General features: G+C 73.6%; 53 protein-coding genes, 1 tRNA gene and 1 riboswitch (1 of these 55 only partly in view). Of the genes, 25 read left to right on the top strand and 29 right to left on the bottom strand.

All coding sequences use genetic code 11. The features are described from left to right. The 3 genes in view from ACFVNO_RS16665 to ACFVNO_RS16655 are tightly spaced (at most 23 nt apart) and all read left to right on the top strand, a layout consistent with a single transcriptional unit that may run on beyond the window. Positions 1-1,463, top strand: partial view of an NAD(P)/FAD-dependent oxidoreductase gene (locus tag ACFVNO_RS16665; protein WP_355268986.1) — the 3' portion only. 49 nt of this gene lie to the left of the window's left edge; only the last 1,463 of its 1,512 coding nucleotides appear in the window; its start codon lies beyond the left edge, outside the window; the stop codon is at positions 1,461-1,463. A gap of 15 nt (positions 1,464-1,478) precedes the next feature. Further along, complete coding sequence (locus ACFVNO_RS16660) at positions 1,479-1,829, top strand: DUF4873 domain-containing protein (protein WP_378893477.1); 351 nt, start codon at positions 1,479-1,481, stop codon at positions 1,827-1,829. A 23-nt stretch (positions 1,830-1,852) separates the two neighbouring features. Continuing rightward, positions 1,853-2,752: an alpha/beta hydrolase gene (locus ACFVNO_RS16655; protein WP_355268990.1), complete on the top strand. Its 900-nt coding sequence runs from the start codon at positions 1,853-1,855 to the stop codon at positions 2,750-2,752. A gap of 76 nt (positions 2,753-2,828) precedes the next feature. Here ACFVNO_RS16655 and ACFVNO_RS16650 read toward each other — a convergent pair whose 3' ends face one another. After that, positions 2,829-4,190 carry a four-carbon acid sugar kinase family protein gene (locus ACFVNO_RS16650; protein ID WP_378893474.1) on the bottom strand — a complete coding sequence of 454 codons (1,362 nt, stop codon included), beginning with the start codon at positions 4,188-4,190 and terminating at the stop codon, positions 2,829-2,831. Positions 4,191-4,282: 92 nt separating this feature from the next. After that, entirely contained in the window at positions 4,283-5,491 is a 1,209-nt protein-coding gene (locus ACFVNO_RS16645; protein ID WP_355268994.1) for an MFS transporter, read from the bottom strand. A gap of 79 nt (positions 5,492-5,570) precedes the next feature. On the opposite strand from ACFVNO_RS16645, the gene ACFVNO_RS16640 reads away from it, so the two are divergent. Then, on the top strand, positions 5,571-6,182 hold the full coding sequence (locus ACFVNO_RS16640) for a TetR/AcrR family transcriptional regulator (RefSeq protein WP_378893471.1): 612 nt from the start codon (positions 5,571-5,573) through the stop codon (positions 6,180-6,182). Here the strand turns inward: ACFVNO_RS16640 and ACFVNO_RS16635 are convergent. Beyond that, positions 6,179-7,270: a Gfo/Idh/MocA family oxidoreductase gene (locus ACFVNO_RS16635; RefSeq protein WP_378893467.1), complete on the bottom strand. Its 1,092-nt coding sequence runs from the start codon at positions 7,268-7,270 to the stop codon at positions 6,179-6,181. The genes ACFVNO_RS16640 and ACFVNO_RS16635 overlap by 4 nt on opposite strands. A 213-nt stretch (positions 7,271-7,483) precedes the next feature. Here ACFVNO_RS16635 and ACFVNO_RS16630 point away from each other — a divergent pair, with 213 nt between their 5' ends. From ACFVNO_RS16630 to ACFVNO_RS16620, 3 genes are all read left to right on the top strand, one after another. Next, the gene (locus tag ACFVNO_RS16630) at positions 7,484-8,839 is read left to right on the top strand and encodes an ABC transporter substrate-binding protein (RefSeq protein ID WP_355268999.1); all 1,356 of its coding nucleotides are present in this window, start codon (positions 7,484-7,486) and stop codon (positions 8,837-8,839) included. Positions 8,840-8,941: 102 nt separating this feature from the next. After that, complete coding sequence (locus ACFVNO_RS16625) at positions 8,942-9,919, top strand: carbohydrate ABC transporter permease (RefSeq protein WP_220562884.1); 978 nt, start codon at positions 8,942-8,944, stop codon at positions 9,917-9,919. Beyond that, entirely contained in the window at positions 9,916-10,860 is a 945-nt protein-coding gene (locus ACFVNO_RS16620) for a carbohydrate ABC transporter permease (protein ID WP_355269001.1), read from the top strand. Before ACFVNO_RS16625 ends, ACFVNO_RS16620 begins: the two co-directional genes overlap by 4 nt. 32 nt (positions 10,861-10,892) lie before the next feature. Here the strand turns inward: ACFVNO_RS16620 and ACFVNO_RS16615 are convergent, their stop codons facing one another. From ACFVNO_RS16615 to ACFVNO_RS16595, 5 genes are all read right to left on the bottom strand, one after another. After that, a complete protein-coding gene (locus ACFVNO_RS16615) occupies positions 10,893-11,744 on the bottom strand; it encodes a fructosamine kinase family protein (protein ID WP_378893462.1) in 852 nt (283 codons plus the stop codon). A gap of 79 nt (positions 11,745-11,823) precedes the next feature. Further along, the gene (locus ACFVNO_RS16610; RefSeq protein ID WP_378893459.1) at positions 11,824-12,354 is read right to left on the bottom strand and encodes a low molecular weight protein-tyrosine-phosphatase; all 531 of its coding nucleotides are present in this window, start codon (positions 12,352-12,354) and stop codon (positions 11,824-11,826) included. 77 nt (positions 12,355-12,431) lie between these two features. Further along, complete coding sequence (locus tag ACFVNO_RS16605; RefSeq protein ID WP_220565310.1) at positions 12,432-12,866, bottom strand: response regulator; 435 nt, start codon at positions 12,864-12,866, stop codon at positions 12,432-12,434. 8 nt (positions 12,867-12,874) lie between these two features. After that, positions 12,875-14,809, bottom strand: a complete 1,935-nt coding sequence (locus ACFVNO_RS16600; RefSeq protein WP_355269007.1) for an ATP-binding protein — start codon at positions 14,807-14,809, stop codon at positions 12,875-12,877. Between the two features lie 23 nt (positions 14,810-14,832). Next, entirely contained in the window at positions 14,833-16,110 is a 1,278-nt protein-coding gene (locus tag ACFVNO_RS16595; protein WP_220562889.1) for a PP2C family protein-serine/threonine phosphatase, read from the bottom strand. A gap of 453 nt (positions 16,111-16,563) precedes the next feature. Here ACFVNO_RS16595 and ACFVNO_RS16590 point away from each other — a divergent pair, with 453 nt between their 5' ends. From ACFVNO_RS16590 to ACFVNO_RS16580, 3 genes are all read left to right on the top strand, one after another. Then, positions 16,564-17,241, top strand: a complete 678-nt coding sequence (locus ACFVNO_RS16590; RefSeq protein WP_355269009.1) for a biliverdin-producing heme oxygenase — start codon at positions 16,564-16,566, stop codon at positions 17,239-17,241. Positions 17,242-17,335: 94 nt separating this feature from the next. Further along, positions 17,336-17,995 (top strand): TetR/AcrR family transcriptional regulator, encoded by a 660-nt coding sequence (locus tag ACFVNO_RS16585; protein ID WP_355269010.1) that lies wholly within the window; start codon positions 17,336-17,338, stop codon positions 17,993-17,995. Between the two features lie 131 nt (positions 17,996-18,126). Further along, entirely contained in the window at positions 18,127-18,396 is a 270-nt protein-coding gene (locus tag ACFVNO_RS16580) for a hypothetical protein (RefSeq protein ID WP_378893453.1), read from the top strand. 326 nt (positions 18,397-18,722) lie between these two features. On the opposite strand, the gene ACFVNO_RS16575 is transcribed toward ACFVNO_RS16580, so the two are convergent. Next, positions 18,723-19,634 carry a 3'-5' exonuclease gene (locus ACFVNO_RS16575; RefSeq protein ID WP_355269014.1) on the bottom strand — a complete coding sequence of 304 codons (912 nt, stop codon included), beginning with the start codon at positions 19,632-19,634 and terminating at the stop codon, positions 18,723-18,725. A gap of 186 nt (positions 19,635-19,820) precedes the next feature. Between ACFVNO_RS16575 and ACFVNO_RS16570 the strand changes: the two genes are divergently transcribed. Both ACFVNO_RS16570 and ACFVNO_RS16565 read left to right on the top strand, forming a co-directional pair. Next, entirely contained in the window at positions 19,821-20,783 is a 963-nt protein-coding gene (locus tag ACFVNO_RS16570) for an asparaginase (protein ID WP_378893450.1), read from the top strand. Positions 20,784-20,794: 11 nt separating this feature from the next. Further along, positions 20,795-22,015 carry an NAD(P)/FAD-dependent oxidoreductase gene (locus ACFVNO_RS16565; protein ID WP_378893447.1) on the top strand — a complete coding sequence of 407 codons (1,221 nt, stop codon included), beginning with the start codon at positions 20,795-20,797 and terminating at the stop codon, positions 22,013-22,015. Here the strand turns inward: ACFVNO_RS16565 and ACFVNO_RS16560 are convergent. Continuing rightward, positions 21,999-22,190, bottom strand: a complete 192-nt coding sequence (locus ACFVNO_RS16560; protein WP_378893444.1) for a ferredoxin — start codon at positions 22,188-22,190, stop codon at positions 21,999-22,001. The two genes, ACFVNO_RS16565 and ACFVNO_RS16560, sit on opposite strands and share 17 nt — an antisense overlap. A gap of 132 nt (positions 22,191-22,322) precedes the next feature. Between ACFVNO_RS16560 and ACFVNO_RS16555 the strand changes: the two genes are divergently transcribed. Beyond that, complete coding sequence (locus ACFVNO_RS16555; protein WP_378893441.1) at positions 22,323-24,266, top strand: DUF4153 domain-containing protein; 1,944 nt, start codon at positions 22,323-22,325, stop codon at positions 24,264-24,266. A gap of 36 nt (positions 24,267-24,302) precedes the next feature. Here the strand turns inward: ACFVNO_RS16555 and pip are convergent, their stop codons facing one another. Together pip and ACFVNO_RS16545 are read right to left on the bottom strand one after the other, a co-directional pair. Further along, the gene (gene pip / locus ACFVNO_RS16550; RefSeq protein WP_355269020.1) at positions 24,303-25,259 is read right to left on the bottom strand and encodes a prolyl aminopeptidase; all 957 of its coding nucleotides are present in this window, start codon (positions 25,257-25,259) and stop codon (positions 24,303-24,305) included. A 104-nt stretch (positions 25,260-25,363) separates the two neighbouring features. Continuing rightward, positions 25,364-26,233, bottom strand: coding sequence for a DUF4429 domain-containing protein (locus tag ACFVNO_RS16545; protein ID WP_355269022.1), 870 nt, complete (start codon positions 26,231-26,233; stop codon positions 25,364-25,366). Positions 26,234-26,423: 190 nt separating this feature from the next. On the opposite strand from ACFVNO_RS16545, the gene ACFVNO_RS16540 reads away from it, so the two are divergent. Beyond that, positions 26,424-28,142, top strand: a complete 1,719-nt coding sequence (locus ACFVNO_RS16540; protein ID WP_355269024.1) for an AMP-binding protein — start codon at positions 26,424-26,426, stop codon at positions 28,140-28,142. A gap of 189 nt (positions 28,143-28,331) precedes the next feature. After that, the gene (locus ACFVNO_RS16535) at positions 28,332-29,390 is read left to right on the top strand and encodes a 3-deoxy-7-phosphoheptulonate synthase (RefSeq protein WP_355269026.1); all 1,059 of its coding nucleotides are present in this window, start codon (positions 28,332-28,334) and stop codon (positions 29,388-29,390) included. Between the two features lie 80 nt (positions 29,391-29,470). On the opposite strand, the gene ACFVNO_RS16530 is transcribed toward ACFVNO_RS16535, so the two are convergent. Beyond that, entirely contained in the window at positions 29,471-30,286 is an 816-nt protein-coding gene (locus tag ACFVNO_RS16530; RefSeq protein WP_378893436.1) for a penicillin binding protein transpeptidase domain-containing protein, read from the bottom strand. Positions 30,287-30,459: 173 nt separating this feature from the next. Continuing rightward, a riboswitch (glycine riboswitch) is annotated at positions 30,460-30,560 on the top strand. 146 nt (positions 30,561-30,706) lie between these two features. Between ACFVNO_RS16530 and gcvT the strand changes: the two genes are divergently transcribed. The 4 genes from gcvT to ACFVNO_RS16510 all read left to right on the top strand — a co-directional run bounded on the left by gcvT (position 30,707) and on the right by ACFVNO_RS16510 (position 35,128). After that, positions 30,707-31,822 (top strand): glycine cleavage system aminomethyltransferase GcvT, encoded by a 1,116-nt coding sequence (gene gcvT, locus ACFVNO_RS16525; protein WP_220562901.1) that lies wholly within the window; start codon positions 30,707-30,709, stop codon positions 31,820-31,822. Between the two features lie 157 nt (positions 31,823-31,979). Next, positions 31,980-32,357, top strand: coding sequence for a glycine cleavage system protein GcvH (gene gcvH / locus ACFVNO_RS16520; RefSeq protein ID WP_355269030.1), 378 nt, complete (start codon positions 31,980-31,982; stop codon positions 32,355-32,357). Between the two features lie 6 nt (positions 32,358-32,363). After that, complete coding sequence (gene glyA / locus ACFVNO_RS16515) at positions 32,364-33,632, top strand: serine hydroxymethyltransferase (RefSeq protein ID WP_355269032.1); 1,269 nt, start codon at positions 32,364-32,366, stop codon at positions 33,630-33,632. A gap of 83 nt (positions 33,633-33,715) precedes the next feature. Beyond that, positions 33,716-35,128 carry an L-serine ammonia-lyase gene (locus ACFVNO_RS16510; RefSeq protein WP_355269034.1) on the top strand — a complete coding sequence of 471 codons (1,413 nt, stop codon included), beginning with the start codon at positions 33,716-33,718 and terminating at the stop codon, positions 35,126-35,128. A gap of 24 nt (positions 35,129-35,152) precedes the next feature. On the opposite strand, the gene ACFVNO_RS16505 is transcribed toward ACFVNO_RS16510, so the two are convergent. Together ACFVNO_RS16505 and ACFVNO_RS16500 are read right to left on the bottom strand one after the other, a co-directional pair. Further along, positions 35,153-36,565, bottom strand: coding sequence for a sodium:solute symporter family protein (locus ACFVNO_RS16505; RefSeq protein ID WP_355269036.1), 1,413 nt, complete (start codon positions 36,563-36,565; stop codon positions 35,153-35,155). A gap of 170 nt (positions 36,566-36,735) precedes the next feature. Continuing rightward, entirely contained in the window at positions 36,736-37,569 is an 834-nt protein-coding gene (locus ACFVNO_RS16500) for a MurR/RpiR family transcriptional regulator (RefSeq protein ID WP_355269038.1), read from the bottom strand. A gap of 152 nt (positions 37,570-37,721) precedes the next feature. Between ACFVNO_RS16500 and ACFVNO_RS16495 the strand changes: the two genes are divergently transcribed. After that, positions 37,722-38,975, top strand: coding sequence for an amidohydrolase family protein (locus ACFVNO_RS16495; RefSeq protein WP_378893429.1), 1,254 nt, complete (start codon positions 37,722-37,724; stop codon positions 38,973-38,975). A gap of 51 nt (positions 38,976-39,026) precedes the next feature. Here the strand turns inward: ACFVNO_RS16495 and amaP are convergent, their stop codons facing one another. From amaP to purU, 8 genes are all read right to left on the bottom strand, one after another. Beyond that, a complete protein-coding gene (gene amaP, locus ACFVNO_RS16490; protein WP_355269042.1) occupies positions 39,027-39,617 on the bottom strand; it encodes an alkaline shock response membrane anchor protein AmaP in 591 nt (196 codons plus the stop codon). Between the two features lie 2 nt (positions 39,618-39,619). Then, on the bottom strand, positions 39,620-40,225 hold the full coding sequence (locus ACFVNO_RS16485) for a DUF6286 domain-containing protein (protein WP_220562909.1): 606 nt from the start codon (positions 40,223-40,225) through the stop codon (positions 39,620-39,622). An 86-nt stretch (positions 40,226-40,311) separates the two neighbouring features. Then, the gene (locus ACFVNO_RS16480; RefSeq protein ID WP_355269044.1) at positions 40,312-40,683 is read right to left on the bottom strand and encodes an Asp23/Gls24 family envelope stress response protein; all 372 of its coding nucleotides are present in this window, start codon (positions 40,681-40,683) and stop codon (positions 40,312-40,314) included. Positions 40,684-40,694: 11 nt separating this feature from the next. Beyond that, positions 40,695-40,868, bottom strand: a complete 174-nt coding sequence (locus ACFVNO_RS16475) for a hypothetical protein (protein ID WP_220562911.1) — start codon at positions 40,866-40,868, stop codon at positions 40,695-40,697. Between the two features lie 24 nt (positions 40,869-40,892). After that, positions 40,893-41,216, bottom strand: coding sequence for a hypothetical protein (locus ACFVNO_RS16470; protein ID WP_220562912.1), 324 nt, complete (start codon positions 41,214-41,216; stop codon positions 40,893-40,895). Between the two features lie 2 nt (positions 41,217-41,218). Further along, positions 41,219-41,704: an Asp23/Gls24 family envelope stress response protein gene (locus tag ACFVNO_RS16465; protein WP_220562913.1), complete on the bottom strand. Its 486-nt coding sequence runs from the start codon at positions 41,702-41,704 to the stop codon at positions 41,219-41,221. A gap of 58 nt (positions 41,705-41,762) precedes the next feature. Further along, on the bottom strand, positions 41,763-41,963 hold the full coding sequence (locus ACFVNO_RS16460) for a CsbD family protein (RefSeq protein WP_220562914.1): 201 nt from the start codon (positions 41,961-41,963) through the stop codon (positions 41,763-41,765). A 279-nt stretch (positions 41,964-42,242) separates the two neighbouring features. Further along, the gene (gene purU / locus ACFVNO_RS16455) at positions 42,243-43,127 is read right to left on the bottom strand and encodes a formyltetrahydrofolate deformylase (RefSeq protein WP_355269047.1); all 885 of its coding nucleotides are present in this window, start codon (positions 43,125-43,127) and stop codon (positions 42,243-42,245) included. Positions 43,128-43,343: 216 nt separating this feature from the next. Between purU and ACFVNO_RS16450 the strand changes: the two genes are divergently transcribed. Beyond that, the gene (locus ACFVNO_RS16450; protein WP_355269049.1) at positions 43,344-44,582 is read left to right on the top strand and encodes an alanine racemase; all 1,239 of its coding nucleotides are present in this window, start codon (positions 43,344-43,346) and stop codon (positions 44,580-44,582) included. 79 nt (positions 44,583-44,661) lie between these two features. Here ACFVNO_RS16450 and ACFVNO_RS16445 read toward each other — a convergent pair whose 3' ends face one another. Beyond that, complete coding sequence (locus ACFVNO_RS16445) at positions 44,662-45,060, bottom strand: DUF3618 domain-containing protein (RefSeq protein WP_220562917.1); 399 nt, start codon at positions 45,058-45,060, stop codon at positions 44,662-44,664. A gap of 17 nt (positions 45,061-45,077) precedes the next feature. Further along, a complete protein-coding gene (locus ACFVNO_RS16440; RefSeq protein ID WP_355269052.1) occupies positions 45,078-46,199 on the bottom strand; it encodes a CDP-alcohol phosphatidyltransferase family protein in 1,122 nt (373 codons plus the stop codon). Between the two features lie 205 nt (positions 46,200-46,404). On the opposite strand from ACFVNO_RS16440, the gene bcp reads away from it, so the two are divergent. After that, a complete protein-coding gene (bcp, locus tag ACFVNO_RS16435) occupies positions 46,405-46,887 on the top strand; it encodes a thioredoxin-dependent thiol peroxidase (RefSeq protein ID WP_355269054.1) in 483 nt (160 codons plus the stop codon). Positions 46,888-46,989: 102 nt separating this feature from the next. After that, positions 46,990-47,064, top strand: a tRNA-Leu gene (locus ACFVNO_RS16430). A 40-nt stretch (positions 47,065-47,104) separates the two neighbouring features. Here the strand turns inward: ACFVNO_RS16430 and ACFVNO_RS16425 are convergent. From ACFVNO_RS16425 to ACFVNO_RS16410, 4 genes are all read right to left on the bottom strand, one after another. Next, positions 47,105-48,358 carry a serine/threonine-protein kinase gene (locus ACFVNO_RS16425; RefSeq protein ID WP_355269056.1) on the bottom strand — a complete coding sequence of 418 codons (1,254 nt, stop codon included), beginning with the start codon at positions 48,356-48,358 and terminating at the stop codon, positions 47,105-47,107. A gap of 361 nt (positions 48,359-48,719) precedes the next feature. Continuing rightward, the gene (locus ACFVNO_RS16420) at positions 48,720-50,066 is read right to left on the bottom strand and encodes a pitrilysin family protein (protein ID WP_355269058.1); all 1,347 of its coding nucleotides are present in this window, start codon (positions 50,064-50,066) and stop codon (positions 48,720-48,722) included. 35 nt (positions 50,067-50,101) lie between these two features. Continuing rightward, positions 50,102-51,457: a pitrilysin family protein gene (locus ACFVNO_RS16415; protein WP_355269060.1), complete on the bottom strand. Its 1,356-nt coding sequence runs from the start codon at positions 51,455-51,457 to the stop codon at positions 50,102-50,104. A gap of 123 nt (positions 51,458-51,580) precedes the next feature. Further along, positions 51,581-52,264 carry a hypothetical protein gene (locus ACFVNO_RS16410; RefSeq protein ID WP_220562923.1) on the bottom strand — a complete coding sequence of 228 codons (684 nt, stop codon included), beginning with the start codon at positions 52,262-52,264 and terminating at the stop codon, positions 51,581-51,583. Between the two features lie 194 nt (positions 52,265-52,458). Between ACFVNO_RS16410 and sppA the strand changes: the two genes are divergently transcribed. Next, entirely contained in the window at positions 52,459-54,180 is a 1,722-nt protein-coding gene (gene sppA / locus ACFVNO_RS16405; protein ID WP_355269062.1) for a signal peptide peptidase SppA, read from the top strand. A gap of 129 nt (positions 54,181-54,309) precedes the next feature. Then, on the top strand, positions 54,310-54,840 hold the full coding sequence (locus ACFVNO_RS16400) for a flavin reductase family protein (protein WP_378893416.1): 531 nt from the start codon (positions 54,310-54,312) through the stop codon (positions 54,838-54,840). Positions 54,841-54,891 lie beyond the last annotated feature (51 nt).

The raw sequence follows: 54,891 nt of genomic DNA, 5'->3' as shown, positions 1-54,891 counted from the left end.
TCGCCGGGCTCGGCATGGCCGTCCGGCTCAAGCAGGCAGGGCTGCGGGACCCGAGGGACTTCGTGGTCCTGGAGCGGGCCGACGACGTCGGCGGCACCTGGCGCGACAACTCCTACCCGGGTGCGGCCTGCGACGTCCCCTCGCACCTGTACTCCTTCTCCTTCGCGCCCAACCCCGCCTGGAGCCGGACCTTCTCCCCCCAGCCCGAGATCTTCGCCTACATCAAGCGGGTCGCCGGGGAGTACGGGATCCACAGGCACGTGCGCTACGGCCACGAGGTGCTCTCCGCCCACTGGGACCCCGCGGGCAACCGCTGGCGGATCGAGACCTCCCGGGGGCCGTTCACCGCCCAGTTCCTGGTCAGCGGCGCCGGCCCCCTCGCCGACCCGGCCCTGCCGGACATCAAGGGGATCGACACGTTCGAGGGCCGGATGTTCCACTCGGCCGACTGGGACCACGGCCACGACCTCACCGGCCGCAGGGTGGCCGTGATCGGCACCGGCGCCTCCGCCATCCAGTTCGTGCCGCGGATCCAGCCCGAGGTCGGGCGGCTGTCGCTGTTCCAGCGCACCGCGCCCTGGGTGATGTTCCGGCACGACCGCGACATCACCAGGGCCGAGAGCTGGCTGTACCGGAACCTGCCCCTCACCCAGCAGATCGCCCGCAAGAGCATCTACTGGGGGCGGGAGACCTACATCCTCGGCTTCGCCAAGAACCCCCGGCTGCTGTCGGTCGTGGAGCGGCTGGGCCGGGCCAACATCGCCCGCAGCATCAAGGACCCCGGGCTGCGCGCCAAGGTCACCCCGGACTTCCGCGCCGGGTGCAAGCGCATCCTGATGTCCAACGACTACTACCCCGCGCTGGCGCAGCCCAATGTGGACGTGGTCACCGACGGGATCGCGGAGATCCGCCCGGACTCGGTCGTCACCAGGGACGCCGCGGGGCGGGAGACCGAGCACAGGGTGGACACGATCATCCTGGGCACCGGCTTCCACGTGACCGACCCCCCGGTCGCCCACCGGATCTTCAACTCCGAGGGGCGGTCCCTGGCCGACCACTGGGGGAGCAACGTGCAGGCGTTCCGCGGCACCACGGTCGCGGGGTTCCCGAACGCGTTCATCCTGGCCGGCCCCAACACGGGGCTGGGCCACACCTCGCAGGTCTTCATGATCGAGGCCCAGATCCGGTACACCCTCCAGGCGCTCAAGTACCTGTGCCGCCAGGGGCTGGACCGGCTGGAGGTGCGCCCGGAGGCGCAGCGCTCCTACAACGAGATGGTCGCCAGGAGCATGGAGGGCACCGTCTGGGTGACCGGCGGCTGCGACAGCTGGTACCTCAACGAGGAGGGGCGCAACACCACCCTGTGGCCCACCTTCACCTGGGACTTCGCGCTGCGCACCCGCTGGTTCGACCCGCACAACTACGACCTGAGGGTCGACCGCGGCGCCCGCGCGGCCGCCTGAGCGAAGGAGGATGCGATGAGCGGTTTCGACGACGACGAAGAGGAGTACCAGGGCGAGGTGAGCCTCGTCCCCCTCGGCGGTGACGGCGCGCCCTCGGCCGAGCCGATCACCGCGCAGTGCCACGTGGCCGGGCACTTCTCCCCCCTCACCGGCGACTACCGGTGGTCGGGGCGGCTGTCGCCCTCCCCGGAGGTCACCGCGGCCTACGAGAGCGGGGTTCGCACCGTCCTGATCCGCACCCCGGACGGGCACGAGGGGGTGGCGGCCCTGGCCGAGCCCAACCTGTGGGGCGGGCACCCGGTGAGCGGCTCGGGCACCCCGCCCTACCCGGTCCCGCAGATCGACCTGAGCGACCTGCTCGACTGAACCCCCGAACGAGAGGTATCCCGATGGCGATCCGACACCTGGGCCCGGCCCGCGAGACGCGGGTGGTCTCCGACGACGGCACGGAACTGCACGTGGAGGTGCGCGGCCCGGCGAGCGGGCCGACCGTGGTGTTCTCCCACTGCTGGGCGACGTCGCTGGCCTCCTGGGGGCCCGTGGTCCGGCTGCTCGACGAGGACCTGCGGGTGGTGCTGTACGACCAGCGCGGGCACGGCCGCACCCCGGTGCCGCTGACCCCGGCCGGGTACGGGGAGGAGAAGCTGGCCGACGACCTGTGCGCGGTGCTGGCGGCGACCGTCCCGGACGGCGAGCGCGCCGTGGTGGCGGGGCACAGCATGGGCGGGATGACGGTCATGGCCGCGGGGGACCGCGAGGTCTTCCGGGAGAAGGCCGCGGCGGTGCTGCTCACCAACACCGGGTGCACGCAGCTGACCGGGAGGACCACCGCGATCCCGCTGCCCAGGGCCCTGGGGCGGTCGGCGGCGGCCGCGCTCACGCTGCGGGCCCCGTTGCCGCTGGGCCCGCGCAACCCGGCGACCACGGCCGCGCTGAAGTTCATCGCGATGAGCCCGGGGGCCGACCCGCGCATGGTGCGGCTGTGCGCGCGCATGGTGCACGCCTGCAACCCGGTCGCGCGCGGCCGCTGGGGCGACATGATGAACCGGCTGGACCTGGACGCGACGGTCCGCGCGATCTCCGCGCCGACCGTGGTCGTGGCGGGCGCCGAGGACCGAATGACCCCGCCCTGGCACGCGCACCACATCGCCTCCCTGGTGCAGGACTGCGCGGAGGTCGTGGAGGTGCCGGGCGCGGGGCACATGGGGCCGTTGGAGTTCCCGGACGTCCTGGCCGACCGCGTCGGGAAGCTGGCCGCGAACCACCTGGGCGCATCCCCGGCCCGCTGACCGCGTCGGCGGGCGGCGCTCCCGGGCCGCTCCGGGGCCGCCGCCCGCCGGAGGCCGCGGCCGCGCGGCCGGGCGGTCAGGCCGGGTCGTGGACGAGGGTGGGGACCACGTGCTCGGAGACCTCCGAGTGGACCTGGTGCAGCCGCGCCTGGACGGCGCGCCGCAGCTTGGCCAGGCACTCGACCAGGGTGATGTCGTCGCCCACCAGGCCGCCCTTGGCCACCACCGGCGTCCCGTCGAGCGGGCCGCCCGTGATGTGGCCGTGGACCGCCAGGGGGACCACCTCGCCGCCCACGTCGAAGGCGTGCACGCCCAGCTCGTCGAACAGCCCCGAGACCAGGTCCCCGCCCGTCAGGTACAGCCCGCTGGGCAGGGCGTGCGCGCCCGTGCTGTCGGCGATCTCCTGGACGGTGTCCGCGACCAGCCGGGCGATGCGGACCGGCAGCTCGGCCCTGACCCGCCCCGGCAGCGCGCGCACCCGCTCGGAGGTGGTGACCACCCGCAGCACGCACACGTCCGGGAAGCCCGACGCCAGCAGCTTCTCCGTCAGCTCCGTCGCGACCTCGTCGGCGTGGTCCCCGCCGGGATCGGCGAAGGCCACCGCGTCCAGGTCCACGAAGCGGACCGCGCCGGTGCGCGCCACCGTCGCCAGCTGCCGCCGGGTCAGGTCGGTGGTGCTGGCCACCACCCCCAGCAGGGGCCCGCGGGTGCCCGCCTGGCCGCGCAGCCGCAGGGCGTAGGCGAGCAGCGCCCCCGTGGGCCCCGGGTCGACCGAGACCCACACGGTGCCGTCGTCGTGGTGGGCGGCCGCGGCGGCCTCGGCGATGTCGGTGAGGTGCTGCTCGCTGGTGGCGTCGCACAGCACCACCGGCTCGTCCCCCGCCAGCAGTTCGGCGGTGAGCATGCTCTGGGTGACCTGGCGGACCGGGACGTGCCGGACGGCCAGGCCGGACTGGGCGGCCACGATGTCGGCGACCGCACCGGTGGTCATCGGGTGCAGCGGGTCGTGGGCGAGCTCGGTGTCCTGGAGGGGGACCCCGTTGAGGAGCTGGACGCCGTTCTCGGTGGTGCGCCCGCTCCCCGGGAAGGCCGGGGCGAGCAGCACCCGCACCCGGGTCCCCGCGGGCACCCGCTCGCGCACCTCCCGGTAGGCGGCCTCCAGCTCCGCGCCGACGTTGCCGCGCAGGGTCGAGTCGGTCCGCTTGACCACCAGGCCCACCGGCCAGACCGCCTCCACCACGTCGGCGATCAGGTCGACCGCCTGCTCGGCGGGGACGTGCCGGCTGTCGAGGTTGGCGACCACCACGTCGTAGTCCCCCGCGACCCGGCTGACGTGCTCGGGGGTCACGGTGGCCACCCGCATCCCGGTGCGCGCGAACCGGGCCCCGGTCGCATTGGCACCGGTGAGGTCGTCTGCGACCACGAGGACCTGGGCCACGGGAGTCTCCTTCGGCGAAACGCTCGGGTAACCTCCCTCCAACATAGGCCCGTACGGGCGTGCGCGGGGCCGAACGGCACCGGCGGAAGGGCTCACTCCCCCCGCCGCGGGCGGCGCAGGAGCACCAGGGAGAGGGCGCAGCCCAGGGCGAGGACCGCGGCCGCGCCCAGCGCGACGGCGGTGAAGCCCCGCCCGGACAGGGCCGCGGCGAGTTGCGGTCCCGCGCCCGCCCCGACGAACAGCGCGAAGGTGTACAGGGCGGTGGCGGTGGCCCGGGCCCGCCCGGCCCGCGCCCCGACGGCCTGGACCAGGGCGGGGGCCGCGACGGCGACGCACCCGGCGAGGAGCGCCAGGAGAACGCCCGCGGCGAGGGGGCCCGCGTCGGCGAACGGGGCGAGCAGGGCGGCGGTGAGCGCCGCCCCGGCCAGGGAGGCGCAGATCCTGGCCTCGGGGGCGGACCGGGCCAGGACGCCGGAGAGCAGGGGGACCGCGAACATGGCGGGCAGCGCGCCCGCGCGCAGGGCCAGGAGCGCGTCCGGGTCCGGGGCGGGGCCGTCCGGACCGGCGAGTTCCAGCCCGCCGTACACGGCGACGAGGCCGAGCAGCACCGTGGCGGTGGCGCCGTAGAGGACGGGCAGCCCCGGGGTGCGCAGCAGGGCGGGGATGCCGCCGGGGGCTCCGGCGGCGGTGTCGGCGGGCGCCTCGTCGGGGGCCAGCGCGAACCGCAGGAGCAGCGCCGCCGCGGCCAGGCAGAGCGCGCCGGCGAAGAACACCCAGCGCCAGCCCGCGGCCTGGCCGACCGCCTGGGCGGCGAGCTGTCCGATGACGGCGGAGGCGAGGAAGGAGCTGGTGAGCCAGGTGATGGCGGTGACCCGGCGGTGCGCCGGGACGCGGGCCGCGACGTACCCGAAGGCGGCGGGGGCGAAGGAGGCCGCCGCGAGCCCCTGGAGCGCCCGCAGGGCCAGGCCGGAGACGGCGTCGGGGGCCAGCGGGAGAGCGGCCGTCAGCAGGGCCGTGACAGGGGCTCCCAGGAGGATCACCCGGCGCGGTCCGTAGCGGTCGGCGGCCGGTCCCCAGGCGAGGAAGCCGGCGGCGTAGGCGACGGCGAACGCGGTCACCGCCCAGGCCGCGGTGGAGCGGTCCGTATCCCAGTCGGCGGCGACGGGTCCCAGGACGGGGAGGACCGCGTAGAGCTGGCCGACGACCAGGACGCCGGTGACGGCCAGGGCCGGGACGGCGAGCGGGTGCGCGGACGCTCCCGGGCCTCGGGCGGTCCTGTCGGTGGTCTGTGGTGAGGGCATGGCACCATCATCAAAAACCAACTGGTTGGTTGTCAACAGTCGAGAAACCAACCGGTTGGTGGTGTCCTACGATCGGGGGATGCGCAACGCCGACCGCACCGAGAACACCCGCGCCCTCCTCCTCCGGGCGGCGCGCGAGGAATTCGCCGCACACGGCATCGCCGGGGCCCGGGTGGACCGGATCGCCGAGCGCGCCGGGGTCAACAAGCAGCGCATCTACGCCCACTTCGGCGACAAGGAGCAGCTCTTCCGCCACGTGGTCGGGGACGCCCTGGACGAGCTCTCCCGCGCCGTGACCCTCACCGACGACGCCGACCCCGGCGAGTACGTCGCGCGCGTCTTCGACTACCACCGCGCCCGCCCCGAGCTGCTGCGCCTCTTCCTTTGGGAGGCCCTGCACTACGGGGACTCGCCCCTGCCCGGAGAGGAGGAGCGCGCCCGCCTCTACGAGGCCAAGACCGCCTCCCTCTCCGAGGCCCTGGGCGGCGGGGTGCCCGAGGCCGAGGTGCGGCTGATCCTGCTGACCCTCATCGGAATGGCCGCGTGGCCGCAGATCACCCCGCAGCTGGCCCGCCTGGTGCTCGGCGGGGGCGGTTCCGGGCCCGACCCGGAGCGGCTGCGGGACCACCTGGTGCGGTTCACCCGCGACGCGGTCTCCGCGACCCGGAACGATCCGCCGGGCGCCCCCTAGCGCCCCGGGAGCGCGGCGACCGTGCCCGTGCGGGCGCTGCGCCGGGCGGCCTCGATGACCTCCAGGCCGTGGATCACCTCGTGCGGGTCCACCGGCAGCGGCTCGCCCTCCCCCACCGCGTCGCGCACGCCCGCGTAGAACTCGGGGTAGGCGCCCCGGGCCGAGGGCACCCGCCGGGTGGACCCGTCCACGCCCAGCAGCCCCCAGGCCGACTCGGGCAGCACCCCCCAGTCCTCGGCGGTCGGGCTCTCCCCCGCGAGCAGGCGCGCCTCCTGCTCGTCCATGCCGTGGCTGGTGAACGCCCCCGCGTCGCCCAGCACCCGGAAGCGCGGGCCGGCCTGGGCGGTGAGCGCGCCCATCCACAGCTGGGAGCGGGTGCCCCGGGCGTGGTGCAGCGACAGGAAGACGTCGTCGTCGGCCTGCACGCCCTCGCGCAGGGTGTCCACTTCGGCGTAGACCGACGAGACCGGCCCGAACAGGTTCACCGCCTGGTCGATCAGGTGCGGGCCCAGGTCGTAGAGCAGCCCCGCGCCGTTCTCCACCGCGCCGCTCTCACGCCAGGTGCCCTTGGCCCGCGGCCGCCAGCGCTCGAACCGGGACTCGAACCGGTGCACCCGGCCCAGCACGCCCTCCTCCACCAGGTTCCACAGGGTCAGGAAGTCCGCGTCCCACCGGCGGTTCTGGTACACCGTGAGCACCCGTCCCAGCTTCTCGGCCAGGTCGGTGAGCTCGCGGGCCTGTCCCGCGGTGAGCGCGAACGGCTTGTCCACCACCACGGACATGCCCGCCTCCAGCGCCGCCCGGGCCAGCGGGGCGTGGGTGTCGTTGGGGGTGGTGACGACGGCGATCTCGTAGCGCCCGGCGTCGGCCCACAGGTCGGCGACGGTCGGGTACACGGTGGCGTCCGGGTGGCGCTCGCGGACCGTGCGGGCGCGCTCGGGGTTCCCGGTCACCACGGCGGACAGGCGCAGTCCGGGGACCGCCTCGATGACCGGGGCGTGGAAGACCTCACCCCCCTTGCCGTAGCCGATGAGGGCGACGTGCAGCTCGGGGCCGTCGTGCTCGGGGACCTGCGGTGCGTTGGACATGTCCCCAATTTACGGCGCGGGGGCCCGGACGCGGGAGCGCGCGGCCCCGGTGTGCCGCACCCCCGGGAGAACGTCGGGTCATGGGCGGTGACCAGGGCGTTTCGGCATCGTTACGAAAGTATTTGCGGATTTTGTAGACATTTTCATGCAATGCGGATTGCATCATGTTTCAACGTGCCCCGAGTCACATGTCCCCTCGCACAAGGGAGAACCATGCCGAGAACAGAATCCGGGAACCGCCGTCACCTGGCGCTGGTCGCCGCGGCGGGGAGCGCCGTCCTCCTCGCCACGGGCTGCTCCTACCTGAGCGGTGAAGGCGGCGGGGGCGGCACGGACGCCGCCGACGTCGACTGCGCCCCCTTCGAGGCGTGGTCGGACGTGGAGGGGACCGTCAGCATCTACTCCTCCATCCGCGACGAGGAGGCCGAGCGGATGGACCGCTCCTGGGCCGACTTCGAAGCGTGCACCGGCATCGACATCCAGCACGAGGGCAGCGGCGAGTTCGAGGCCCAGCTGCCCATCCGCCTGGAGGGCGGCAACGCCCCCGACCTCGCCCTCATCCCCCAGCCCGGCCTGCTCCAGCGGGTCGTCGACGACGGCTACGCGGTGCCCGTCGCCGACGGGGTCCGCGCCAACGCCGAGGAGGGCTGGGGCGAGGACTGGCTCGGCTACGCCACCTTCGACGGCGAGCTGTACGGCACCCCCTACGGCGCCAACATGAAGTCGATGGTCTGGTACTCGCCGACCTACTTCGCCGACAACGGCTACGAGGTCCCGCAGACCTGGGACGAGATGATCGAGCTCAGCGACACGATCGCCGAGTCCGGCACCAAGCCCTGGTGCGTGGGCTTCGAGTCCGGCGACGCCACCGGCTGGCCCGGCACCGACTGGATCGAGAACGCGCTGCTGCGCAGCGCCGGGACCGACGTCTACAACCAGTGGGTCTCCCACGAGATCCCCTTCGACGACCCGCAGGTCGCCGAGGCGTTCGAGCTGGCCGGCGACATCGTCCGCAACCCCGACTACGTCAACGGCACCTTCGGCGAGGTGGAGAGCATCGCCGTCACCTCCTTCCAGGAGGCCGGGCTGCCGCTGCTCGACGGCGGCTGCGCCATGTACCTGATGGGGTCGTTCTACTCCGCGCAGTTCGAGGAGGGCGTGACCGTCGCCGAGGACGGCGACGTGTACGGCTTCGTCATGCCGCCGATGGAGGCGGGCGCCGAGGTCCCGGTCATGGGCGGCGGCGAGTTCGCCGTGCCCTTCGCCGACCGCCCCGAGGTCGCCGCGGTCCACGAGTACCTGTCCACCCCCGAGTACGCCAACAGCCGCGCCTCCCAGGGCGCCTGGGTGTCGGCCAACCGGAACATGGACCCGTCCGTGATCGAGGACCCGGCCTCGCAGTTCGCCGCCGAGGTGCTGCTGTCCCCCGACACCGTCTTCCACTTCGACGGCAGTGACGCGATGCCCTCCTCCGTGGGCACCAACGTGTTCTGGAACGGCATGGTCGACTGGGTCACCGGCACCTCCACCGAGGACGTCCTGGAGACCATCGAGTCCGCCTGGCCGTAACGGACCCGGGGGACGGCGGCCCCGCCGCCGTCCCCTCCCCGTCCCCCTCCGGCCCTCCCCACCCCTCCGTCCCTCTCCCCGAGATCACAAGGGGCCCCACCCATGGAGTTCTCGTTCCTGGACGAGCTTCCCAAGATCGTGTGGATGCTCATCGGGATCGCCGCCTTCCTCGGCGTCATCGGCCTGCTGCTGCTCCTCGTCGACGTGCCCCGCACCCGGCGCGACCGGTGGCAGGCGGTCCTCTTCCTCTCCCCGGCACTGCTCCTGCTGGCGGGCGGGCTCGTCTACCCCGTCCTGCGCACGACCTACCTGTCCTTCCACGACCGCTCCGGCGACGAGTTCGTGGGGTTGGCCAACTACATCTGGATGTTCCAGCGCCCGGAGATCCTCCAGGTGCTGTGGAACACCCTGCTGTGGGTGGCGTTCGCACCCCTGCTCGCCACCGCGATCGGCCTGGTCTACGCGGTGCTGGTGGACCGGTCCCGGTTCGAGCCGGTCGCCAAGTCCCTGGTGTTCATGCCGATGGCGATCTCGTTCGTCGGCGCGAGCATCATCTGGCGGTTCGTGTACGCCTACCGGCCCGCCGACCAGGAGCAGTACGGCCTGTTCAACCAGATCGTCGTGTGGTTCGGCGGCGAGCCGCGGCTGTGGCTGCTGGAGCAGCCGCTGAACACGTTCCTGCTGATCCTGGTGCTCATCTGGGTGCAGGCCGGGTTCGCGATGGTCGTGCTGTCGGCGGCGATCAAGGCCATCCCCGCCGAGATCGTCGAGGCCGCGCGCATCGACGGCGCCGGCCCCTTCCAGCTGTTCCGGAGCATCACCCTGCCGTCGGTGTGGCCGACCCTCCTGGTCGTCCTCATCACCATCACCGTGCAGACCCTGAAGGTGTTCGACATCGTCCGCACCATGACCGGCGGCAACTACGGCACCAGCGTGATCGCCAACGAGATGTACAGCCAGGCGTTCTCCCAGGGCCAGACCGGCCAGGGGTCGGCCCTGGCGGTGTTCCTGTTCGTCCTGGTCATCCCGCTGGTGGCCCTGCAGATCCGGCGCACCCGCAAGGCGAGGGAGCTGTCATGACCTCCACCCCCACCATCACCGACGTCCGCGACGCGGGCCCGGCCGCCCGGGTGCGGCGCAGGCTCAGCGGGTCGGCGGCGAGCCTGGCGGCCCTGGTCATCGCCGTGCTGTGGACGGTGCCCACCGCGGGGCTGTTCATCTCCTCGTTCCGCCCCGCCGACCAGATCCGCACCACCGGCTGGTGGACGTTCTTCTCCTCGCCCCAGGTGACCCTGGACAACTACCGGGACGTGCTGTTCGGTTCCGCCAGCGACGGCCGGCTGGCCAGCCACTTCGTCAACTCGCTGGTGATCACGCTGCCCTCGACGGTGTTCGTGCTGGGCCTGGCGGCGCTGGCGGCGTACGCGCTGGCCTGGATCGACTTCCGCGGACGCGACTGGGTGTTCCTCGGGATCTTCGCGCTCCAGATCGTGCCCCTGCAGATGGCGCTGGTGCCGCTGCTGCGCTTCTTCTCGCAGGGCGTCACCGTCGGCGGCGTCCAGGTGCTGCCCGCCTGGGAGCTGACCGGGGCGATGGCGTTCACCAACGTGTGGGTGGCGCACACGGTCTTCGGACTGCCGCTGGGCGTGTTCCTGCTGCACAACTTCATCTCGCAGCTGCCCAGGACCCTGTTCGAGGCGGCCCGGGTGGACGGCGCCGGGCACGGCCGCATCTTCCTTCGGATCGTGCTGCCGCTCATCACCCCGGCCCTGGTGTCGCTGGGCATCTTCCAGTTCCTGTGGGTGTGGAACGACCTGCTGGTGGCGCTGATCTTCACCGGCGGCGACACCGCCACCGCCCCGCTCACCGTGCGCCTGGCCGAGCTGGCGGGCACCCGCGGCGAGGCCTGGCACCGGCTGACCGCGGGCGCGTTCGTGTCGATGGTCGTGCCGCTGCTGGTGTTCTTCCTCCTCCAGCGCCACTTCGTCCGCGGCCTCCTGGCGGGCAGCGTCAAGGGATAGCCGAACCCGCTCCGCGCCCCGCGCCGCCCTCGCTACCCCCGGAGGGCGGCGCGGGCCGCTTCCAGGGCGGTGGTGCGGTAGGCGGCGCCGAACAGGCACACGTGGACCAGCAGCGGGTACAGCTGGTGCAGGGCCACCCGGGAGCGCCAGCCCGCCGCCAGCGGCGCCACCTCGTTGTAGGCGTCGCGGACCCGCTCCAGGTGGGGCAGGCCGAACAGGGTGAGCATGGCCAGGTCCGCCTCCCGGTGCCCGCCGTGGGCGGCCGGGTCGATGAGCACGGCGTCCCGGGCGCGCCACAGCACGTTGCCGTTCCACAGGTCGCCGTGGATGCGTGCGGGCGGCTCGGGCTCCCCCGCCAGGTCGGCGACCCGGTCCACCACCTTCTCCACGGTGCGCCCGTCGGCCGGGGTGAGCCCGCCCTGGTCGACGGCCCGGCGCAGGCAGGGGCGCAGCCGCTGCTCGGCGTAGAAGGTCGGCCAGTGCCGGGCCGGCGTGTTGTCCGCCGGCAGCGGCCCGACGTAGCCGGGCCAGTCGGCGCCGAAGTGGTCCGCCCCGGTCAGGTGCAGCCCGGCCAGCCGGCGGCCCAGGCGCTCGGCGGCGGCCGGCGTGGGGTCGTCCTCCGCCACCCAGGGCAGGACCAGGATGCGCTCGTCCCAGGCGACCGGCTGCAGCACCGGCGACCCGAAGGCGCGGCCCAGCCACTCCAGGCCGCGGGCCTCGGAGGTGAGCACCGCGCTGGGCGCGGCGTTGCGCGGCAGCGACTTCACGAACAGGCGGGTGCCGTCCTCCAGCTCCGCGTAGGAGATGTCCCAGTCATGGCTGCGCTGGGCCCGCGCGGCCCGGCGCACCGGACGGCCCAGCAGGACGGTGAGCCGCTCCGCCATGGTCCCCTTGACCGGATCCCGGCGCCGGCCCCCACCGCCCCCCGCGGCGCACACCGGTCCCTCCTCCACCCGGCCTCCGCTACCGCTGCTTGAGCAGCGCGGTGAGTTCGCCGGTCAGGCCCTTGGCCGCGGCCTCCACCATGTTGAGGACGGCGGTGAACCCGTCGTCGCCGCCGTAGTAGGGGTCGGGCACCTCGGGGTTGGGGCCCGCGCCCGGGGCGAAGGAGCGGAACAGGCGCAGCCGGGACGGGTCGAAGCCGTACTCGGCCCCGTACCGGTCGACGATGCCGCGCAGGTCGCCGAGGTTGTCCAGGTCCATGGCCAGCAGCAGGTCGAGCCGGGCCAGGTCGGCCGGGTCGAACTGCCGGGCGGTGTGGTCGGTGAGGTACCCGTGCACGCGCAGGGTGGAGGCGGCCCGGGGGTCCATCGCCCCGCCCACGTGCCAGTCGCCGGTACCGGTGCTGTCCACCTCGACGAGGCCGCTCAGCCCGGCCCGTTCCAGGTCGGCGGCCAGCACCTTGGCGGCCATCGGTGAGCGGCAGATGTTGCCCAGGCAGACCACGCCGACACGGTAGGGACCGTCGGGGTGGCGGGGTTCCGGCAGGCTCATACCTCTTACCGTAACGAAAAACCGGCGCGGCCACCCGCTCTGCGGCGGGCGCGTTCGCCGCGGTCCGGTAACGCCGTCTACCCCTTGGGCAGGCGCACCACGGTGACGAAGAAGTCGTCGATCTGGCGCACGACCTTGATGAACTGGTCGAAGTCCACCGGCTTGGGCACGTAGGCGTTGGCGTGCAGGCGGTAGCTGCGCAGCACGTCCTCCTCCGCCTCGGAGGTGGTGAGCACGACGACGGGGATGTGCGCGAGCTCCTCGTCGTTCTTGACCTCCTGGAGGACCTCCCGCCCGTCCTTGCGGGGCAGGTTGAGGTCGAGCAGGATCAGGTGCGGCCGCGGGGCCTGGGCGTACTCGCCCTCCCGGCGCAGGAAGCGCAGGGCCTCGACGCCGTCGGAGACCACGTGCAGGCGGTTGCCCAGCTTGTGTTCCTCGAACGCCTCCTTGGTCATGAGGACGTCGCCCGGGTCGTCCTCGACCAGCAGCACCTCGATGGGATGCACCAACATGACCTCGCTCAAGCCTCAGAACCCCTGTCAGGGCCCGCCCCGTCGTCGGGGGGAACCGTACCGCCATCGGACACCGGCGCGGTGGAGGTCGCCCCGGGGGAATCACCCCCGGACGCGTCCGCCTCCGGTCCGCCCCGGCCCGTGGACCACCGTGCGGCCGTCGGTGCCGGGGCCGCCGGGGCGGTCTCGGCCTCCTGAACCCCGTCGTCGGCGAGCGCCTCCCGGGCGGCGGGTGCGCCGTCCGCTTCCGCGGTCTCCTCCTGCCCGGGGTCGACGGGCAGAGACCAGCATATGCGCGTTCCGGTACGGGGGGCCTCCCCCTCACCGGAGGTTTCCGATCCGTGCGAGGTGTCCAGCCAGATCCGGCCGCCGTGGAACTCGACGATCTTCTTGCACATCGCCAGGCCGATCCCGGTTCCCGTGTACTTCTCCCTGGTATGCAACCGCTGGAAGATCACGAAGATGCGCTCGGCGTACTGCGGTTCGATCCCGATTCCGTTGTCCTGGCAGCAGAAGATCCACTCGTCGCCCCGGCGCTCGACGCCGATGCGGACGCGCGGGTCCTCCTCGCCGCGGAACTTGACGGCGTTGCCCACCAGATTGAAGAACACCTGGGTGAGCAGGGTGCGGTCGCCCTGGACGGTGGGCAGGCCGTCCCAGACCACCTCGGCGCCGGTCTCCTCCAGGCGGGTGGACAGGCTGCTGAGGGCGTCGTCGAGGGCGTCGTCGAGGGCGACCGCGGCGAAGTTCTTGGTGCGGCCGACCCGGGAGAAGGCGAGCAGGTCGTTGATGAGGGTCTGCATGCGCTTGGCGCCCTCGACCGCGAAGTCGATGTAGGAGTCGGCACGTTCGTCGAGCTGCCCGTGGTAGCGGCGCTGGAGCAGCTGGCAGAAGCTGGCGACCTTGCGCAGGGGCTCCTGGAGGTCGTGCGAGGCGACGTAGGCGAACTGCTCCAGTTCGAGGTTGGAGCGGCGCAGCTCCTCGGCCTGGTGCTCCAGCAGGGCCGACTGCTCCTGGAGCTTGCGCCGGGCGGAGGCGACCTCGTCCAGGTCCTGGACGATGCGCTCGCGCATGGCGTCCACGTCCCGGCCCAGGCGGACGATCTCGGGTGGGCCGTGCAGGGAGATGCGGTGGGCGTAGTAGCCCTCCGACACCTGGCGCATGTGCCCGGCCAGCTCCTCCAGGGGTCGCAGCACCCACTGCTGGAGCATCACCCACAGGAACACCGACAGGAACACCACGACCAGGCCGACCAGCACCAGCAGGGCGACGACCTGCTGGGTGGCCAGGGTCAGGCCGCTGCGGGCCTCCTCGATCTCGTTCTGGAGGTTGCGCAGGGCGGCCTCGCTGGAGCGGGTGAGCTCCAGGTAGAGGACGCGGCCGCGACGCAGGTCGTCCGGGCTGGGCTCCTGCCCGTTGCCGACCTGCTCCAGGGTGGGCTCGGCGAACTCGTCGGTCCAGATCTCCCCGGCGCGCAGCAGGGCGTCGATGTTCGACGCCAGGACCGGGTCCTCCTCGCGGCGGCTGTCGGCCAGCTCGCGCAGCAGCGCCCGCTCCTCGGTGATCTTGAGGCGGGCGTCGATGTAGGGCTGGAGGAACTCGCGCTCCTCGGTGAGGATGTAGCCCCGCAGGGCGTGGTCCTGGGTCAGGTAGGCGGAGCGGAGCTGCTCGACCGAGCCGACGGCCGGGGTGAGCTCGTCGACCTGGAGGGCCAGGGAGTCGCGGGCGCTGAAGGCGGCCAGGGTGATGATCGAGACGGCGACCACCAGGACGACCGCCACCACGGTCAGCAGGCTGGTCACCCGGCGGCGCAGGCTCCACGACTCGTGGGGCACGGCCGGCCGGCCCCGGTCGCCGTTGACGAAGTGGACGCCGCCGACGGAGGGGGTCGGGGGCGCGCCGGTGTCCGGGCGGGCCTCGGCTCCGTCGGTGTCGGTCGCCATGGCCGTCCCCTCCCCGGGAGGTGTCACTCCCGGTCTCCGTTGTTCTCCCCGTGGTCGTCGTGGGTGATGAGGAGCATCGCCACGTCGTCCTGGAGCGGTCCCCCGTTGCTGCGTTCGGCCTCGTCCACCACGTGCTCGGGCAGGCGGGCCAGGGAGACGCCCTGTTCCAGGATGCCGGTGACCAGCCGGCGCAGGCCCGCGACCTCCAGGCGCGCGGGCGGTTCCCCGTCGTAGGCGTCGACCAGGCCGTCCGTGTACATCAGCAGGCTGGAGCCGCGCGGCAGGCGGACCTCGTCGACGTCGGCGTCCTCCACCGGGAAGACGCCGAGCGGGGGCTGGGGGGTGACCGGGGTCTCCGCCACGGAGGTGTCCCGGACGATCATGGGCGGCGGGTGGCCCAGCACGCGCAGCCGGACCCGGTCGTCGCCGGTGTCCATGCTGGCCATGCACAGGGTCGCGTACATCTCCTCCTGGGCCCGCTCGCTGACGAGGATGGCCTCCAGGTTGGGCAGCACCGTGGACTCGGCGACCCCGGCCATGATGAGCGTCCGCCAGGCGATGCGCAGGCTGACGCCCAGCGCGGCCTCGTCGGGGCCGTGGCCGCTGACGTCGCCGATGATGACGTGGGTGGTGCCGTCCTTCTCGACCGCGTCGTAGAAGTCGCCGCCGACGATGGCGCGCTTGCGGCCGGGCCGGTAGTAGGTGCGGTGGCTGAGCGGCGAGCGCTGGAGCAGCACCTGGGGCAGCAGGCCGCGTTCCAGGCGCATGTTCTCGCGGGCGCGCAGGCGTGCCTCGCGGAGCTGGTGGGCGTTCTCGTCGGCGCGGCGGCGCTCCAGGGAGTAGCGCAGGCTGCGGCCCAGCAGGGAGCCGTCGACCTGGCCCTTGACGAGGTAGTCCTGGGCTCCGGCGGAGACGGCGGCGACGCCCTCGTGCTCGTCGTCCAGGCCGGTGAGGACCACGACGGCCGCCGACGGCGCGCTCTGGAGGACCTCGCGGAGCAGGTCCAGGCCGTGCGCGTCGGGCAGGTTGAGGTCGAGCAGGACGCAGCCGCGGAAGCCCTTGAGGTGGTCCCGGGCCTCCTCGAGGGTGGCGACCCAGGTGATCCGGGTGGTGAGCGCTGTCTCGGCGAGCAGTTCCTCGGCCAGGAAGGCGTCGCCCGCATCGTCCTCGATCAGCAGGACGTCAACCGATTCGACGGCAGCCTCCACCCGTTCGTTCAGGACGGCGTCGCCCAGGGCGGCGCGGCCGTCGGCGGCCACGCCGTCAGCGGGGGCGGTGTGCGCCGTCCCCGTGCCGATCACCGTCGTGGGATCGTGCCCTGTTCTCCTGGTATCCACTCATCGCCTTCGGTCTGACGGTCCGCGGGCGCTCGCCGTCGCGCCGCGTGGGCCCGAGACGGACACCCCGGGGCGGTTCGGACCGCATGGCTCCCCAAAAGATAAACGCCCCGGGGACCTGTTGACCAGCAGGCGTGGGGGAGACACATCCGACGGATCCGCGGGGAACCCCGTCGTCGGAGGGGGTCGGCGGGCCGGAACCGGCTGGGGGCCGGGGTTTGCGCGGGGCCGCCGGGGGCGGTCCGCGGGCGCGTGCAGGGGCATGTGCACGAAGGCGGCGCCTGTGAGGCCGCACACAGGCTAAGCGACATCGCCCGGGTTTTTTATGACAGCCTGTCGTATCCTCCTTGAAGGAAGGCTCGCCTAAATGACATCATGTCATCAAAGGCACCGATCGAGGAAGTACGGAGAACGCGGATGAGCGTCACGGCCGAAGCCCCCTCCACGGCCCCCGACTCGGAGCTGTTCTCCGAGCGGCTCAAGGCGGCCACCTGGAGCGCCCACCAGGCCGCCGAGGACCACGGGTTCACCCGGGCCCTGATGTCCGGCACCCTCCCCGTGGCCGGGTACACCGCGATGGTCGCCCAGCACTACTTCGCCTACGTCGCGCTGGAGGAGGTCGGCCGCGCCCTGGCCGGCGACCCCCTGGCCGGCCGGTTCCACTACCCCGAACTGGAGCGCGTGCCCGCGCTCGTGACCGACCTGGAGCACCTGCTCGGCCCCGACTGGCGCGGGAGGATCGAGCCGACCCCCGCCACCCGCACCTACGTGGCGCGCATCGAGCAGATGGCCGACCGCCCCGAGGGCTTCATCGCCCACCACTACACCCGGTACATGGGCGACGTCTCCGGCGGCCAGTTCATCCGCCGCACCGCCGCGGAGGCCTACGGGCTCACGGACGGGGCCGGGGTCGCCTTCTACGTGTTCGACCGCCTGGGCAGCCTGCCCCGGTTCCGCGCGGGCTACCGCGAGCGGCTGGACTCCCTGGAGATGGACGCCGCCACCGCCGACCGGCTCATCGCCGAGACCCGCCTGGCCTACCAGCTCAACACGGAGGTGTTCGCCGACCTGGGCCGACTGCACACCGCCCGCTGACGACAACGGCGCCCCGGGCGCGCGCCCCCGGGAGGACACCGCGGAGGAGGCCGGACCGTGCGGTCCGGCCCCTTCGGCGTGCCACCATAGAGGAATGCCCAAGATCACGGCGCCCACCATCGCCGCCCACCGTGCCCGCACACGGGAGCGCATCATGGAGGCTGTCGACGAGCTCATCCGCTCGCAGGGGATCGACCGCGTCTCCATGACCGACGTCGCCAACGCCGCGGGCATCACCCGCACCGCGCTCTACAACTACTTCCCGGACAAGCCCACCCTGCTGCTGGCGTTCACCGAGGAGGTGAACAACCGCTTCGTGGAGGACTACCGGCGCGAGCTGCCCTCGGGGGTCTCCGCGGCCCGGCGGCTGTCGGCTTTCGTCCGCCTCCAGCTCCAGGGCATCATGGCGCACCCGCACCCGCCTGCGGCCGAGCTCGGCGCCAGCCTGGGCCCGCAGGCCTACCAGGCGCTGGCCGCCCACGTCGCCCCGATGCAGAGCCTGCTCACCGAGATCCTGGAGGAGGGGATCGCGGACGGCGAGTTCGACGCGATGCCCCCCGAGGCGGTCGCCCGGCTGACCCTGTCGATGGTCGGCTCCCAGCGGATCCCCCTGGTGAGCGGCGAGATCGACCCGGAGGAGACGCACGCCCTGGTCACCCGGTTCGTGCTGCGCGCCCTGGGTGTGGAGACCGAAACCGTGGACACCATCGTCCCCAACCGGACCACCACGGAGACCGTCGGCGACGACGCATGAGCGGCGGGTGATAACGGACCGCCCGTAACGGGCGCTTCGGTGGCGATCGGGTGATACCGAGTCGAGAATCGCGGCCCGGATCCGGTAGGAATCATGACCCCGGACCCGAGTCGTGAAGGTTCACCCCCGCCGTGTCTCTCGTGCTGCTGGCGATCGGCGCCGTGCTGGTGCTGGTCGCGATGTCCAACAGGCTGCCCCGCTACGTCCCGCCCCGCCCCGTGCGCGCCCCCGCCCGCGGCGGGTCCGCCACGCGCACCGCCACACGGGCCCCGGCGCGGTCCGCCGGCCCCCGGCTGCGGCTGGTCCCGGCCCGCCTCACCGAACAGGGCCGCGCCCTGCTCACCACCCTGGGCGGCAGCGCGATGATCGTCGCGTTCTTCCTCGCCCTCTCCGGCTACTAGGGGCCCCTCGGGCCGCCCCTCGCGACGCCGCCTGCGCTTGGACGGTCGGCCCCGGGGCCGACCCGCGCCGGTCGTCTCCCGAGAGATCGCCTCGCGGCCGCCCGCGCCCGTTCGACGCAGACATCGAACCGCACGAGAGCACCCACCGAACACACCCCGGGAGCACGGCACCGCAGGGGCGCTCGGCCGGGCCTCTCGCGGGGGTCGCCCGGCGGCCGCCCGTGCCCGTTCGGCGCGGGCGCCGAACCGCACGGGAGCACCCACCGGACACACCCCGGGAGCACGGCACCACAGGGGCGCTCGCGGGATCGCCCGGAGGTCGTCCCCTAGCGGCGGCGCAGGCGGCGGCCCAGGCCGGCCAGCAGTCCGCCGGCCGCCAGGCCGCCGGCCACCGCGGCGGCCGCCGCGAGGCGGCGGCGCGCCCGCGCGTCCCGGTGCGCCGCCATCTCCGCGATCGCCCGGTCCGAGGGGCCGAACGCCCCGCCGCACAGGAAGGGGTCCAGCTCCAGGGGGCGCCAGCGCGCGCCCGGCCACGGGCGCGGGACGAACAGGTCCGGCGGGGTGGAGGTGCGCGGCTTCCAGCGCACGGCCTCCGAGGGCGCGCCCGAGGGCACCGGGACCCTGCGGCGCAGCGGGACCGCGACCGGCTCGGGCTCGGCACCGTGGTAGCGCAGCTCACCCGGGGCGTTGGCGATCATCTCCACCAGCAGGCGGGCGCAGGCGCGGGCGTCGCCCAGGGCGGTGTGCTGCCCGGTCGGCCACACGCCGCTGAGCGCGTGCGAGGCCTTGGGCAGCGAGTAGCGCTCCAGCCTGACCTGCGCGCGCAGGGCCCGCAGCGTGCACAGCCCCGGCAGCCCCTCGGGCAGGCCGACGGGGACCAGCTCCGAGGCCAGGAAGCGCTGCTCGAAGTCGAGGTTGTGGCCCACCACCACCGCGCCCGAGAGCAGCCGGACCAGTTCCGGCACCACCTCGTCGACGGACGGGGCGCCGATGACGTCGCCGTCGCCGATGCCGTGGAACTCACGGCCGGCCACGTCCGCGCGCGGGTCCACCAGGGTGGTGAACTCCCGCAGCAGGGTGCCGTCGCCGCGCACCCGCACCACGGCGATCTCGACGATGCGGGCGCCCGTGCGCGGGTCCAGGCCGGTGGTCTCGGTGTCGAGCACCGCGTACTCCAGGTCCGCCGCCCGGATGCCGCCCCTGCGCCGGGTCAGCGTCCCCATCCGCAGCGTTCCCATGCCCGTCCCTTCGTTGAAAACCACCGGCTCCACGGCCATGACCCTACTCCCCGGCACCGACGGCCCGGCCCGCGGTGCTTCCGCGCTCCCGGTGGAAACGGAAGAAAGAGACCCGGGGTAACGTTCTGACGCATGTCCGTACACCCCCGGACACTCCACGCACCCCTCGACGATGAGGAGACCCGTATGACCAGAACCCCGCTGCCCGAGTACGTGCCCCTCGCCGAGGTGACCCGTTCCGGGATGCGCGAGAGCGTGCACTACGGGGCGGTCGTCGGTCTGTCCGCCGACGGGCGCATCGCCCACGCGCGCGGACCGGTGCACCAGCCGATGTTCCCCCGCTCCTCCGCCAAGCCGTTCCAGGCCGTGGCGATGCTGCGCGCCGGCGCCCCGCTGTCCGGGCCCTCCCTGGCGATCGCGGCGGGCAGCCACGGCGGCGAGCCCCTGCACGAGGAGCGCGCCCGGCTGATCCTCGCCGAGGCGGGGCTCACCCCCGACGCGCTGCGCTGTCCGCCCGAAATCCCCGGCGGCTCCGAGGCCCGCCGCGAGTTCGTCCGCTCCGGGCGCGAGCCCGAGCGCCTCCTGATGAACTGCTCGGGCAAGCACGCGGGCATGCTCGCCGCCTGCGTCGCGCGGGGGTGGACCACCGAGGACTACCTCGACCCGGGGCACCCCCTCCAGGTGCTCGTCCGCGAGACCACCGAGGACCTGTGCGGCGAGGAGGTCGCCCACACCGCCGTCGACGGCTGCGGGGCGCCCCAGCTGGCCGTCTCCCTGGCGGGGCTGGCCCGGGGGCTGTGGCGGATGCGCACCGCGCCCGAGGGCTCGCCCGAGCGCGCGGTCCTCGCGGCCATGAGCGCCCACCCCGAGTACGTGTCCGGCACCGGCCGGGTGGACACCGACCTGATGACCCGCATGCCCGGCCTGGTGTCCAAGATCGGCGCCGACGGGGTGCTGGTCCTGTCCGCGCCCTCCGGGGAGGCCGTCGCCGTCAAGATCAGCGACGGGGACGCCGCGGAGCGGGCGCGTACGCTGGTCGCACTCGACGCCCTGCGCTCCCTGGGCGTGGACGTCTCCCCCGTCCGGGACCGGCTTCGGGTGGACGTCTACGGCGGCGGCGCGCCCGTCGGCGAGGTCCGTCCGCTCTGATCGGAGGCACAGTGCGAAACATCGTCATCGTCGGCGCCGGGATGGCGGGGCTGCACACCGCGGCGGCCCTGCGCGAACGCGGTTTCGAGGGCCGTGTCACCCTCATCGGCGAGGAGCCCCACCGGCCCTACTCCCGGCCGCCGCTCTCCAAGGAGGCGCTGACCGGGGCGGGCCTGGACCCGGGCCCCCTGGCGGGCCACCGGGCGCTGCGGCTGCTGGAGGACGCCGAGGTCGACGCCCTGGACCTGGACTTCCGTCCGGGCACCCGGGCACTCGGCCTGGACACCGCCTCCCGCACGGTGAAGCTCGACGACGGCGACGCCCCCTACGACGGCCTGGTGGTCGCGACGGGCGCCCGGGCCCGCCGCCCGGACACCGGCCTGGCGGGGGTGCACGTGCTGCGCACCCTGGAGGACGCCGAGGCGGTGCGCGCGGGGATCGCCGAGCACGGGCGCCTGGTGGTCGTGGGCGCCGGGTTCGTCGGCGCCGAGGTGGCGGCGAGCGCCCGTGCCCTGGGCGCCGAGGTCACCCTGGTGGAGGCGGCCCCCACACCGCTGACCAGGGTGGTCGACCCGCGGCTGGGAACGGTGCTGACCGACCTGCACCGGGAGAACGGCGTGGACGTGCGCCTGGGCGTCGGGGTCGACGCCTACGAGGGCTCCGGACGGGTCGAGCGCGTGCGGCTCGCCGACGGGGAGGCCGTCGAGGCGCCCCTGGTGGTGGCGGGCATCGGCGTGCGCCTCAACACCGAGTGGCTCCAGGGGGCGCTCGACCTCATGCCCGACGGGTCGGTGCGCTGCGACGAGTACTCGGCGGCGTCCGCCCCCGGCGTGTACGCGGTCGGCGACCTCGCGAACTGGCCGCACCCCCGCTACGGCGGGCGCATCCGCCTGGAGCACTGGACCAACGCCGGGGAGCAGGCCGCGGCGGCCGCGCACAACCTGCTCGCCGCCCCGCGGGAGCGCAGGCCCTTCACTCCGGTGCCCTACTTCTGGTCGGACCAATACAAAATGAAGATCCAGCTGCTGGGACAGGGCGCCCCGGCCGATGAGGTCGCCGTCGTCCACGGGTCCGTGCAGGACCGTAAGTTCGTGGCGTTCCTCGGCCGGGGCGGCATGCTGACGGGCGTCCTGGGGCTGCGGTCCACCCCGCGCACCATGCGGTACCGGGGACTGCTGGAGCGGCCGACCACCTGGGAGGACGCCCTGGCGGCGGTCAGTCCGCGACCGTGATGGCCCGCTTGGGGCACAGCTTCTCGGCCTGGCGGACCCGGTCGTGGAACGCGGCGGGCGGCTCCTCGGTGAGCAGGTACAGGAAGTCGTCGTCCCTGACCTCGAAGACCTCGGGGGCGACGCCCATGCACAGGGCGTTGCTCTCGCACAGGTCGTAGTCGACCTCGACTCGCATGGTGTGACTCCTCGCGCGGATGGAAGTGTCCTACCGCACACTACGCCGGTGTCTCCGTGAACCGGCGGGCGAGGCCGGGAGTCCCACGCTGTACGGGGATCCCCCCGTCCAGCGTCCGAGCCGAGGGACACCATGGCAGTTCCCGAAACCCCGCACACCCACCACCCCCCGTACCCGCCGTACCTCCCGCCGGCCTACCGGCCCAGGCCGGTGCTGCCCAGGGCGCCGGGCTGGCTGCTCATCGCGGTCCTGGCGGTGGGGACGTTCTCCTCGCTGTTCGCCTCCCTGGCCCGCCCGGGCCTGGGGCTGGTGCTCACCGGGCTCCTGGCGGGGCTGACCGCCCTGGTCGCGCTCCTGGTCCGCCCGGCCATCCCGGAGGCCCCCGTGGCGGCCGGGGACGGCGACGGGCCCGGAGACGGGGACGGTCCGGAGGAGGACCGGTGGGAAGCGGAGGAGGACGGGGGAACGGCGGACGCCGACCCGGACCCCGGTCCCGACGACCGCCCCGGCGCCGCGGACGGGGACCGGGACGAGGCCCCTGAGGACCCCGGCACACCCGCCGCCGAGGACACCGAAAACGCCGAAGCCCTCGAGGCCCCCGAGGCCCCCGAGGACGGGGACACCGGCGGGGCCCCGGACGCGGACGGGCGGGAACCCGCCCGGAGCTCCCCGGCCGACGCCGACGCCTCGGCCCCGGCCGCCTGGGACGGCTGGGAGCCCGCGCCCGGCGGCGGCTGGCGCCCCGCGGGCGGCCCGGTGGAGGAGGTCGGCGAGCCCGACCGCTACTCCCACGCCTGGGCGGCGATCTTCGGGGTGATCGCGACCGCCCTGCTCTTCACCGCCCTGTTCCGCGACGCCGGATGGCTGCTGTTCTGGACGCTCGCCGGCGCGTTCCTGACCGCCTCGCTGGCCTTCGCCGTCCGCGGCCCCCTCTCGCGCAGCGGCACGGTGGGCGTCGCCGCGGGCGCGTTCGCGCTGGTGCGCAACCTCTTCGCCACGCCGCGCTTCCTGCTGAGCCCCCTCCAGAACAGCCGGACCCGGCTGCTGCTGGGCCCCGCGGTGCTCACCGCCCTGGTCACCACGGCGCTGCTGCTGGTCTTCGGGCTGCTGTTCTCGTTCGCCGACACCGTGTTCGCCCACTACGTGGCCGACCTCTTCACCCCGCTGACCGAGGGCACCTCGTTCTCCGAGGGGATCGGCCGCCTGTTCCTCCTGGTGTTCACCGCCCTGTTCACCGGGTCCGCGGTGCTCACCGCACGGCGCCGCCGCCCCGCCCCCACCGCGCGCCCCGAGCGGGAGGCCCGGATGCCGGTGTGGGCGTGGACCATCCCCCTGGGCGCGCTGACCGCGCTGTTCGCCGCGTTCCTGGCGGTGCAGGCCGTCACCCTGTTCGGCGGCGACGACCACGTGCAAAGGGTGGTCGGGGTCACCTACGCCGAGTACGCCCGGCAGGGGTTCTTCCAGCTGGTGGTCGTCAGCGTCCTGGTCCTGGGCGTCATCGGCCTGTCCGCCCGGATCGTCCCCGCGCGCCCGCGCGGCGTCCGCCTGCTGCGCAACGCCCTGCTGGGGGCGCTGTGCGTGCTCACCCTGGTCATCCTCGCCTCGGCGATGTACCGCCTGCAGCTGTACATCGACGTGTTCGGCCTCACCCGGCTCCGGGCCGTCGCGGAGGCGTGGATCGTGTGGAGCGCCCTGGTGTTCGCACTGGTCATCGCCGCCGGGGTGCTCAACACCCTGGGGCGGCCCGCGGTGTGGCTGCCCCGGGTCGTGGCCGCCACGGCCGGGGTGTCGCTGGCCGTGTTCGCCTACGCGGACCCGGACCTGCGCATCGCCGAGAGCCACCTGGGCACCGAGCTGAACATGTCGGACGTCTGGTACCTGCGGGACCTGTCCGCCGACGCCGTCCCGGCCCTGGTCGAGCTGGAGGGCGAGGACCGCGCCTGCGTGCTCCAGCGGCAGTACTACCGCCTCGGGGACGACGGCCTCGCGTCCTGGAACCTGTCCCGGGAGCGGGCGGAGGAGCTGCTGCCCCCGCCCGCCGACCCGTACTCCTGCGTCGACCGCTACGACTGGTGACCCCTCCCGGGCGCGCCGGGGCGCGCCCGGGGCCCGTCACCGCGCGAAGCGGTCCGTCGCCTCGATGAGGCGGTCGAGGATGCCGGGTTCGCTGAACGCGTGCCCGGCGTCGTCGACGATGTGGAACTCCGCCTCCGGCCAGGCGCGGTGCAGGTCGTAGGCGGTGCGCACCGGGGTGCACACGTCGTAGCGGCCCTGCACGATCACCCCGGGGATGTGCCGGATCCGCTCGGCGCCCTCGATCAGCTGCTCCGGCGTGAAGAACCCCCTGTTGACGAAGAAGTGGTTCTCGATCCGGGCGAACGCCATCGCGTACTCGTCCTCGGCGTGGTGCTCCCGCAGCTCCTTGTTCGGCAGCAGGGTCACCGTGGAGCCCTCCCACACGCTCCACGCCCGCGCCGCCTCGACCCGGGTCTCGCGGTCGGGCGACTCCAGCCGCCGGGCGTAGGCGGCCATGAGGTCGCCGCGCTCCTCCTCGGGGATGGGCGCCAGATAGGACTCCCACAGGTCGGGGAACATCATGGACGCCCCCTCCTGGTAGAACCAGCGCAGCTCCTCGTCGCGCAGCGTGAAGATGCCGCGGAGGATCAGCTCGGTGACCCGGTCGGGGTGGGCCTGGGCGTAGGCCAGGGCCAGGCAGCTGCCCCACGACCCGCCGAAGACCTGCCAGGCCTGCACGCCGATCATCTCGCGCAGCCGCTCCATGTCCTCCACCAGCGTCCAGGTGGTGTTGGTGGACAGGTCGGTGTCCATCCTCCCGGCGTGCGGGGTGGAGCGACCGCAGTTGCGCTGGTCGAACAGCAGGATCCGGTACCGCTCCGGGTCGAACAGCCGCCGGTGGTCGGGCACGCAGCCGCCGCCGGGCCCGCCGTGCAGGAACACCACGGGCTTGCCCGCGGGGTTGCCGCACAGCTCCCAGTAGACGCGGTGTCCGTCGCCGACGTCGAGCATGCCCGAGTCGTACGGTTCGATGGGCGGGTACAGGGTGCGCACAGCGTGGCCTTTCCTGGGTGTTCGTCGTGTGCCCCGGAAAGGGTCTTCCGGGACGGGCCGGGCGGGGGGCGGCCGGGGTCCCTCCGGCGGGGGAACGGGGAAGGCTAGAGGCGGCCCAGGAGTTCGGCCTTCTTGTCGGCGAACTCCTGGTCGGTGAGCAGGCCCTCGGCGTGCAGGCGGCCCAGCTCGCGGATCTTGGCGAAGACCTCCTCGGCGCCGCCCGGCTCACCGCCCTCCAGGGCGGGCGCGGCGGGCGCGTCACCGATGTACGCGTTGATGGTGGCCGCCATCAGGAAGGTCTCCTCGGCGCCCTTGGAGCCGTGCGAGGCGAGCGTGAAGAAGTCGTTCTCCAGGGAGGTCGCCTCGGGCAGGGTGACCCCGCGCAGCACGACGCGCATGTACCCCTCCGTGACGTCGACCTGCGGGTGCCAGTCCACCGACTCGATCTCGGCCAGCCGGTACTCGCGGGACTTCTCCTTCTCCTTGGCGGTGCTGGCCAGCCACCCGTCCCACTGCAGGCGCACCTTCTCGCCGTCGAAGGAGGCCGACCCCTCGGCCGTGCGGGCCTGCACGGGGGGCCGGGCCACCAGGGCCCGGGCGACCTCGGTGCGGTCCAGCTCGCCGGCGAGGGTCTCGCGGGCGTAGCGGGCCAGGTCCCGGATCTTGTCGGCGACGTACTCGGCGACCAGCTCGGTGTCGTGGGGGCCGCTCAGGACCAGGGGGGTGAGCACGTCGCGGGCGGACGCGCCCGGCCTGGTGTAGGGGTCGAGCCCGGGGAGCAGGTCCAGCCGCAGCCGCCACCCGTGCTTGCGGTCGCCCCGGTAGAAGTCCGCCTCGCGCACCGCGGCCAGCGGGACCTCGGCGCCGCCCAGTGCCTTGAACAGCGTCGGCACCTTGCGTCCGGAATCGAAGCGGATCCGTACCGTCTCGTCGTCGATCCTCCAGAGGGCGTGGTGCCCGCGCAGTTCCTCCATGGCTCACCATCCTAGGGCGTGCCCGCCGGGCCCCCGCTTCTCCCGGCCGCCGGGGTCCGCGGCCCCTCCCGGGCCCGGCCCCCGCCGGGCGCACGGCGCGGGGCGATGGGTCGCCGGGGCGCATCGGGGGTAGAAACCGCAGCACACCGGCCCCGGAGCGAGGCGGGCGGAGATCCGAAAGGTCGAAGCGATGTCCAAAGAGGCGGCGGCCGAGGGTGCCGCGGAGTTCCGTGCGGCGCGCGATCTGCTCCTGCGGCTGCGGGAGGACCGCGAGGGCGCGCACCGGGAGTTCACCTGGCCCCGGCCCGAGGTGTTCAACTGGGCGCTGGACCATTTCGACGAGGTGGCGGAGCGGCGGCCGGACCGCACCGCTCTGTGGATCGTCGACGAGGACGGCTCGGAGGAGAAGCACACCTACCGGCGCATGTCGGAGCGCTCCTCCCAGGTCGCCAACTGGCTGCACGCCCAGGGCGTGCACGCGGGCGACCGCATCCTGGTGATGCTCGGCCCCCAGGTGGAGCTGTGGGAGATCACCCTGGCGGCCGTCAAGCTCGGCGCCGTGGTGGTGCCGACCGCCACCAACCTGACCGAGGGCGACCTGCTGGACCGGCTGGAGCGCGGCGAGATCGGGCACGTGGTGTGCTCCCCGGTGGACACGGCGAAGTTCGAGGGCCTGAGCGGCCACTGGACCCGCATCTGCGTGGGGTACATGGACGGCTGGCTCGGCTACCCCGACTCCGAGCACGCCGGCCTGGAGTTCCACCCGCCGCACCGCGTCGGCCCCGACGACCCCCTGCTCGTCTACTTCACCTCGGGCACCACCGCCACGCCCAAGCTCGTCGTGCACACCCAGCGCTCCTACCCGGTCGGGCACCTGTCCACCATGTACTGGCTGGGCGTGCGGCCGGGCGACGTGCACCTGAACGTGTCCGTCCCCGGCTGGGGCAAGCACGCCTACAGCAGCGTCTTCGGCCCCTGGAACGCCGAGGCGACGGTGCTGGTGGTGCGCCAGGACCGCTTCTCCCCCGAGCGCCTGCTGGACGAGATCGTGCGCTGCGGCGTCCACACCTTCTGCGCGCCGCCGACGGTGTGGCGGATGCTGGTGCAGACCGACCTGGCGTCGTGGAAGGTCCCCCTGCGCGAGGCCCTGGCCGCCGGGGAGCCGCTGAACGCGGAGGTGGTCGAGCACGTGCGCAGGGCGTGGGGCCTGACGGTGCGCGACGGGTTCGGCCAGACGGAGACCACCCTGCTGGTCGGCAACTCCCCCGGCCAGCGCGTGGTCCCCGGGTCGATGGGCCGCGAGATGCCCGGGTACCGGATCGTCCTGGTGGACCCGGTCACCGAGGAGCCGGGCGACACCGGCGAGATCTGCGTGGACCTGTCCGACGGGCCGGTGGGGATCATGAAGGGGTACGCGGACAGTCCCGACCTGACCCGGGCGGCGACCCGCCGGGGCCTGTTCCACACCGGGGATCTGGCCTCCCGGGAGGCCGACGGGCACATTACCTATATCGGTCGCGGCGACGATGTGTTCAAGGCCTCGGATTACCGCATCTCACCATTCGAACTCGAAAGCGTGCTCGTCGAACACGAATACGTGGCCGAGGCCGCGGTGGTCCCCTCCCCCGATCCGCTGCGGCTGGCGGTCGCCAAGGCGTTCGTGACCCCGGCCCCCGGGGTGCCGCCCACGGCGGAGACGGCGCGGGCGATCCTGGAGCACGTCCGCGGCCGCCTCTCCCCGTACAAGAGGGTCCGCCGCCTGGAGTTCGCCGAGTTGCCCAAGACCGTGTCGGGCAAGATCCGCCGGGTGCAGCTGCGCCGGGAGGAGGCCGAGCGCGGCCCCGTCGAGGACGGCTCGCGCCGCCCCGCCGAATTCTGGGAGGAGGACTTCGCCGACCCCGAGCCGTGAACCCGCGCGGGCACCCCCGAAGAAATGCGTCTCAGTGGGCGAGACGAACATTTCACCATTGTCGCCGTTACCGGCCCCCGCCGTGTGACCCTCGTCCGAAATACCGGCGTGATCGCGTTCCGGAGCCGCGGCCGCGCTAGTGTGCAGGGTGGCGGCACCGCACGAGCGAGGACACAGGGGAGCAGCAGCATGCCCAGCACCAACGACACAAGGGTGGTCGACTACAAGCCGCTCATCGCCCCCCGGGACCTGCTCTCGGAGCTTCCCCTGGGGACGGAGCGCACCGCCCTGGTCGAGCGCTCCCGCGCCGAGGTCAAGCGGGTCCTGGACGGTGAGGACGACCGCCTGCTGGTCGTCGTCGGCCCCTGCTCCGTGCACGACCGCGAGTCGGCCATGGACTACGCCCACCGGCTGATCGAGCTGGTCCCCTCGCTGAGCGAGGAGCTGTGCGTGGTCATGCGCGTGTACTTCGAGAAGCCGCGCACCACCGTCGGCTGGAAGGGCCTCATCAACGACCCCGGCCTCGACGACACCTACGACGTCCAGCGCGGCCTGCGCCTGGCCCGCGAGATCCTGCTGGACATCAACTCGCTGGGGCTGCCCGCGGGCACCGAGTTCCTCGACCCCATCACCCCGCAGTACATCGCCGACGCCGTGTCCTGGGGCGCGATCGGCGCCCGCACCACCGAGAGCCAGGTGCACCGCCAGCTGAGCAGCGGCCTGAGCACCCCGGTGGGCTTCAAGAACGGCACCGACGGCGACGTGCAGGTGGCCGTGGACGCGGTGGGCGCGGCCGCGGCCTCGCACACGTTCTTCGGTGTGGACCCGACCGGCGCCGGCTCGGTGGTCGTCACCGAGGGCAACCCCGACTGCCACGTCATCCTGCGCGGCGGCCGCACCGGTCCCAACCACGACGCCGCCTCGGTGGACGCCGCCCTGGACGTCATCGCCCGGGCGGGGTTGCCGCGCCGCCTGATGATCGACGCCAGCCACGCCAACAGCGGCAAGGACCACGAGCGCCAGCCGGGCGTGGCCGCCGAGATCGCCGCCCAGGTGGCCGAGGGCCAGCACGGCATCATCGGCGTCATGCTGGAGAGCTTCCTCGTCCCCGGCGCCCAGAAGCTGGGCGACCCGGCGGACCTGGTGTACGGCCAGTCCATCACCGACAAGTGCATGGGCTGGGACACCACCACCGAGGTGCTGACCACCCTGGCCGAGGCCGTCCGCGCCCGCCGCAAGACCGCCTAGCCGGCGCCCCTTCCGGACCCGCCGGGCCCCGCCCCGTCCGCCACGGGGCGGGGCCCGGCCGTCTCCCCCCGAGCCGTTCCCTACCGGGTGCCGGACTCCCGGGGCAGGACGTCCAGGGCCGCCAGCAGCTCGCGCCCCAGCGCCTCGCAGTCCCCGGCCCCACGCTCCCCCGTCTCCAGGCGCAGGGCGAAGGAGTGCGTCCGCTCCCCGGCGGCCACCCAGCCGACCCACCAGCCCGGCGCCCCGTCCCCGTCGCAGGCCGCGCGGCCGTGCAGCGTGTGCCCGGCGCCCTCCTCCACGAGGGTGGCCGCGTGCAGCGCCTCCTGGTGGGCGGCGTCCACCGGCAGCTCCCGGCGGGCCAGCCCGGCCAGGAACTCCGTCTGCTCCACCGCCGAGACCCCCAGCGGGCCCCGCGCCCAGAAGTCGCCGGAGCCGTCCTCCGGCGCGCCGATGTCGCGGTCGCCGTACTCGAACCGGTCCACCCACGTGGCCAGCCGGTCCCGGCCCACCCGCTCCACCGCGTCCCGGTGCGCCGCCCCGCCGGCGCCCACCACGGCCCCCGCGTCGGACACCGCGCCCGTCTGGAGCGCCACCAGCGCCGTCACCAGCTCGAACGTCTCCCCCGGCACCGCGCGCTCGCGCGCCCGCTCCGGGTCCACCAGCACCGAGGTGCGGTCCCGTGTGTCGTAGAGCACGAACGTGCCCGCCGCACCGGCCCGCTCGAACACCCCGGCCAGGTCCGCCCGCTCCACCGCGGCCACGTCGCCGCCCACCGCGGCGGCGTTGCCCGTCCCCGGGGCGGGGCCCGACTCCTCGCCCTCCTCCCGCGGGGCGGCACAGCCCAGCAGCGCCGCCAGCGCCGCACCGGCCACCGACGCGTAGCCGATCCGTCTCATCCTCCGCGTGTCCACCAGCACTCGGTCCCCCTCGGTGCACGAACCGCCACGACCCGTTCAGGGGACACGGTAACCCGTGCCCGCCCCCGCCGCCCGGGTTTCGCCCGCGCCGGTCGCGCGGGCGGTGCCGCCCTTGGGGGCGGCCACGGCCGCTGCTAGGCTGAACGTGTTGCTGACCCCGTACGGGAGAGTGCCCGCGCAGCCGGCGCGGGCCGCCGAAGGAGCAATCCCTCCCCGAAACAACCTCTCAGGCACAGTGGACCGTACGGGCGAGACCACTCTGGAAAGCAGGGACCGGGAGTCCCTCGCCGAAGGTGCAAGCCACGCCGAGCGCGGGGCGAAGCTCTCAGGCACCGATGACAGAGGGGGAGGATGGCAACGCCTATGCACGATACGACGCCCATCCTCTCGGGAGTACCCATGTCAGAGCCCGCGTCCGCGTCGCGGCCCACCGCCCTGCGCGCGATCCACGAGAAGGCCGGCGCCTCCCTCGTCGACTTCGCCGGGTGGCTCATGCCTCTGCGCTACGGCAGCGAGACCGCCGAGCACAGGGCCGTACGCGAGGCCGCGGGCCTCTTCGACCTCTCCCACATGGGCGAGATCCGCCTCACCGGGCCGGACGCCGGCCGCGCCCTCGACCACGCCCTGGTCGGGCACCTGTCGCAGGTCAAGCCGGGCAGGGCCCGCTACACGATGATCACCGACGCCGACGGCGGCGTCCTGGACGACCTCATCGTCTACCGGCTCGGCGAGGAGGAGTACCTCGTGGTGGCCAACGCCGCCAACGCCGACGCCGTCTCCGCCGCCCTGGCCGAGCGCGCCGCCGGGTTCGACGTCGAGGTGGCCGACGAGTCCGCCGAGTACTCGCTCATCGCGATCCAGGGCCCCCGGGCCGTGGAGATCCTGGCCCCGCTCACCGACGCCGATCTCGACTCCATCCGCTACTACGCGGGCTACGAGCACACCGTCGCCGGGGTGCCCGTCCTGCTGGCGCGCACCGGCTACACCGGCGAGGACGGCTTCGAGATCTTCGTCAGGCCCGCCGACCGCGCCGTCGGGGTGTGGGAGGCCCTCATGGCCGCCGGCGCCGACAAGGGCCTGGTCCCCGCCGGGCTGTCGGCCCGCGACACCCTGCGCCTGGAGGCGGGCATGCCGCTGTACGGCCAGGAGCTGAGCACCGACCTCACCCCCTTCGACGCCGGACTGGGCCGCGTGGTCAAGTTCGACAAGGAGGGCGACTTCGTCGGCCGGGCCGCCCTGGAAGAGGCCGCCCGCACCGCCCGCCCCCGCCGCCTCATCGGCCTCGTCGCGCGCGGACGCCGTCCGCTGCGCCGCGGCCAGGACGTCCTGCGCGACGGCGAGGTCGTCGGCACCATCACCAGCGGCGCCCCCTCCCCCACCCTGGGCAGCCCCATCGCCATGGCCTACGTGGACGGCGAACTCGACACCGCGACCGGCGCGTTCACCGTGGACGTGCGCGGCCGCGGCGAGGACGTCGACGTGGTCGAGCTGCCGTTCTACAAGCGGCAGGCCTGAGAACGTGGGTCCCCCACCAAAGGGACCCCGCGCGCCCCGCGCGGCTGAACCCCTGACCGGGATCGGCACGGGCGGGCGCGACCGGACGTAGGCCGGGCCGGGCGGCCGTCACCCGGCGGCGCGGCAGGAATGAAGAGAACCTCCAAGGAGAGTTGAAGTGAGCGTTCCCACGGAGCTGGGTTACACCGCCGAACACGAGTGGGTCTCGATCGAGGACGGGGTCGCCACGGTCGGCATCACGGCGTTCGCCGCCGAGTCCCTCGGCGACATCGTCTACGTCGAGGCCCCCGCGGCCGGGACCACCGTGAGCGCGGGCGATACCTGCGGCGAGGTGGAGTCCACCAAGTCCGTCAGCGACATCTACTCCCCCGTCGACGGCGAGGTCGTCGAGGTCAACGCCGACCTCGAGGGCGAGCCGGAGTCCATCAACTCCGACCCCTACGGCGCCTGGCTGTTCAAGGTGCGCCTGTCCGGGGAACCGGGCGAGCTGCTCTCCGCGGAGGAGTACACCAAGCTGACCGAAGGCGAGGACTGACCCCCGATGGCCACCGACAACACGCTCAACCAGAGCCTGAGCGAACTCGACCCGGAAGTCGCGGCCGCCGTCGACGCCGAACTGGGCCGCCAGCGCGACACCCTTGAAATGATCGCCTCGGAGAACTTCGCCCCGCAGGCCGTCATCGAGGCGCAGGGCACCGTCCTGACCAACAAGTACGCGGAGGGCTACCCCGGCCGCCGCTACTACGGCGGGTGCGAACACGTCGACGTCGTCGAGCAGCTCGCCATCGACCGGGCCAAGGCCCTGTTCGGCGCCGAGCACGCCAACGTGCAGCCGCACTCGGGCGCCCAGGCCAACACGGCCGTGTACTTCGCCCTGCTCAAGCCGGGCGACACCATCCTCGGTCTGGACCTGGCCCACGGCGGCCACCTGACCCACGGGATGCGCATCAACTACTCCGGCAAGGTCCTCAACGCCGTGGCGTACCACGTGCGCGACGAGGACGGCACCGTCGACTACGACGAGGTCGCCGCCCTGGCCAAGGAGCACCAGCCCAAGATGATCGTCGCGGGCTGGTCCGCCTACCCGCGGCAGCTGGACTTCGCCCGGTTCCGGGAGATCGCCGACTCCGTGGGCGCCCTGCTCATGGTCGACATGGCGCACTTCGCCGGCCTGGTCGCGGCGGGCCTGCACCCCAACCCGGTGCCGTTCGCCGACGTGGTCACCACCACCACGCACAAGACCCTGGGCGGCCCGCGCGGCGGTCTGATCCTCACCAAGGCCGACCTGGCCAAGAAGATCAACTCCGCGGTGTTCCCCGGCATGCAGGGCGGCCCGCTGGAGCACGTGATCGCGGCCAAGGCCGTGGCGCTCAAGGTCGCGGCGGGCGAGGAGTTCGCCGACCGCCAGCGCCGCACCGTGTCCGGGGCCAAGCTGCTCGCCGAGCGGCTGACCCGGCCGGACGCCGCCGAGGCCGGCGTCAAGGTGGCCTCCGGGGGGACGGACGTGCACCTGGTGCTGGTCGACCTGGTGGACTCCGAGCTCAACGGCCAGGAGGCCGAGGACCGGCTGCACTCCATCGGGATCACGGTCAACCGCAACGCGGTGCCCAACGACCCGCGGCCGCCGATGGTCACCTCGGGTCTGCGGATCGGCACCCCCGCGCTGGCCACGCGCGGGTTCGGCGACGAGGACTTCGCCGAGGTCGCCGACGTCATCGCCGAGGCCCTCAAGCCGGAGTTCGACGCCGAGTCGCTGCGCGCCCGGGTCCGGGCCCTGACCGAGAAGTACCCGCTCTACCCCAACCTGTAGGGCCCCGCCGTGCGGGGCCGCCGGGCCCCGCACGGCGTTCGTCCGGCAGGCACGGCCCTGTGCTCAACGAGGAGGACAGACCTTTGGCCATCAGCGTGTTCGACCTGTTCAAAATCGGTATCGGACCGTCGAGTTCGCACACCGTCGGGCCGATGAAGGCCGCCCGCACGTTCGTCTCCCGGCTCCGGGAGAACGGGCTGCTGGACGAGGTGGCCCACGTGCGCGCGGAGCTGTACGGGTCCCTCGCCCTCACCGGCAAGGGGCACGGCAGCGACACGGCCGTCGTGCTCGGCCTGCTGGGCCACACCCCCGAGGGGGTGGACGTGGACTCCGTGCCCGCCCTGGTGGAGCGGGTGCGCGCCGAGCGCTCGATGGCCCTGGGCGGCCCGGACGGGCCGACGGTGGACTTCGACCCGGCCGTGGACGTGGACTTCCGCCGCAAGGAGAGCCTGCCCGACCACCCCAACGGGATGCGGTTCGTCGCCCGGGACTCCGTCGGCGCCGAGCTGGCCGCCAAGGTGTACTACTCCGTGGGCGGCGGGTTCGTCGTGGACGAGCGGGCGGCGGGGGCCGACCGCATCAAGGCCGACGACACCGTGCTGCCCCACCCGTTCGACAGCGCCGAGGAGCTGCTGGCGCTGTGCGCGGAGACTGGCATGTCGATCAGCGCGGTCATGCGCGCCAACGAGCGCGCCTTCGGCCGCACCGACGCCGAGATCACCGCCGGGCTCCTGGAGGTCTGGACGGTGATGCGCCAGTGCGTGCGCCGCGGGGTGACCACCGAGGGCACCCTGCCCGGCGGCCTGCGGGTGCCGCGCCGGGCGCACCGGCTGTACCGCCAGCTCGGCGGCAACTGCGACGACGCGGGGCTGCTCGCCCCCACCGCCGACGACCCCGACCCGATGCGCGGCAGCGACTGGATCACCCTGTACGCGCTGGCGGTCAACGAGGAGAACGCCGCGGGCGGCCGGGTGGTCACCGCGCCGACCAACGGCGCGGCGGGGATCGTCCCGGCGGTGCTGCACTACTACACGCACTTCAGCCCGGGCGCGGGCGAGGAGGGCGTGGTCCGGTTCCTGCTGACGGCCGGCGCGATCGGCATCCTGTTCAAGCAGAACGCGTCGATCTCCGGCGCCGAGGTGGGCTGCCAGGGCGAGGTCGGCTCGGCCTCCTCCATGGCCGCCGCGGGGCTGGCCGAGGTGCTCGGCGGCACCCCGGCCCAGGTGGAGAACGCCGCGGAGATCGCCATGGAGCACAACCTGGGCCTGACCTGCGACCCGATCGGCGGCCTGGTCCAGGTCCCGTGCATCGAACGCAACGCGCTGGCGTCGGTCAAGGCCATCAGCGCGGCCCGCATCGCGCTGCGCGGCGACGGCAGCCACTTCGTGTCCCTGGACAAGGTCATCAAGACCATGCGCGACACCGGCCGCGACATGCACGACAAGTACAAGGAGACCAGCCGCGGCGGCCTCGCCGTCAACGTCATCGAGTGCTGACGCGGGCCGCCGCGGCCGGGGCCGTCAGGCCGGGGCGTCGGCCGGGGCCGGTTCGGCGGGCTCGGCCGCCCGGGTGCAGAGGCTGACCGCGACCAGCGCGACCAGGGCCGCGGGCAGCGCCACGATGACGGCGTTGAGCCCGCCCGGGGAGCCGGCGACCTGCCAGCCGATGGTGGTGGCCGCGCCCGCCACCAGGGCGGCGACGGCGCCGGCGGTGGTCGCCCGCTTCCAGAACAGCACCGACAGGACGACCGGGGTGATCGCCGCCCCGTAGATCGTGTAGGAGTACATCTGCAGCTCCAGCACGGTCGGGAAGAACAGGCCGAGGGCGACGCCCAGGACCGCGACGCCCAGGACCGACAGGCGCTGGACCAGGAGCTTGCGGCGCTCGCCCGCCCGCTCGCCCGCGAACCGGGCGTACAGGTCGTAGGCCACGTTGGAGGCCCCCGACAGCATGTACGAGGAGCCGGTGGTGATGACGAACGCGACCGCGCCCGCCAGGATGAGGCCGCCCAGGACGGCGGGCAGGTAGCCCTCGGAGGCCAGGCTGAGGATCGCCATGTCCCCGTCGATGCCGGGCATCAGGACCGCGGCCGCCGTGGCGAGCAGCACGACCGGGACGAAGACGAAGAAACCGCCCACCAGCATGCCGAGCGTCGAGGAGCGGGCCTCCTTCTCGTCCTTGGCGGCGGCGAGCCGCTGGTACATGTTCTGGTCGGCGAGCAGCAGCAGGAAGAGCGGGAGGAAGTAGCCGAGCAACTGGAGGGCGGTGAGCCCGCCGCTGAACGTGGTGGCCTGCTCGGGGAGGCCGTCCCAGTAGGCGCCCGGCCCGCCGACGGCGGCGAGCACCAGCGGCACCGACACGATCAGGCCGAGCACGATGAGGATGGCCGAGAAGAAGTCGGTGTAGGCGACGGAGAAGAGCCCGCCGGTGATGGTCAGCACGGTCACGACCACCGCGACGAGCAGCGTCCCCTGGAACGCGTTCAGCGGGGTGACCAGGCTGACCACGTAGCCGCCGCCGACGAACTGGGAGGCGGTCAGGCCCAGGTAGGCGATGGTGGTGACAGCCGCGGCGACGGTGCGGACGCCGATGCCGAAGCGCGCCTCCAGCAGTTCGGGGATGGTGTGCCGCGAGGCCCTGCGGATCCGGCGGGCGGCCAGGAGCAGGACCAGGATCCCCAGCGGGGTCCCGGCGAAGAAGACCATCCCCGCGGTCGGGCCGTAGGTGTAGGCGAAGTTGGCGCCGCCGATGATGGTCCCGGAGCCGACCCAGGTGACGAGCATGGTGGCGATCATGACCGGGCGCGGCAGGCTGCGCCCCGCGAACAGGAAGTCGTCGCCGCCGCGGAGCCTGCCCGAACGCAGGAAGTACAGGGCGACCCCCAGCATGGCCGCGATGTACACGGCGAGGATCACGAGATGGGTCGTTTGCATGGATCACCTTGCGGGGTTCGGGGTGGGGAGGGGGACCGCGGGGGGCCGGCGGTAGGGGCCATGAAAACAGCCCCGACCATGAAATGCAACACTTATTGCATTCGGGGTGACCCTGATCACACCACGTGGGTCCGTGTCCCATCGCCGCAGGTGGACCGCCCCGAGGCCGCTCAGAAGAGCTCCGTCTCCTCCCACAGGCGCTCGGTGTCGCGCACCGCGCGCAGCACCCGCTCGCCCCCGATCCGGGCCAGCTCGGCCAGGACCGCGTGGATCACCGACATCGCCGGGGTCAGCGAGGGGAACATCCCCACCCCCTCGCTGGGGACCAGCAGCACGTGGGCGGCCCCCTGCGCCAGCGGCGAGTCGCGGCGGTCGGTGATCACCGCCACCGGCACGGACCGCCCCGCCGCCACCCGGGCCGCCGAGCGCAGCGCGGTCGGCAGCCGCCACAGGTCGCAGGCAAGGAACAGGTCCTCCGGGCCCATCCGCGCCAGCGCGCTGACCAGCGCGGTCCCTCCCACCTCGAAGCGCACCACGTCGTACCCCATGATCCCCGCGGCGTGCGCGAGCTGCAGTCCCGGGGCCGCGAACGTGCCCGAGCCCACCACGCCGGTCCGGCGGGCGCCGTGGATGGCCGCGGCCAGGGCGCGCACCCGGTCCGGCTCGATCGTCGCCTCCAGGCCCCGCAGCCCCTCCCGGTCCGCCCGGAACGCGGCCCGCACGGGGTCCGCGTCGGACCCGGCGTGCTCGGCCAGGACCTCGCCCGCGCTGAGCGAGGCCAGGTAGCGGGAGCGCAGCTCCAGCCGGAGCGCCGGCCAGCCGGAGAACCCGAGTGTCTGCGCGGCCCGCACCACGGTCGCGACGTTCACGCCGGCCCGTTCGGCCACCTCCGCCGTACTGGCGTAGGAGGCGAACTTCTGCTCGTCCCGGAGCACCCGGACCACGCGCTCGGCGGCCCGGCCGAGCCGGCCGTCCCCCAGCGCGGCCTCGATCCAGTCCGCCATCGCACCTCCGTCCGGGCCGTCCGCCGGACCTCCCGGCGGGCGTGCCGCTCCCCCAAGCGATACCACCACCCGGGCACCGGCCCGCAAAAGATGCAACATATATTGCATATAAGGCGTGGGTCACACGCCGGACCGCTCCACCGGAGGTATCCATGACACGCCCGTCCCGCCCGACGACCCTCTTCACCGGCGCAGGCCTGCTCGACCCCGGGGCCGGGACCCGCGCCCCCGGCTGGCTCCTGGTCGAGGACGGCCGCATCGCGCGCAGCGGCGGCGGCCCCGCCCCCGAGGTCGGCGACGCGGTCGAGGTCGTCGACCTGGGAGGGGCCACCCTCATGCCCGGGCTCATCGACGCCCACGTCCACCCGACCGCCTTCAGCGCCGACCTGGGCGCGGCCATGGACCACGCGCCCTCCTACGTCGCCGCCTACGCGGCCCGCTCCCTCAACGACATGCTCCGCCGCGGCTTCACGACCGTCCGCGACGTCGCCGGGGGCGACTGGGGGCTGGCCCGGGCCGTCGACGAGGGGCTCGTCGACGGCCCCCGGCTGATGTTCGGCGGCAAGGCGCTGTCCCAGACCGGCGGCCACGGCGACTTCCGGGGCCCCGGCCGCCAGGGCAACGACACCCACGCCTGCTGCCCCGGGGCGGGCCTCGTCTGCGACGGCCCCACCGAGTTCCGCCGCGCGGCCCGCGAGCAGCTGCGCACCGGGGCCCACCACCTCAAGATCATGCTCTCCGGCGGCGTCGCCTCGCCCACCGACCGCATCGACTCCACCCAGTCCTCCGAGGACGAGATCCGCGCCGTGGTGGAGGAGGCCGAGGCGGCCAACCGCTACGTCACGGGCCACGCCTACACCGCCCGCGCGGTCAACCGCGGCCTGCGCCTGGGCGTGCGCTGCATCGAGCACGGCAACCTCATCGACGAGAGCAGCATCGAGCTGTTCCTGGAGCACGACGCCTTCCTGGTGCCCACCCTCGTCACCTACCGGGAGCTCGCCCGGCGGGGCGAGCAGGAGGGCCTGCCCCCCGAGAGCCGGGCGAAGGTCGACACGGTGCTGGCCCGGGGGCTGGACGCCCTGCGCGCGGCCCACGAGGCGGGGGTGAACCTGGTCTTCGGCAGCGACCTGCTCGGGGGCATGCAGGACCGGCAGAGCGAGGAGTTCGCCATCCGCGGCACGGTGCAGCCCGCCGCGGACGTCCTGCGCGCGGCCACCGTGAACGCCGCCCGCCTGCTCGGCCTGGAGGGGGAGGTCGGCACGCTGCGCGAGGGCGCCCGCGCCGACCTCATCGTGGTCGACGGCGATCCGCTGGCCGACATCTCGGTGCTCGCCGACCCCGCGCGCAACGTCCGCACCGTCCTGCGGGACGGCCTGGTCCGCCACCGGCGCGCCGACTCCCTCTGACACCGCACGGACCGGCCCCGCCCCGGCGGGGGCGGGGCCGGTCCGCCTCGGTCAGGCGAGGCTGCGGCGGGGGTTCTTGGCCGGGGCGGTCATGGACATGCGGACCACCGCCGGGATGCTCTCCAGCTCCAGGGAGCGGCGCAGGTCGGCCAGCGCCTCGGAGCGCACCCGCCGCCACACGCCGGCGACGTCGGCGTCGTCGTCCAGGGTCAGCGCCAGCCGCAGGTGGGGCGCCTCGGCCGACTCGGTGAGGCGGGCCCGCGCCCGGCGCACGCCCGGGTAGTCGGCCACCTCCTGCTCCAGCGCGCTGCGCGCGACGCTCTCGGGCAGCTCCACCCGGCCCTCGGCGCCGCGTTCCAGCACCAGGCGGCCGACCGTGTCGTCGAACCCCTGCACCAGCAGCCACCGCAGTGCCAGGAACGCGGCGACGAACGCCACCGCCACCACCGCGTACGGCATCCAGCCGGCGGCCAGGAGGCCCCGGACCGTGTCGTTGAGCAGGGCGTCCCCGGCCACGTCCGCGCCGAACACCCCGCGCCCGGCCGCGAACGCCGCGGCGCCGGCCGCCAGCAGCACGACCCCCACCAGCAGCAGTCCCTGCCGGTTGCCCCGGGCCGACCTGCGTGCCCTGTTCCGTGCCATGGTCACCCCTCCGCGTAACGGACGTGGGTGGCGATCCGCAGGCTGCGCAGCGGTGCCAGCTCCTCCAGCCGCCGCTCCACGGCGGCGGTGACCTCCGCCGGCAGCTCCGGCGCCTCGCGCATCCCGGTGCGCACCTGCACCCGGATACGGCTGCCGCGCACGTGCACCCCCACCTGGTCGACGCCGCTGACGTCCTGGGCGGCGGCGGCCACCGCCCGGCGCAGGGCGCTGCGGGTCATGCCGACGACCAGCGCCGGGTCGTCGGTGCGCAGCGCCGTCCAGTGCCCGCGCCCCGGCGCGAGTGCGGCCACGATCAGCACGAGCCCGATCAGGGCCAGCAGCGCGGACGCGATCTGCACCGACGGCTGCGACCACGTGGTGGCCTGCGCGTACTCCGTCGCGGTCCCGACGGGGAACAGCCCCAGGGGGCTGCCCGCCAGCGCCGCGATCACCTCGGCCGCGGCGAGGACCGCGACGACGAGGATCACGAACCCGGTGATCACCGCGGGCCATGACCGTCGGGGGCGGAACGTGTGGACGGCCACTCTCCTGGCCTTCCGGTCGACCCCCTGGTCGGGACGGCCGAGCACCTCTTCCACGGTGGTCATCACAACTCCTAGTACGGCGGTCCCCGACCGGGCCGGAAGGGCGTGCCCCTCCCGGCCCGCCGTCGCGGAGCGGTGGAACGGCGCGGTCAGCGCACCGTTTCGGCGATCTCGATGTCGATGTGGTGGACCTGCTTGCCGGTGACGTGCTCCACCCGCTCCCGGACCCGGGAGCGGACGAGCGCGGCGATCCGGCGCACGGGTTCGGGATAGTCCACGCGGATCCGCAGGCGCAGCAGGACGACGTCCCCGCTCACCCGGGCGCGCACCGCCCGGCCCCGGCTCGCCGCCCCCGCCCCGGCCACCTCGTCCACGGCGCGGGCGGCCGTCTTCTCGACGACCCCGCTCGCGATGTCCGTGCGCCCGCCGGGGTCGCGCAGCTCCCCGTCGCGGACGTGCCGCCCCCGGACGGCGGTGTGCTCCCGCTGCCGGGGGACGTCCTGTGTGCGTGTTCCCACCATGGCCGCGCCCGTCAGGCCGAACGCCGCGAGAACATCTCGCTCAGGTCGACGTCGCCCTCCATGGCCCGGCCCGCGACGAATCCGGCCAGGCCCAGGACCAGCACGAGCGCGAAGGCCACGAACCCGCCGAACGCGCCCGCCAACCCCAGCACCGTCCCGTAGGACAGTCCGACTATGGGCCACATGGCATCCCCCTTCATGTCCAGCGCTCATCTCGTTTGCGGTCGGGTCCGGGTGCCCGCCGCCCCGGCGACCACGTCCTCCACGCTGACGTGGACGGCGCGGCCGCCGGCGACCGGGGCGAGCGCCCTGCGGAGCTCGCCCGCGATCTCGGGCAGCGGCCGCCCGAAGTGGACCACGACGCCGACCTCGACGGTGTCTGGACGCACCGCCACCCCCCGGACGCGGCCGCCCGGAACGGGTGTGGACAGCGTCCCGAACGACCCCGCGGACAGTTCGACCACGTCCGGGGACCCCAGGGCCGCCCGGGCCACCCGCCGGGCGATCTCCCCCGGCTCGTCGACGCCGCCCATCACTACTGGACCCTGGGTGAGGAGTCCGCGCCGCCGCCGTCGCCGCGCGCGGACTCGCCGTCGTCGTCATCGGGCAGGTGGATGTCGTCCACCCTGATGTTGATCTCGGTGACCTCGAGACCGGTCATCTTCTCGATGGCGTTGGTGACGTTGCGGCGCACGGCCGCGGCGAGTTCCTGGATGGCGGTGCCGTACTCGACGACGACGTCGATGTCGACGGCGGTCTGCCGCTCCCCGACCTCGACGGACACGCCGCGGGCCACCGACCCCTTGTCCCCGCCGCCGGTGACGGCGTCCCTGACGGCCCCCATGGCGCGGGCGGCGCCGCCGCCCATGGCGTACACGCCGCCGATCTCACGGGCTGCCATGCCCGCGATCTTGGCGACCACGCCGTCCGCGATGTGGGTGTGGCCGCCCTCTGCGGCCCCTCCCCGCCGGTCCGCCTCGCGGGCGCCCGGCACCCTGGCCTCGGTCCTGGTATCCGACACTGGTCCCCCTACGCAGTGTGCAGACGAGCCCGTTCGGGCTCCGGTCGTATGGGCGGCGTCAGCGCTTGAAGACGTTCTTGATCTTCTCGCCGGCGTTCTCGACCGCCTCCTCCGCCTTGGCCTTGGCCTTGTCGGCGGTGTCCTTGGCGCGCGCCTTGGCCTGGTCGGCCTTGCCCTCGGCCTCCTTGGACCGGTCGCCGGCCGCCTTGCCGTAGGCCTCCTTGGCCTTGCCGCCCAGGTCGTCGAAGTGCTTGCCCATGTGTGTTCACGCCCCTTCGCCCGGGAGTTCCGTCCCGGGGTTTCGGACCGAAACCCGTGCCCCGTCTTCCCCGGGGACCGAACGGGTTTCGAACTAGATCACACCATATACACACTCTGGGTAGCCAACAAGGCACTGTGAGTAAGGTTTTGCGCGACAGAACAGGTAACGTCATCCCCATCCCTGCCCCAAAGACCGCCCGGGAACCCTGTCACGGGCAGAAAACGAAGGGGCGCCCGAAGGCGCCCCTGGAACGTCCGAAACCGGCCGCGGACCGTCTCACCCGAAGACGACGGTCTTGTCCCCGTTGAGGAGGACCCGCCGCTGGGCGTGCCAGTTGACGGCGCGGGCCAGTGCCACCGACTCCAGGTCGCGGCCGATCTCGGTGAGCTTCTCGGGGCTGTCGGTGTGGTCCACCCGGGCCACCTCCTGCTCGATGATCGGCCCCTCGTCGAGGTCGGCGGTGACGTAGTGGGCGGTGGCGCCGATGAGCTTCACGCCGCGCGCGTGCGCCTGGTGGTAGGGCCGGGCGCCCTTGAAGCTCGGCAGGAACGAGTGGTGGATGTTGATGATCCGCCCCGACATCTTGGTGCACAGCTTCTCGGACAGCACCTGCATGTACCGGGCCAGCACCACCAGGTCGACGTCGTAGGAGCCGACCAGCTCCAGCAGCCGGGCCTCCTGCTCGCCCTTGGTCTGCGGGGTCACCGGCAGGTGGTGGAAGTCCACCCCGTAGGAGTCGGCCAGGAACTCCAGGTCCGGGTGGTTGGAGACCACAGCGGCGATGTCGATGTCCAGCAGGCCGCTGCGGTGCCGGTAGAGCAGGTCGTTGAGGCAGTGCCCGAACTTGGAGACCATCACGATCATGCGGGGGCGCACGTCGCGCGGGCTGAGCGTCCACTCCACGGAGGTCCCGCCGGCGCCGCCGAAGTCCCCGGCCAGCGCCGCGAAGGCACCGCGCAGGTCGTCCTCGCCGACGACCCCCCGCTCGCCCGCCTCGGCCACGAACTGCATGCGCAGGAAGAAGCGGCCGGTGTAGTGGTCGCCGTACTGCTGGCTCTCGGTGATGTTGCAGCCGTGGTCGGAGAGCAGGTTGGCCACCGCCGCGACGATGCCGCGGCTGTCGGGGCACGCCAGGGTCAGGATGTACTCGCGCTCGCTCATGGAGAGAAAACCGTTTCTGGGGTCGGACCGGCCGTACGGCCGTGACGTCCCAGGATATCCGCCGCGGGGGCGTCGCGGGGGCCCGGTCCGGAAGCGGTGGCGGCCGGCGCACCCGGCGCGGGCGCGCCTCCGGGCACAGCGGGGCGATTCCGGCGGACCATACGATTTCCGCCCAGGGAATATGAAAAGGATTCATGTTCTGGCATCCTCGGAGGCATGACAAGCCTGCGTGAGAAGTACGAGGCCGCGACGCGCGAACTCCAGGCCCCCTTCGCCGTGGTCGACCTGGCCGCCTTCCGCGCCAACGCGGCCGCCCTCACCGGCCGCGCGCACGGCAGGCCCATCCGGGTCGCCAGCAAGTCGGTGCGCTGCCGCGAGCTGATGCGCACCGTGCTGGAGACGCCCGGCTACGAGGGTGTCATGGCCTTCACCCTGCCCGAGGCGCTCTGGCTCGCCCAGGGGGACCCCGGCGGCCCCCTCGGCCGCGACATCCTGGTCGCCTACCCCACCGCCGACACCGAGGCCCTGGCCCGCCTGGCCGCCGACCCCGCGGCCCTGGGCTCCGTCACCCTCATGGTCGACGACACCGCCCACCTGGACCTCGTCTCCCGGGCCGTGGCCGCCGCCGAGCGCGACGGCACCCGGCCCTCCGACGCGCCCCCCGTCCGGGTCTGCCTGGACATCGACACCAGCTGGCAGCCGCTCGGCCCGCGGGTGCGCATCGGCAGCCTGCGCTCGCCCGTGCGCACCCCCGCGCAGGCCGCGGCCCTGGCCCGCGCCGTGGTGCGCCGCCCGGAGCTGCACCTGGACGGGATCATGGCCTACGAGGCGCAGATCGCCGGGGTCGGCGACGCCCCGCCCGGGCGCCCCCTCTTCGGCCGCGTCCTGCGCGCCGTCCAGCACCGCTCCGCCGTCGAACTGGCCAAGCGCCGCGCCGCCATCGTCCGCGCCGTCCGCGAGGTCGCCCCACTCCGCTTCGTCAACGGCGGCGGCACCGGCAGCCTGCACACCACCGGCCGGGAGAAGGCCGTCACCGAGCTCGGCGCCGGGTCCGGCCTGTACCACCCGCACCTCTTCGACTACTACAGCGCCTTCCGGGGCCGACCGGCCGCCCTGTTCGCGCTGCCCGTCGTGCGCCGCCCCGCCCGCGGCGCGGTGACCGCGCTGGGCGGCGGCTACCTCGCCTCCGGGCCCGCGGACCCCCTGCGCCTGCCCGTCCCCCACCTGCCGGCCGGGCTGTCCTACAGCGCCAACGAGGGGGCCGGCGAGGTGCAGACCCCGCTGCTGGGCGCCGCGGCCGACACGCTGGAGATCGGCGACCGGGTGTGGATGCGCCACACCAAGGCCGGTGAGCTGTGCGAGCGGTTCGACACCCTGCACCTCATCGACTCCGACACCGGCGCCTACGTGCGCGCCGTCCCCACCTACCGGGGCGAGGGCCGGACCTTCCTGTGAGGGGGGTCCGCCGAAACGAAGGAGGGGCCCGCGCCACGGGCGCGGGCCCCTCCTTCGTTCGTCCGTGCGTCCGCCGGGCCTACGCGCGCCTGCGCCGCGCGATCAGGGCCACCACGCCGACCGCGATGACCGCGCCGACGCCCACCGCGAGGATCACGGCCTCGGGGGGAAGCCGCCTGCGCGACTGGTAGGTGGTCACGACCTCCTCGTCGCCCCTGAGGAGGATGCTGCCCTCCTCGGGCTCGACCAGGTGGCTCTCCACCCGCACCGCGCCGCCGCCGACGACCAGGGCCCGCGCCTCGTCCAGGATCCGGCCGCCCGTCTCCTTGGCCTTCGCGACCTGGCGCCGCGCGATGTTCGCGGGCTTGGCCGTGACCACCAACTCGTCGATGGTCTCGGCGAGTCGCCGCTGCTCGCGGTTGATCTCGGCCTCGATCTCGGCCGGGGTCCGGCGCGGTTCGGTATCGCCTGCCGCCATCTGGGCCGCCTCTCTCATTAGCGCAGAGTCGTGTGAGATCCCGTGTCCGAGCCGGTGTCCCGGCCCTCGTCCTCCGCGCCGTCGGACGGACCGGAGAATCTCAGCGCGCCGTCGATTCCGTCGACCACGCGGAAGAAGTCCCGCGTGGACAACCACAGTTTATAGATGATGGCGATCTCGAACGCGAGGAGCAAAACACCCGCCACCGCGGTGATCCAGCCGATAGCGGACGGGGCGCCCGCCAGCGCGACCACCACCGGGGCGATCACGAACACCGCCATCTGGAACTCGATGCCGCCGACCAGGTGGGTGCGCACCCGGCGCGCGTTGAGCGCCGACCAGAACCGCTGGTACCAGGGGAAGCGCGTACGGAACTCCTGGTGCAGGTCCACTTTGGGCAGGGTCAGGTCCGGCTGCTTGCCCGCCGTGCGCCGGTTGCGGTTCTCCCGCTCGGTCTGGGTGCGCAGGATGTCCTCCAGCACCGAGATGCCGTGCCGCAGCACCGCCTGCTCGCCGCCGTCGCTCATGGTGCGCCCGCCCGCGCCGGTCGCCGCGGAGGTGTCGTCCTCGTCCGGGCCCAGCATCGACAGGGTCGCCCGCGCCCGCTCCAGCGCCGCCGCCAGGTGCGAGCGCATCTCCCGGCGCACCTTGTACACCTGGAGCGCGTTGAGGTAGCGCAGCATGTCCAGGAACACCACGGCCAGGGCCAGCCACACGAACCACACCGGGTCCGCGCCCGGGTCGGCCTCCTCGGCCACCACGTACTGGCCGCCCATCAGGGCCACCACGCACACCAGCACCCGGAACCGGTCGGTCACGTAGTCCACCCAGGCGCCGAACACCGACTCGGTGCCGGTCAGCCGGGCCAGCTTGCCGTCCATGCAGTCCACCAGGAACGACAGGTAGTACAGGACCGCGCCCAGCAGCAGGAACTCGCGGTAGCCCAGGGCGAAGCACACCGCCGCGCCCAGGCCCAGGAAGAGCGCCAGCACCGTGAGCTGGTTGGGGGTGACGGAGGTGCGGTTGGCGACCGGCCGTACCAGGCGGACCGCGATCGGGTCCACGAGGTACACCGTCCACCAGGAATCGCGCTCCTTGAGCGTGCGGTCCCTGACCTCGTCGAGCGTGAATGCAGGCATCGGTGCCGAGACTCCCAACCGACCAATCGTGAAGTGCGTCAACAATAGGTGATCGAACCGCCGCCCGATCCCAAAGCGTATGAACCGAACCGGAATCGCAACCGAAGCACGGGACTCCTCCGGCCCCGACACCACAGGGTCGTTAGTGTTGTCGGCGAGGCAGACCGGGGCCGCACCGGCGCCCGGCGACAGAGAGGAATCCCACGTGAGCGACCCCATCCGGCTGGAGCCCGGCGACCAGGCCCCCGACTTCACCCTGGAGGACGCCGACGGTGAGTCCGTGACGCTCAGCGAGGTCCTGGCCCGGACCGGCAAGAGCGTCGTGCTCTACTTCTACCCCGCCGCCATGACACCCGGCTGCACCACCGAGGCCTGCGACTTCCGCGACAACCTCCGCGACTTCGACGCCGCCGGCTTCACCGTCATCGGCGTGTCCCCCGACACCACGGACAAGCTGGCGAAGTTCCGCGACCAGGAGGGCCTGACCTTCACCCTCGTCGGCGACCCCGGCAAGGAGACCCTGCGGGCCTACGGCGCCTTCGGGGAGAAGAAGAACTACGGCCGCCTCGTCCAGGGCGTCATCCGCTCCACGGTGATCGTCGGCCCCGACGGCAAGGTCGCCAAGGCCTTCTACAACGTGAAGGCCACCGGCCACGTCGACCGCGTCAAGAAGGAGCTGGGCGTCTGACCGGCCCCTCCGGCCCGCCCGGCCGCAGGGTCGCGGAGTCCCGCGGCCCGGCGGCCGGGTCCCCCGCCGATCCCGGTACAGTTGTGCCCACGGGCACGCCCGGGGGCCGTAGTCCAATTGGCAGGAGACGGCAGCTTTAGGTGCTGTACAGTGCGGGTTCGAGTCCCGCCGGCCCCACCCACTCGGGACGCCCCCGCCCGGGGGCGCCCGCTCCGCGTCAGCGGCCCAGCAGGGCCCACAGGACGATCGCCAGCAGCACCAGCACGCCCACCGCCACCGCGGCGACCCGCGCCGGGGCTCCCGCACCGGTCCTGCCGGCGTGCCGCCCGGGGTTGGTGAGCCCCAGGGTGTCGGTGGACTCGCGCAGCGAGGCCACGAACGCGCTCATCGCCTCCGGGCTGTTGCGCAGCCGGTCGCTGATGTTCTCGGCCAGCACCCGGCCGCCCGCCTTGAAGTGCTCCCGGGCCGACTCGCGCTGCTCGGGGACCGCGGCCCCCGCCTCCCCGGCGCCCTCGTCGGCCGTCCCGGCCCCGGAGGCGGCCTTCTCCGCGGCGGCCCCGGGGGCCTCCCCGGACGCCGCCGGCTCCGCCGGCCCGGCGGCCATCGCGGCCTCGGGCGCGTCCGCGCGCTCGCCCGCCTCGGTGCTCCACGGGGCCAGCGCCGCGATGCGCAGCATCTTGGCGGCGTTGTCCGCGGTCAGCCGCTCGGCGGCCTCCACCTTGAGCAGCCCGGCCAGCGCCGGCGCCAGCGGGCCCGCCTTGGACGCCGGGGCGGGCTCCTCCAGCGGCTCCTGCCGCAGGATCTTGATGTAGCCCTTGCGGTCGTAGGGCGTGTGCCCCTCCACCGCCGCGTACAGGGTGGCGCCCAGCGACCACAGGTCCGAGGCCGGGCCGACCGGGCCCGCCTTGGCCCGCTCCGGCGACAGGTACGCCGGGGAGCCCACGATGCGGCCGGACTCGCTGAGCGCGGACTCGCCGTTCCACGCCGCCAGGCCGAAGTCGGTGAGCACCACGCGGCCGCCGCTGGTGATCATCACGTTGCCGGGCTTGACGTCGCGGTGCACGATGCCCTCGTTGTGCGCGACCTTGAGGGCGTCGATGAGCTGCAGCCCGATCTCGGCCACCCGCTGGTAGGGCAGCGGGCCGCCGACGTCGATGATCTCCTCCAGCGTGGAGGCCTCCAGCAGCTCCATGACGATCCACGGCCGACCGTCCTCGTCGACCACGTCGAGGACCGTGATGAGGCTGGGGTGGCTCAGCCGTCCGGCCACGCGGGCCTCGCGGGTGGTGCGCTGGAGCAGGGACTCGCGGTCGGACCGGCTCAGGGATTCGGGGAGGCGCAGCTCCTTGACCGCTACCTCGCGGTCGATCACCAGGTCGACGGCGCGCCACACGGTCCCCACGCCGCCCCGGGCGATCTCCGAGACCAGCTGGTAGCGCCCCTTCAGCAGGCGCCCCTCAGGCGCGGCCACCGGGGCCTCCTGCGGATCCTGCGGGCGCCCGGAATCTGGCGCCGGCCCCGGGCGCTGTGTGTGGGGGTTGTCTAGGGAGGACACTGTTATCCACGGGTCCATTCACCGGCCATGGTGGCCTCCTGCGGAGCATTGCGGTCGCTGTCACCACGTAGGTGCACGGATCACTCGTTATACCAGCAGGACGTCGGGGCCCTGCCGGACGTTGCCATAACACCGGCACATAGGTTCGCTTTCGTTATGTCCGGGGAGAGCGAACCCATGCATCGCCGGCCCCTCCTTCACCCGTCCCGGGTCAGGAGGGGCCCACGTCCGGATGGGACGCGCCCGGAGGCGCATCGGTTCACCCGCGTCCCGGGTTTCACACCCAGAGCTCGTCGGGGGTGCGCACCTCGATCGGGCCGACGCCGGTCCCGGCGAGCGGGGAGCGCAGCCGCTCGGCGTCGCCGACGACGATCACCACGGCCTCCTCGGGGCGCAGGTACTCGACCGCGGCCGAGTCCAGGTCCTTCTTGGTGAGCCGCTCGTACCCGGCCCGGACGGTGTCCACGTGGTCGTCGGGCAGGTCGTGGACGACCATGTCCACCAGGGCCCCGGCCATCGAGCGGGCGGTGGAGTAGGTCACCGGCAGGCCGACCGTGTTGGCGTCGCGCACCGCGGCCAGCTCCTCCTCGGTGACACCGCCCTCGCGCAGCTTCGCCACCTGCTCCAGGGAGGAGGTGATGGAGTGCGCGGTGGTGTCCGCCTCCACCTGCGCGGACATGAAGAACACCCCGCTGTCGCGGCGCAGGTCGAACCGCGCCCCGGCGCCGTAGGTGTAGCCCAGGCGCTCGCGCAGCTCCAGGTTGAGCCGGGAGGTGAACATGCCGCCCAGCACCTCGCCGATCCCCTCGGCGCGGGGCAGGTCCACCTGCGAGCGCGAGGGCGCCCGGTGCGCGATGACCAGGGCCGACTGCACCGATCCGGGGCGGTCGACGACCAGCACGCGGGGCAGCTCCCCGGGCGGCGGCGCGGGCTCGGTGATGGTCCGCGCGGGCGCCGGCGCGGTGTCCCCGAACACGGTCTTGCCCAGCTCCACCAGGTCGACGCCGCTCAGGTCGCCGACCACCACCAGGGTGCCCGCGACGGAGGCCAGGGTGTCGGCGTGGTAGGCCGCGACGGCCTCGGGGGTGATGTCGGCCAGCTTGACCGGGCCGCCGGCCAGCGGAGTGGCGTAGCGGCCGGTGAACAGCTGCCCGCCGAGGCTGCGCATGGCCAGGGTGCTGGCGGTGGCGGCCTCCAGCCAGAAGCGCTCCAGCAGCTGCTCGCGGCGCCGGACGATGTCGTCGGGCACCAGCGCGGGGCGGCGCACCGCGTCGGCGAAGAGCCGGACGGCCTCGCCCAGGCGGCCCACCGGGGCGTCCACGCCGGTGATGAACCCGTCCCAGTTGATGCGGGACACCCACTCGGCGCCGTGCCGCTCCAGGGCCGGGGCCAGGGAGCTGTTGCCGTCGGGGCCGTCCTCCAGCACCTCGCTGGTCAGGGCGCCCACGCCCATGGCGTCGAGCGGCTCGACCGCGCCGCCGTAGGGGTGCACCAGCCGCACGGAGGCGAGGTACTGGCCGGGGACGTCGATCGCGACGACCGTGCCGCCGCCGACGGTGATCCGCTCAGGCCGGGGAAAGGTGTAGGAAGCCGGGGTACCGAGGTCCGGGCGGTTCTGCGACATGCTCAGAGACTCTTTCTGTGGTGGCTCGGCGGGACTCAGGCGTCGGCGGCGTCGGCGGCCGCGGCGGAGGCCTGCGCCTCGGCCTCCAGCGCCTCGGCGGCGGCCGCGGGCTCGGGGTCGAACCGGACGACGAGCCTGTTCTCGTCGACGAGCAGCCGCTCGGCGGCGGCCCGCACCTCCTCGGCCGTGATGTCCTGCCACCGGGCCGGCCAGGTCAGGGCCAGCTCGGGGTCGTCGAACAGCTGCGTGCAGGAGCTGATCGCGTCGGCCAGCCCGGCGGGGCCGGAGATGGACTGCAGGTGGTCCCGCTCCAGGACCGCGCGCGCCCGGTCGAGCTCCTCCTCGGTGACGCCCTGGGCGACCTTGGCGACCTCGGCGAGGATCTCGGCCTCCAGGGTGTCGCCGTCCACGTTCTCGCGGGCGAGCATGTTCACCAGCAGCAGGCTGTCGGTGTAGCGGAACGGCAGGACGTCGGCGGCGGCGCCGCCGTCGTCGGCGGCGATGGGGCGGTCCACGACCAGGGACCGGTACAGGCGGCTGCCCTGGCCCTGGCCGAGCACGGCCGAGAGCAGGTGGGCGACGTCGAACCCGCGCTCGCCGTAGGCGGGGGCGCGGTAGCACAGGAACACCCCGGCGGCCGGGACGGTCTCCACGACCAGGTCGCGCAGCGGGCCGCCCAGCGGGGCGCGCAGGACCGCGTCGGGGGCCTGCGGGACCTCCTCGCGGGCCGGGATGTCCCCGAAGTACTTCTCCACCCGGGCCCGCACGTCCTCGGGGTCCAGCTCGCTGACCACGGTGATGACGCAGTTGTCGGGGCCGTAGTGGGCCTTGTGGAAGGACTTGACGTAGTCCAGGTCCGCCGCGTCCAGGTCGGCCATGGAGCCGATGGTCGGGTGGTGGTAGGGGTGGCCCTCGGGGTAGGCCAGGCGCAGGATGCGCTCCAGGGCGGTCCCGTAGGGCTGGTTGTCGTAGCGCTGGCGGCGCTCGTTCTTGACCACGTCGCGCTGGTTGTCCAGCACCTCCTGGGTCATCCCGTCGCGCAGGGTCGCCAGGCGGTCGGCCTCCAGCCACAGGATCCGGTCCAGGGCGTGGGCGGGGACCGTCTCGTAGTAGTTGGTGCGGTCGCTCGAGGTGGAGGCGTTGATGTCGCCGCCCAGGCGCTCGATCTCCTCGAAGTGCTCGCCCTTGGCGACGTTGCCGCTGCCCTGGAACATGAGGTGCTCGAAGAGGTGGGCGAACCCGGTCCGGCCGGGCACCTCGTGGCGGGACCCGACCCCGTACCACAGGTTCACGGCCGCCACCTGGCCGGTGGAGGCGGGCGCGGTCACCAGGCGCATCCCGTTCTCCAGCCTGTACTGAACCAACCGTCCCGCCGCTCCGATGCCGGTCACCAGTGCATGCACCCCGATTCACGCCGTCGCCTGTAGCCGGTCACCGCGCCGAAGCGGTGACGACTACGACCCTACGGCCTCCGGACACCCGGTGGACACCCGAACAGGCGCACCGGCCCGGGATCAGTTGCTGTAGCCGTCGGTGTTCATCGAGGCCGCCACCTGGTCGTAGACGGCGCTGTACTGGGAGTCGGCCGACCACACGTAGAGCAGCACGTCGCTGATCGGCAGGAACCACATGCGCACCTCGAAGGTGTCGTCGTTGGCGCAGGTCACCCGCCACACGGAGTGGTGGGACTTGAGGTCGTTGGCGTGCGTGGTGAAGTCGGAGACCGTCAGCTCCGCCCCGGAGACGCCGATACCGCCGGAGGCCGCGGTGTTGAGGCTGCGGCAGCTGCTCGTGTCGTCCGCCCAGCCGTCGTCCTTGGCGTGGGCGTCGCCCTTCTTGGGCCATTCCCGCGGGTTGTTCTCCGCGGCCCGCGGGGTGAGGCGGATGGACCCGTAGGCGCAGGCGGCCTGCCCGGGCGGGCTGGCGCACAGGGTGCCGCCCTCGTTCTGGATCTCCCAGCCCTCGGGCATGTCGATCGTGATGCCGTCGATGGTCTGGGAGGCGAACCCCTCGGGGCCGGGCGGTTCGACGGCCGGAACGACGCCGCTGGCGCCCATCTCCAGGCCGGACTCCTCGCCGCCGCCCTCGTCGGAACCCCCGGAGCAGGCCGTGAGCAGCAGCAGGGAGGCCGCCGCGGCCGCCGCTCCCGCGGCGCGCGCGCCGCGCGTCCGATCCCCTCGCCCGTGGATGCCCGCCATCGCCTCGTCCCTCTCAAGCCGTGCGTTCCGCCGGTCAGAACACAGTCGACCTTAGGGCATGTTCCGGTAATACTCACCCGTCGCGGGACGCCCGGGGACCTCTCCCCGCGCCGCGCGGTCCGCCCCCGGCCCCGTCGTCCACAGGTGGCCGCGGGCGCCCCTCCCGGCGGGACCCCGCCGACTACCCTGGGGCCATGGTGGACCTCGCGAAGATCACGCAACCCTTGTCCCTCGACCGGTTCGGCCCCCGCAGGGACGGACCCCTGGTGCTGGAGCTGGACCTGACCGAGGGGGTCGCCGACGAGGCCCCCGGGGACCCGATCGGCCAGCTCGTCAACCGCCGGCGCCAGCACTACCTGGACGTGGTGGAGGGGATCCGCCGCGGCGCCCGCGACCCGGGCGTGGCCGCTCTGCTGGTGCGGGTGGACGCCCGCTCCCTGGGGTTCGCCAAGGTGCAGGAGCTGCGCGCGTGCGTCGCCGACTTCCGCGCGTCCGGCAAGCCCGCCCTGGCCTGGGCCGACTCCTTCGGCGAGGCGGGCGACGGCAACCTGCCCTACTACCTGGCCTGCGCCTTCTCCGAGATCGTCATGGCGCCCACCGGCGTGCTGGGGCTGACCGGCCTGCGGCTCAAGAGCACCTTCGTCAAGGGCGCCCTGGACAAGGTGGGCCTGGACTACGAGGTCGGCAAGCGGTACGAGTACAAGAACGCGCTCAACGGGGTCACCGAGACCGGGTTCACCGACGCCCACCGGGAGGCGACCGAGCGGATCGTCACCTCGCTGGGCGACCAGCTGGTCGAGGGCGTGGCCGCGGCCCGCCCGCTCTCCGCCGACGAGGTGCGCGACCTGCTCTCCCGGGGGCCGTTCATGGGCGACGAGGCGGTCGGGCACGGCCTGGTGGACCGCCTGGCCTACCGCGACGAGATCTACGCCGACCTGCTGTCCCGGGTGCGCGGCCAGGACGGCCCCGAGCCGCGGCTCGCCTTCGTCACCCGCTACCACCGCCGCAACACCCCGGGGCCGCTCCCGCGGGTGGGCGGGGACGCCGACCACATCGCCCTGATCACCGCCACCGGGGCGATCAGCCTGGGGCGCACCCGCCGCTCGCCGCTGGGCGGCGGCACGGTGATGGGCTCGGACACGGTGTGCGCGGCGTTCCGGGCCGCCCGCCGCGACCCGCACGTCAAGGCGGTGGTGTTCCGGGTGGACAGCCGGGGCGGGTCGCCCACGGCCTCCGACGCCATCCGCCGCGAGGCGGAGCTGACCCGCGAGGCGGGCATCCCGGTGGTGGTGACGATGGGCGACATCGCCGGGTCGGGCGGCTACTACGTGACGCTGGCCTCGGACGCGATCGTGGCCCAGCCGGGCACGCTGACCGGGTCCATAGGCGTCATCGTCGGCAAGCCGGTGGTGGGGCCGCTGCTGGAGCGGTACGGGATCACCAGCGACACGGTGGCCGTCGGCGAGCACGCCGGGATGTTCGACTCCGACCGGCCGTTCAGCGAGTCGGAGTGGGAGCGGGTCGACAACCTGCTGGACCGGGTGTACGAGGACTTCACCGGCAAGGTCGCCGCGGCGCGGGGCATGAGCCGGGACGAGGTGCACGAGGTGGCCCGGGGACGGGTGTGGACCGGCCGGGACGCCGCCGAGCGCGGCCTGGTGGACACGCTGGGCGGGCTGGAGACGGCGGTGCGCATCGCCCGGGAGAAGGCGGGCGGCCGCGCGCTGCCGCTGCGCCCGTTCCCGCGCCAGAACCCGCTGGACCGGCTGCGCCCGCACGAGTCCAGCGAGGACCCGGCCGCCGCCCAGCCGCAGAGCTCCCTGAGCGCCTGGGGCCCGCTGCGCCGCGTCGCCGCCGCCCTGGGCCTGCCCGAGGCCGGTCCCCTCACCATGCCCGACCCCGGACGGCTGCTGTAGCCGCCGGAGCGCGGCGCCCCGCGGCGTCCCCTCTCCGGCCGGGTCCGGCGGGCGGGGCCGCCGCGCGGCAGGAGGACCCGTACGGCGGACGGGGCACGGGAGGGCGCCCGGTACGGGATGATCGGGGCGATGGACGTACACGCACGAGCAGGGGGTGACGGGGTGGGCGACCCGGTGGCGACCGGTCCTTACCTGGACGCGATGGGGCTGCTGCCGGTCGGGGTCGCGGTGGTGACCGTCGCCGACGGCCGGGACGACATCGGGGCGACGGTGAGCTCCTTCGGGTCCGTCTCCGCCGATCCCCCGGTGGTCTCGGTGAGCGTGGACTCCGACGGGTACGTGGCCGAGGTGATCGAAGAGGTCGGCGCGTTCGCGGTGAGCGTGCTCGGCGGCGGCCAGACGGCGCTGGCGGGCCGGTTCTCCGCCGAGGGCAGGCCCAGCGCCCGGCGGCTGGTGTCCGGGCTGGACCACCACCGCGGGGAGCACACCCGGGCGATCGTGCTGGACGACGCCCTGGCGGCGTTCGAGTGCCGGGTGCTGCACCACGTCGAGGTGGGCGACCACACCGTGTTCTTCGCCGCCGTGACCGCCCTGCCCGCCGTGCGCGGCACGGGCCCGGCCCTGGTGCGCCGCGCCGGCCGCTACCGCCCGGTCGACTGACCGCGCCGGAGCCCGGCGGCCCCGCGCGGCCGGGACCGTCCGGTCCCGGCC

This window comes from Nocardiopsis sp. NPDC057823 (genome assembly GCF_042797335.1).
GTDB lineage: Bacteria > Actinomycetota > Actinomycetes > Streptosporangiales > Streptosporangiaceae > Nocardiopsis > Nocardiopsis changdeensis.
The sequence above is the reverse complement of the archived record's forward strand: the minus strand, read 5'-3'. Positions and strand labels throughout refer to the sequence as shown.

Bases quoted from the DNA above. Each gene is read 5' to 3' on its own strand.
- ACFVNO_RS16660 (WP_378893477.1), top strand. From the start codon at position 1,479: ATGAGCGGTTTCGACGACGACGAAGAGGAGTACCAGGGCGAGGTGAGC.
- ACFVNO_RS16655 (WP_355268990.1), top strand. From the start codon at position 1,853: ATGGCGATCCGACACCTGGGCCCGGCCCGCGAGACGCGGGTGGTCTCC.
- ACFVNO_RS16645 (WP_355268994.1), bottom strand. From the start codon at position 5,491: ATGCCCTCACCACAGACCACCGACAGGACCGCCCGAGGCCCGGGAGCG.
- ACFVNO_RS16640 (WP_378893471.1), top strand. From the start codon at position 5,571: ATGCGCAACGCCGACCGCACCGAGAACACCCGCGCCCTCCTCCTCCGG.
- ACFVNO_RS16635 (WP_378893467.1), bottom strand. From the start codon at position 7,270: ATGTCCAACGCACCGCAGGTCCCCGAGCACGACGGCCCCGAGCTGCAC.
- ACFVNO_RS16630 (WP_355268999.1), top strand. From the start codon at position 7,484: ATGCCGAGAACAGAATCCGGGAACCGCCGTCACCTGGCGCTGGTCGCC.
- ACFVNO_RS16625 (WP_220562884.1), top strand. From the start codon at position 8,942: ATGGAGTTCTCGTTCCTGGACGAGCTTCCCAAGATCGTGTGGATGCTC.
- ACFVNO_RS16620 (WP_355269001.1), top strand. From the start codon at position 9,916: ATGACCTCCACCCCCACCATCACCGACGTCCGCGACGCGGGCCCGGCC.
- ACFVNO_RS16615 (WP_378893462.1), bottom strand. From the start codon at position 11,744: ATGGCGGAGCGGCTCACCGTCCTGCTGGGCCGTCCGGTGCGCCGGGCC.
- ACFVNO_RS16610 (WP_378893459.1), bottom strand. From the start codon at position 12,354: ATGAGCCTGCCGGAACCCCGCCACCCCGACGGTCCCTACCGTGTCGGC.
- ACFVNO_RS16605 (WP_220565310.1), bottom strand. From the start codon at position 12,866: ATGTTGGTGCATCCCATCGAGGTGCTGCTGGTCGAGGACGACCCGGGC.
- ACFVNO_RS16600 (WP_355269007.1), bottom strand. From the start codon at position 14,809: ATGGCGACCGACACCGACGGAGCCGAGGCCCGCCCGGACACCGGCGCG.
- ACFVNO_RS16590 (WP_355269009.1), top strand. From the start codon at position 16,564: ATGAGCGTCACGGCCGAAGCCCCCTCCACGGCCCCCGACTCGGAGCTG.
- ACFVNO_RS16585 (WP_355269010.1), top strand. From the start codon at position 17,336: ATGCCCAAGATCACGGCGCCCACCATCGCCGCCCACCGTGCCCGCACA.
- ACFVNO_RS16575 (WP_355269014.1), bottom strand. From the start codon at position 19,634: ATGGGAACGCTGCGGATGGGGACGCTGACCCGGCGCAGGGGCGGCATC.
- ACFVNO_RS16570 (WP_378893450.1), top strand. From the start codon at position 19,821: ATGACCAGAACCCCGCTGCCCGAGTACGTGCCCCTCGCCGAGGTGACC.
- ACFVNO_RS16560 (WP_378893444.1), bottom strand. From the start codon at position 22,190: ATGCGAGTCGAGGTCGACTACGACCTGTGCGAGAGCAACGCCCTGTGC.
- ACFVNO_RS16555 (WP_378893441.1), top strand. From the start codon at position 22,323: ATGGCAGTTCCCGAAACCCCGCACACCCACCACCCCCCGTACCCGCCG.
- ACFVNO_RS16545 (WP_355269022.1), bottom strand. From the start codon at position 26,233: ATGGAGGAACTGCGCGGGCACCACGCCCTCTGGAGGATCGACGACGAG.
- ACFVNO_RS16540 (WP_355269024.1), top strand. From the start codon at position 26,424: ATGTCCAAAGAGGCGGCGGCCGAGGGTGCCGCGGAGTTCCGTGCGGCG.
- ACFVNO_RS16535 (WP_355269026.1), top strand. From the start codon at position 28,332: ATGCCCAGCACCAACGACACAAGGGTGGTCGACTACAAGCCGCTCATC.
- ACFVNO_RS16530 (WP_378893436.1), bottom strand. From the start codon at position 30,286: ATGAGACGGATCGGCTACGCGTCGGTGGCCGGTGCGGCGCTGGCGGCG.
- gcvT (WP_220562901.1), top strand. From the start codon at position 30,707: ATGTCAGAGCCCGCGTCCGCGTCGCGGCCCACCGCCCTGCGCGCGATC.
- glyA (WP_355269032.1), top strand. From the start codon at position 32,364: ATGGCCACCGACAACACGCTCAACCAGAGCCTGAGCGAACTCGACCCG.
- ACFVNO_RS16505 (WP_355269036.1), bottom strand. From the start codon at position 36,565: ATGCAAACGACCCATCTCGTGATCCTCGCCGTGTACATCGCGGCCATG.
- ACFVNO_RS16500 (WP_355269038.1), bottom strand. From the start codon at position 37,569: ATGGCGGACTGGATCGAGGCCGCGCTGGGGGACGGCCGGCTCGGCCGG.
- ACFVNO_RS16495 (WP_378893429.1), top strand. From the start codon at position 37,722: ATGACACGCCCGTCCCGCCCGACGACCCTCTTCACCGGCGCAGGCCTG.
- amaP (WP_355269042.1), bottom strand. From the start codon at position 39,617: ATGGCACGGAACAGGGCACGCAGGTCGGCCCGGGGCAACCGGCAGGGA.
- ACFVNO_RS16485 (WP_220562909.1), bottom strand. From the start codon at position 40,225: ATGACCACCGTGGAAGAGGTGCTCGGCCGTCCCGACCAGGGGGTCGAC.
- ACFVNO_RS16480 (WP_355269044.1), bottom strand. From the start codon at position 40,683: ATGGTGGGAACACGCACACAGGACGTCCCCCGGCAGCGGGAGCACACC.
- ACFVNO_RS16475 (WP_220562911.1), bottom strand. From the start codon at position 40,868: ATGTGGCCCATAGTCGGACTGTCCTACGGGACGGTGCTGGGGTTGGCG.
- ACFVNO_RS16470 (WP_220562912.1), bottom strand. From the start codon at position 41,216: ATGGGCGGCGTCGACGAGCCGGGGGAGATCGCCCGGCGGGTGGCCCGG.
- ACFVNO_RS16460 (WP_220562914.1), bottom strand. From the start codon at position 41,963: ATGGGCAAGCACTTCGACGACCTGGGCGGCAAGGCCAAGGAGGCCTAC.
- purU (WP_355269047.1), bottom strand. From the start codon at position 43,127: ATGAGCGAGCGCGAGTACATCCTGACCCTGGCGTGCCCCGACAGCCGC.
- ACFVNO_RS16450 (WP_355269049.1), top strand. From the start codon at position 43,344: ATGACAAGCCTGCGTGAGAAGTACGAGGCCGCGACGCGCGAACTCCAG.
- ACFVNO_RS16445 (WP_220562917.1), bottom strand. From the start codon at position 45,060: ATGGCGGCAGGCGATACCGAACCGCGCCGGACCCCGGCCGAGATCGAG.
- ACFVNO_RS16440 (WP_355269052.1), bottom strand. From the start codon at position 46,199: ATGCCTGCATTCACGCTCGACGAGGTCAGGGACCGCACGCTCAAGGAG.
- ACFVNO_RS16420 (WP_355269058.1), bottom strand. From the start codon at position 50,066: ATGTCGCAGAACCGCCCGGACCTCGGTACCCCGGCTTCCTACACCTTT.
- ACFVNO_RS16410 (WP_220562923.1), bottom strand. From the start codon at position 52,264: ATGGCGGGCATCCACGGGCGAGGGGATCGGACGCGCGGCGCGCGCGCC.
- sppA (WP_355269062.1), top strand. From the start codon at position 52,459: ATGGTGGACCTCGCGAAGATCACGCAACCCTTGTCCCTCGACCGGTTC.
- ACFVNO_RS16400 (WP_378893416.1), top strand. From the start codon at position 54,310: ATGGACGTACACGCACGAGCAGGGGGTGACGGGGTGGGCGACCCGGTG.